Source organism: Anaerophaga thermohalophila DSM 12881 (genome assembly GCF_000191885.1).
In the GTDB taxonomy this organism is placed as follows: Bacteria; Bacteroidota; Bacteroidia; order Bacteroidales; family Marinilabiliaceae; genus Anaerophaga; species Anaerophaga thermohalophila.
The window spans coordinates 57,672-115,342 of sequence record NZ_AEWI01000023.1; the positions used below are offsets into that span (position 1 = coordinate 57,672).

Sequence of the window (57,671 nt, forward strand, 5' to 3'; positions counted from 1 at the left end):
CATCATATCGGGCTGAAAAGCATCAAAGATTCTGTTTACCATCGTTCCCGCTCTTTGCAAATCGGGAGCTCTGAATAATATCCAGCCGGCTACAACAAAATGGAAAGTAATAAAAAAGCCTGTCCATGATGCAATCCATCGTGGGAAACGTGAACTTACCGGTTTCAATAATTTGTCTGTTACCAGTCCCAGTCCGTGCCAGATACCCCAGAGGACAAAACGCCATGATGCTCCGTGCCAGAGGCCGCCGAGTGTCATTGTAATCATCAGATTAAAATACATGCGAAGCTTTCCTTTCCGGTTTCCGCCCAAAGGAATATACAGGTAGTCGCGAAGCCAGGTTGAAAGCGAGATGTGCCATCTCCTCCAAAACCCGCTGACGGACAAAGCCTTGTATGGGCTGTTGAAGTTCAGGGGCAATCGAAAGCCGAGCAATAAAGCAAGACCTATGGCCACATCGGTATATCCGCTGAAGTCGCAGTATATTTGTAGTGTGTAGCCGTAAATGGCCGACAATATCTCAAATCCCGAGTAGAGGTAAGGATTTTCAAACACCCTGTCCACCAAATTCAGGGCGATATAATCTGCAAATATCAGTTTTTTCGACAGGCCGGATATTATGAGGAAGGCCGCGTGCCAGACTTGCTTTTCGGTGAGGTTGAAAGGTCTGTAAAGCTGTGGTACAAATTCACGTGCTCTGACAATGGGGCCTGCAACAAGCTGAGGGAAAAAGGAAACATAGAAACCAAAATCGATGATGTTGTGGACAGGTGCCAGCTGACGTCTGTATACATCCATAGAGTAGCTGATGGTCTGGAAGGTAAAGAACGAAATGCCGATTGGTAAAACAATATCATTCACATTGAAATTGGTGCCAAAAGCGGCATTGGAAACGACTGCCAGCCAATCTTTCATTTCTATACTTTGTTGAGTGATTTGGGCCCATGCATCGGCTATAAACCAGGCATATTTAAAATAGCCCAGCATCCCCAGATTCACCAGCAAACTGACAATTAGTAACAGTTTTCTTTTCCAGTGTTTTGTGAAATGTTCGAGTCCCAGACCGATGAAAAAATCGACCAGTGTTGAGACCACCAGCAGAAAGAAAAAATATCCGCCCGCTTTGTAATAAAAAAAGAGACTTGCCAGAAACAGAAACCCGGTTCGAAGCACACGTTGGCGATACACTAAAGCATGGACGAGCAGCACTATGCCATAAAACACCCAAAACAGGGCCGAGGTGAACATAAACGGTTCTCCCGGATCATAGGCTGCTATTTCGAGTATTTCGTCCATTTGTTATTATTTGCCGGTTTCAGCCAGTGTTTTCACCGATAGCGAGTCCATCAGGCTCCATATCAGGATGCCTGTTTTTCGGGCTCCACGTCGGGTAAAGTGCATATAATCGGAAGAAATGAGCGGGGGTTCCTGTCTTGCCCATTCAACAGCAGCATTGGTTCCTCCCATGGCTTTTTGAAGATCGATAAACCCCATATTACATTCGAGGGCGGCTGCACGTTGGGCATCGGCAATAAGCCGTGCATGTTTCAGCGGTTTTACTTTATTGTCGATCAGGGCTGCAGCCGACTGGACGCCAATAACCAGCACGGGAATATCGGGAAAAAGATTTTGAAGGATGCGCAATTCTCTTACAAAATGAATATAGTAGAAGTGGTAATTATCTGTTTGTGTAGGTAACACATTGGTGCCAAACTGCAATAAGAAAAGTCCTATGTTCATTTCTTCGGCCATCGATTTCAGGAGTTTATTTTCTGCCAGCCTTACTCCCGGCCAGGGCCGCCCCCTCATGGCAATGTTGTCGACAGCAATGCCATATTCGCCGTCAAGGGTGAGTCCGTGAAAAACAGGGGCATCATCTGAGGCAAAATGGAAATTTATTTTTTCTCCTGAAGGCAGATTAGACAAAATAAAGGTTTGGATTCCCGTTGAAGGTGGCAGTATTACAGATGCCAATAATGTTGTATCGGCGGTTACTTTAATTTTCAGGCTGTCCGTTCCCGGGGTTGTGAATAGTTTTGAGACAGAGAAGTTCCCCGTGGGGTCGGATTTCCATGGAATTGGTGAAACGGTAAAGCCTGCTTTCCCGGCTTGAAACCATGCTGCTCTGGCAGCAAAGCCGAAATCCAGCTTACCGGGATATTCATTGTCGCGATAGCTGTATGACAGAAACCAGTTTCCTTCGTTTTCGAGATGTACGTTGGCATTAATATGCAGGGGATCGTAAGGCATGATAAAACCGGGGCCGCTTCCTCCGTATTTCTCCTGAAATTTTTGCCGCAATGTACCGGTGATTCTGTCGGCTTCTATTTGGGAGTCTCCCATGTGAAGAATCCGGATGATGCTTCTTTTTTCTTTAGCGCGGGCGGCTTCTTTACAAAAAGCGGCAAACAGCTTCCGGAACCTGTAAGGAGCCATCAAAACCGAATCGTTGGAAATGAATGTTCCGGTATCGGTACTGTCGGGTGGCATTATCAGTACTGAATCGATGGTTGGGTGAAGAGCGGTGTCATTTTTATCAATAACTTCATCCCGGGCGATAGTAAAAGGCAATGATGAATCACGGACAGTCGTTTCCTGTGTTCCGAATTTTGGGGTCAACGTGAAACCGACGTCATTTATGAGCTGATCGAGAGTGATGATCAGCAATATAATAAGGACGAAATAAAGAAATATTTTAATCGGACGTACCATCCGTGAATTCTTAGAACGCCTTTATCATCAAGATTTTGGCTTTATTTTTAATTTTTGTCCGGGCTTGATGTGCCGGGCGTTGCTGATGTTGTTCAATCGCAGGATGTCGGAATCGGTTACATCGGGGTATTGGCGGGCAATGGACCATACGCTGTCTCCCTGGCCTACTGTGTGATAGATGTAATCGTCGTCATTGACCGATTCGGCAAGCCGGGCGGTTCCGGAGGAGGCGTATCCGCTTTTCTGCCTGGCAATTTCTTTGTAATAATCCACTTTATCTTCATCCACATAGATAACCAGTTTTTGTCCTACCCGGATAATGTTACGATGAATATTATTCCAATAACGCAGACTTGAGGTGTAAACATCGAACCAGTCGGCAATCAGCCCTACAACATCGCCTGATTTTACCGTATAATAAATTTTGGCTTTCCCGGGAGGGGGAGCAGAGGAACCGGCTGAAGCGTTTCCGGGCTTGACAACCAGCTGATTGTCCGGGAAATATTTCTGACGATTAAATTCGTATATCGACTCTTCATTGGAAGCAAAAGATGTAGACTGATGAAATGCCAGTCGTAAAGGAAATGCCTGGTTTTGCGCGGGAACAATATCCTTTCGGTATTGGGGGTTCAGATACCGGATGATGTCTATCGGAATGTCCAGCATCTGTGATACCTGGTCAAAGTGAAGCGGCTTTGATATCATTACCGTATCGGTTGCCAGGGGTAGCCCGACAGGTCGAGGTTTCAGATCATGCTCTTTGTAGTAATGAAATGTATAGGTTGCTGCAATAAAAGCCGGGACATATCCTCTGGTTTCGCGTGGAAGCAGGTAGAATAATTCCCAGAAGTTCTTTTTCCCACCGCTTCTCCGGATGGCACGGTTAACGTTGCCCGGGCCGCAATTATATGCTGCAATAACCAATTGCCAGTCGCCATATATATTATAAAGATCACCAAGAAATTTAACCGCTGCCTGTGTCGATTTATAGGGGTCTCTTCGCTCGTCAACGTAAGAATTTATTTCAAGGCCGTATTGTTTACCCGTGTAATACATGAACTGCCACAATCCGGATGCGCCGGCTCTTGAAAAAGCTCGGGGGTTGAGAGCCGATTCAATAACCGGAAGATATTTCAGCTCGAGGGGAAGTCCTTCCGCATCCAGGGCTGCTTCGAAAATCGGGAAATAATATTCCGACAGTCCGAGCATGGTTTCAACCTGCTCACGGCGTTCCTGGGTGTAAAGTTTTATGAAGGCATTAACATGGTCGTTATAAGTCAGCTTAAACGGTGATACAATTTTACTGAGGCGGTTGATAAGAACAGAGTCGCTAAAATTTGTGCCCGAAGCCAGGGTGTGTTCATAAATTGTATCCACAACGAGTCCCGGATTGGTATTCATGTACCAGATATTGACCAGACTATCCAGAGTAGTTGAAAAATCATCAATATCGATGGTATCTTGTTGTACTAAAATCAGACTGTCATTCTTTACCGCTGTTTGGGCTGTAATTTTTGAAGCAGATGCTGCCGCCAAACAGAATAATAGAACAATGCTATAGTGAAAAATATTCTTCATCTTCATTTTCTTTCCTTTTTGATATGGACAAAGGGTACAAGTGATGGCGATTCCGAATGGCCCCGCCGGTTCGCCAGATACAGGGATTACGGAGAATTGCCGGAAATGTTTCAAATCATCTGATCATCAGAAATTAAATGAAAGTTGGATTCCCAGGTTGTTTTGTGAATAAGGAGTGGGCTCCATAAAAACAGGACGAACCTTCATAGAAATATCATCACTGACGTCAAAATCATAGAAATGGGCATCAACGGTTGCATCGATCATATTAAGAACGTAGATGGCGGCCATTCCGATATAACTCAAATCCCTGTATCTCCGGTAATATTCTTTTTTGTTTTCAAGTGCCCGCTGAAACCAGTCTGCATATTGTCCCTCCACCTGTTCTACCGTTAATGTGGGAGGCATAACATCCACATACGATTTATTGCCCGGGTCGCGAATTAAAAAATCGCGATAAGCATTTTTATATTTGGTATAATTGGTGGAGTTAAAATGGATGGTATAAACCATTGAACCAATTACACCATAGATGATAGGAATCTTCCAGTATTTTTCATTATAGGCCTGTCCCAGTCCGGGGAGGATAGCAGAATAAAATGTGGCTTTATGGGGGGAATGCAATTTTTCTTCCTTGTCTCTGAAGACATCCTGCATAGTTCTTCCGTTAGCGAGAGAAACGGTATCCGTTTTTTCTGTCTCCTGGGCCCGGATGTTTTGTGTTTCAACTCCGACCATGAGAAGGACTGCTGTCATGGTTGTTCTGACAATCGTCCGCCACAGTGTAAAATCCATCCTAACCCGTTTAATCATTATTTGGTCTTGGCCTTATCCAGGACATTGACAATTTTCTCCAACTCATCATCACTTCGGAAAGGGATAACAATTTTTCCTTTTCCATCGTTTCCACGGGAAAACTGTATGTTGGTTTTAAAGAAGTTGGATAATTGTTGTTTCAATTGTTCATATTCTTCGGGCAGTTCGTCTTTTTTTGTTTCTTTTTTCTTTGTTTCTTCAGTTTGGTTGGCTTTCCTTACAAGCTCCTCTACTTTCCGTACACTAAGATCGTTTTTGACGATCTGATTGAATATTTTCAATCTTGCTTTTTGATCTTCCAGATTGATCAGTGCGCGGGCGTGTCCCATGGATATCTGCTTTTCGCGCAGGCCTAACTGAATTTCGGCAGGTAATTTAAGCAAACGCAGGTAGTTGGCTATGGTAGATCGTTTTTTACCAACTCTTTCCGACATGCTTTCCTGGGTCAGATTGCATTCGTCGATAAGTCGCTGATAACTGATGGCCACTTCAATAGGGTCGAGGTCTTCGCGTTGAATGTTTTCCACGAGGGCCATCTCCAGCATGGTTTCGTCTTCAGCCATGCGAACATAAGCCGGTACGGTTTCCAGTCCGGCTATTTTGGCAGCTCTGAAGCGACGTTCTCCTGCGATCAGTTGAAATTTATTACCTGCCTTGCGGAGTGTAAGGGGCTGAATAATGCCGATTTCCCGGATAGAGGCAGCCAGTTCATTAAGGCTTTCCTCATCGAAACGGGAACGCGGTTGCCAGGGGTTTCCTTCAATTTTATCAATGGGGATTTCGTTAATTGAAGCTTCTGCTTTTGGTGCACCCTGCGAATATTCTTCCGCGTTGTCGATCAAAGCTCCAAGGCCTCTTCCCAATGCGTTTTTTCTTGCCATTTTTGTCTCCTGTATAGTCTGTGTTAATTGGCTACTTTGTTTTTGTTGTCAATTTTGGTCATGTTGTTTTTCTGCAACAATTCCCGGGCCAGATTCAGGTAATTCATAGCACCTTTCGATGCGGCGTCGTACATTACAACCGCTTTCCCGTAGCTGGGAGCCTCACTTAGCTTAATGTTTCGCGTAATAAGGGTTTCGAATACCATGTCCTGAAAATGCTTTTGTACTTCTTCGACAACCTGGTTGGAAAGGCGAAGCCGCGAATCATACATTGTCAGCAGAAACCCTTCAATTTCGAGGTCGGGGTTGAGCCGGGTTTGTATGATTTTAATGGTGTTAAGCAGCTTACCCAAACCTTCGAGAGCGAAATACTCGCACTGAACGGGAATCATCACCGAGTCGGCTGCCGTAAGTGCATTCACGGTAATCAGTCCTAACGAAGGAGAACAATCGATGAGAATAAAATCGTAGTCATCTTTTATCTTGTTGATTACACCTTTGAGTACTTTTTCCCTCTCGGGCATATTGAGCATCTCAATTTCAGCGCCAACAAGATCAATGTGGGAGGGGAGTACATACAAATGGTCAATCTCGCCTTTCAGAATAGCTTTTTTAGGGTCTTCTCCATCAACAATGCACTCATAGATGCTTGTTTCCACATCACGTATTTCAAAACCAAGTCCGGATGTTGCATTGGCCTGCGGGTCTGCATCAATTACAAGAACATCGTATTCGAGCACAGCCAGGCTGGCTGCCAGGTTAATGGCTGTTGTCGTTTTCCCGACACCACCTTTTTGGTTTGCTAAAGCAATTATTTTAGCCATAAATTCAAATTTTTATAATTTCCTTTTTAAGTCCGGATGCCTGTCTGTCGTCAGATAGATAGTTCGCAAGTGCCTTTTAATCAGATTTTTAAGTTGATAAAACAGCAAAAATAATCGCGATTTGCATTTTTCCGGAAAGTGGAAATATACCCATTTTTTGGCAACTGCCAAAGTTATACTTTTATTAAAAAAAATCCTTCAAATCGGACATATATTTAGTCTCTTTCTGTAAGGAACCATTTGCTGAGTTACGCTTGCCGCCAAAATGCTCATTTACGAAACGAGCATGGCAAAGATATCCGCACCAGCGAGGGAACCTTGCAACCGGCTTTTTCTGAACAGACACAAAATATTGTAAAAACTTTTTCGGCTATACAGACGGGCACTGTTTAGTTGTTTAGTTATTACGAGGTATAAAATTGATTGAAAGTAAGTTGCGTTTGTGAGCGGAGTTGTAAAAAACAGGTATTTTTGTGAGCTAAAGCGGATCCACATCTGCATAAATGGAAACGGACTTCCACTGATGATTGCTCAAAATGGCATCAATGGCGTCATTAACAATTTTTTTAATGTACGAAGGAGATTGTCCTTTTTCATATTTAAGCATAATACGTGTCAGATATTTATTTTGAATTCTGGCTACGGGTGGTTCCTGCGGGCCCAGTACTCTGTCTCCCAGTGTGGTACGTAATCTTGCTGCCAGTGCTGTTGCTGCATTATCCACCTTATTTTTTTGTTTATGCTTTAAAACCAGGTAGATGAGCCGAAAATAGGGAGGATATTTGTATGTTTTGCGTTCAGCCAGCTGGGACCGATACATCGCATCATAGTCGTTATCCACAACATATTTAATAATCGGATGCTCTGGCGATGAGGTTTGCAAAACGACGGTTCCTCTTTTGTTTTTTCTGCCGGCACGACCGCTAACCTGTGCCATCATTTGAAAGCCTCTTTCAAAAGCTCTGAAATCCGGCATATTCAACATGTTATCGGCATTGAGTATGCCTACCACGCTTACATTGTCAAAGTCGAGCCCTTTGGTAACCATCTGGGTTCCAATAAGGATATCTACCGAGCCGGTTTCAAAGTCGGATATGATTGTCTGGTATGATTTTTTTGACCGGGTGGTATCGAGGTCCATTCGTGATACGCTTGCTTCGGGGAATAGTATTTTGACTTCTTCTTCAATTTTTTCGGTGCCAAATCCCTGAGTGGAAAGTGCCGGGCTACCACAAGCCTGGCAGGTTTGTGGCGTTGTAACAGTATGACCACAGTAATGACAGACCAGCTGGTTCATTTTTTTGTGATAGGTCATACTGACATCACAAAACTTGCAGCGCGGAACCCATGAGCACACGGTGCACTCCAAAAAGGGAGAAAAACCACGACGGTTTTGGAAAAGTATTACCTGCTTTTTGTCGGCGAGTGCTTTCTCAATATGTTCGAATAAGACGGGTGTAAAATGCGATTTCATTTGTTTTTTGCGGCGAGCCTCTTTCAAATCGGCTACGAGGATGCGTGGCAACTGAATGTCTTCGTACCGGGTGTGAAGTTCTACCAGTCCGTATTTCCCTCTTTGTGCATTGTAATAACTTTCGATTGACGGGGTGGCAGTGCCAAGCAATACTTTTGCTCCGTGCTTGTGTGCCAGCATTATTCCTGCGTCGCGGGCATGATAGCGCGGAGCAGGATCGAATTGTTTGAACGAGTGTTCATGTTCCTCATCCACGATGATCAGTCCAAGATTTTTGAAGGGCAGAAATATAGAAGAACGTACGCCCAGGATAATCTGGTAGTTTTTGTCTTCCAATAAATCGCGGTAAACTTCAACGCGTTCTTCACTACTGAACTTTGAGTGGTAGATACCCAGCCGGTTGCCGAAATGACGCTTCAATCGTGTTGTTATTTGAGTGGTGAGTGCTATTTCGGGAAGCAGATAAAGGACTTGTTCGCCTTTTTCCAGATGTTTTTCGATAAGATGAATGTACAGTTCTGTTTTTCCGCTCGATGTAACACCATGGAAAAGTACAACGGTATGATCATCGAATGCTTTTTCAATTTCTTCAAATGCTTTGGCCTGTGCCAGCGAAAATGTTTTTTTCTGTTGCAGTTGTTCCTGCGATCGGTCGAGGCGCTCAGTTTCCACGGAGAACTGTTCCAGAATGTTTTTCTTTATGAGCTCATTCAGGGCCGAAGCTGCACCGGGATTTTCTTTCAGCAATGCTTTACGACTTACACTTTTGCCTTTCATTGCATTTCCGGCACCTCCGGTTAGATGGATAAGTTTCATCAACAAATCTGTCTGGCGCGGCGCCTTTTCTACACTGTTGAAAGCTTCGTGCAGAGACTCTTCATTTCTGCAGTTTTCGTTTAATCTCAGATAATTTTCAGTTTTCGGACGATATCTGTCTTTCAGCCGTTCGGTTACAAAAACAGCACTTTCATCGATCAGGGTCTGTAATAGGTTAAGGCTGTTCTTTTGGTTGAGGAAGTCGTTGATTTCGGCAACAGAGCATACTTTTTTATCTGCTAAGAAGGAAAGCAGTTTTATGGCTTTTCCCGGCAATTCCCCGGTCTGTTCATAATCGGGGTTGTAATATACACGTGTTTCGCTTTCCAACTTTAATCCCGAAGGCAGTGCGGCTTTGTAAACTTCGCCCAGTGTGCACTGATAATACTCAGCTATCCATTCCCAAAAATCAATTTGTTTGGGCGTTACAGCAGGGGAGTTGTCGAGTACTGATAAAAGAGGTTTCGTTTCGTATTCTTTTGGTTTTTTGTTGTGTATTGAAAAAACGATCCCCGAATACTGCTTTTTCTTACCAAAAGGAACTACAACCCGCATTCCCCGTTCCGGATAAGGATTCATATCCGGAGGAATGTGATAGGTGAAAAGCTTTGGAAGCGGCAATGGAAGTATTATGTCTGCATATATGTCCGGTGTCATTGATTGTGTTTTTAGAGATCGTAAAGTTAGAAAAAGAGCTGTCTCTTCAATAGAGATTGTTAGACTTTTAGATATCAGATATAAGATGATTATATAACATTGATATACTGTGTTTACGACGAAAAATCCATAAGCACAAGCGCTCTGCCAGGCTCTCTTTGCAATGCAAGACGGCATAGCCGTGCGGCCACTTGCTTGCAAGAATTCGGGCCCTGTTGTAAAAGTTTAATAAGATGGTGGTCAGGAATATATAATATTTTTGTTTTATTGAGTACGTGTCGATGTCAGGTTGATTGTCAGAGTATTAAATAGTTTAAGGGTTTGGTAATACTTTATTAATGTTTGATTTAAATTGAAATCGTTGTTTAGTGCATTCAAAAGGTCCCAAAAGATATTTGAGTCCGGTCTAAAAAGCATCTTTGTTGCCAGACTCGTTGTTGTTTTAAATTTTTGCATCCTCATTAACAACGAGTTAATTCCGGTACAAAAATTTAAAACGGCTTGATTTTGATAAAAATATGCTTTTTATACCGCACTCATATTTCAAACTGACTGAAATTTTGTGGATGGCATTTTATTCCAAAATATCAAAACATCTAATAATCTCTTTATGAGTATAATTCATTTATTGAGCGTTGGGATTGCACCGGATGAACTCAACAATAGTATTGTATCTATGTGGACCCGTGAAAGTATCAGGCCTGTTGATTTTTACCGTACCGGTTTTGAAGTGATATTTTACAATCATGATCGTCAGCATGCGCTTAACTGTGTTCTTTCATCGGTTATACCCGAGGGCAAAGAGATTTTGATTACAGGGGAGGATGAGCTGAAAAGTGTTGCGAAAAAAGCGGATCAATTCGGAATCCAAAGCATAGTTTTTCGGGCTGCGGTAGATGAAATTCACCTGATTGAAACACTTCTGCATTCGCATAAAGGCATTTCACATCTTATACTGGTTGTTGGGCAAGATGATGGTAAGATTGAAAATTATGTCACGAATATTTCGCCTCTTCTTAAACACAGGGGGATAGGACTTGTCTTGTATTGTCTGGTTCCGGTACAGAGAATAAACGATCGCACCAACGGGATGGTTGATTTTATGATCGGCGGCTGGGAGAATATTCCGGACAAATCGTTTATAGTGGCCAGAAGAAGCAAATTGGTGCAAACCGAAGGCAATGCACGTGTGATGACATGCGATTTATATGCCTCATGGGAATGGTCACTCAGAAGCCGGGGCACACATATTGAGCCTGTAGAGATGTAAATTCCATTAAGATTTGCTTTCTTTGTTGATTCGTTATGATTGAGCTCATGATTATTAAGTCAGCAAATGAAGAGAGTACATTTTATTGCCATTGGTGGGAGTGCCATGCACAATCTGGCCATTGCTCTGCATAAAAAGGGATTTCATGTGACGGGCTCGGATGATGAAGTGTTTGAGCCCAGCTACAGTCGCCTCCAAAAACATCGATTATTGCCCGAAGCCAACGGATGGCATCCCGAAAAAATAACCGGAGACATTGATGCTGTAATTCTGGGAATGCATGCCCGTCCTGATAATCCTGAATTACAAAAGGCGCGGGAACTCGGTCTGAAGATTTATTCCTATCCTGAATATCTTTACGAACAAACAAAGAATAAGACAAGAGTTGTCATTGCCGGTAGTCATGGCAAAACAACCATCACCTCGATGTTACTGCATGTCTATAAAACACTCGGACGGCAGTTCGATTTTATGGTGGGTGCCCAGGTTAAGGGATTTGATACCATGGTGCGCTTGTCCGACGATGCCGGTATCGCAGTTTTTGAAGGTGATGAGTATCTTTCGTCCCCCATCGACCGCCGGCCTAAGTTTTTATGGTACCATCCGCACATTGCATTAATTACCGGGATTGCCTGGGATCACATCAACGTTTTTCCTACTATTGAAGCGTACAATCATCAGTTCGAACTATTTGCACAAACCATACAACCCGGAGGAACGCTTTTCTATTATTCAGGTGACCCTGTTCTATCGGGCATTGCCGACAGGGGTGTGTCGGTCAGAGCAGTCCCTTATACTGAAATAAGAGCTGCGACAAAAGACGGACAGACTGTGGTTAATGTAAACGGCAGGAAATTTTTTCTGAAAATATTCGGGAAACATAATCTTCAGAATCTGTCGGGAGCTTTGCATGTGGCGAAAGAAACGGGTATTGATGAAAAAGATTTCTGGGAGGCTATGCAGTCGTTCGAAGGAGCGTCGCGCCGTTTGCAGCTGTTGGCCGGGAATGAAGATTCGAGGGTTTTTTACGATTTTGCACATGCGCCATCGAAAGTACGTGCTACTGTGTCTGCCGTAAAGGAACAATTTCCGGGGAAAAGACTGATTGCACTTTTGGAATTACACACCTTTAGCAGTCTGAACCGGGAATTCTTACCACAGTACAAAAACTCACTCCATTCTGCCGATGAGGCGATTGTGTTCTTTAATCCACGGGTAGTAGCCCATAAAAAACTGCCGGAGATAACTCCGTGTGATGTACGAAAAGCTTTTGGGAACAGTTCTTTAAGGGTGATTAATGACCCCGCGGAATTGAAGGATTTTCTTTCACGCCTGAAACTAAGCGGTAGTAACTTGCTGATAATGACTTCGGGCAATTTGGGTGGTCTGGATATCTCCTCTTATGCCAACAGTTTGATTATCTGAATTTGGGATTAATGAGTCGGGTATTAAAAAGAAGGGCTGTCCAACCGGTTTTGGACAGCCCTTCTTTAGTATTATTGAAGCATTTTACTTCTTTGAGATAAAATGGAAATGTGGTCCAAAGCGCTCAAATGCTGCTTTTTCAAGCATTTCGCGATGGTCGGGATGTGCTACGGAAATGATAAGCCTGGCACGTTCCTGAAGTGTTTTACCATAAAGGTTTACAGCTCCGTATTCAGTGACCAGCCAGTGCATATTTGCGCGGGTAGTGACTACTCCGGAACCTTCCATCAGCGTCGGAGTAATTTTTGAAATGCCTTTCCCTGTAACCGATGGCATGGCAATGATGGGTTTTCCGCCTTCGGAATAGCCGGCACCACGGATGAAGTCAATCTGTCCCCCCACCCCTGAATAGTGGGTTGTCCCAATTGAATCGGCACACACCTGGCCGGTAATATCTACTGCCAGGGCAGAGTTGATGGCAGTAACTTTTTTGTTTTTTCTGATGATATCTACACTGTTGGTATGTTTGACATCCTTCATGGCCACTTGTGGGTTGTCGTCCACAAAATCGTAAAGGTCCTGAGAACCCATCAGAAAGGTAGCGACCATCAGGCCTTTGTCAATCTGCTTTCGTTTGCCGTTGACAACCCCTTTTTCTACCAGGGGAAGGATTCCGTCGGAAAACATCTCGGTATGTACTCCCAGGTCTTTATGGTTACCCAACTCGGCCAGAACCGCATTTGGGATTCCACCGATGCCCATTTGCAGACAGGCACCGTCTTCTACCAATTCCGCTATATTGTGACCAATAGCCCGTTCTATATCAGACAACGGAGCGTTGTTGTGAACGAAAAGCGGTTCATCATGTTCAACAAAGTAGTCAATATCGCGCATGTTAATTTGGGCGTCGCCCCAGGTGCGTGGTACATATTTGTTAACCTGGGCAATAACCACATCGGCAGTTTCAATGGCTGCCAGAGTAGCATCTACCGAAGTTCCGAGTGACACATAACCGTGACGGTCGGGCGGTGATACCTGCATCATGGCCACGTTCACTTTTAAATAGCCTTCACGAATGAGTTTCTGGGTCTCGCTTAAAAAGACCGGAATATAATCTGCGTATCCGGCTTGTGTTACTTTGCGGACGTTCGCGCCAACAAAGAAAGATTCCAGTTGAAAGATGCCTTCCAGCTCAGGATCGGCATAGGGGGCCGGACCTTCAGTGTGAATGTGTTGGATTTTTACGTCGTTGAATTCGCCTTTGCGGCCTCGTTCAACCATGGCATTGATGAGGGCATGAGGTGTTGCGGCCACGCTGCTTAAATGAATGCGGTCTCCTGATTTAATTACTTTAACAGCCTCCTCGGCAGTTATTGTTTTGTAATGCATGTCGAAACAATTTTATAAATGGTGTATGTTTTTCTTTTAAAAAACCGGTGCAAAAGTAGTTTTTTTCGTTTAATTTTTTCTTATTAATCTCAGTTTGTCAGAGTGTTTAAGAATATTTAAAATCATTCTTAAGAAATAGAGATTTATTTCTTTATTGGTTTCAGCGAGTTGGAGATTTTTAATGATGCGGTGTTTTTTTGCTTAAACGAAATGAAAGTATCTGAGGGCTTAAAAGAAACAGTCCCGTTGTCCACAAAAATCAACCCAATTTTGAAGAAGAGATAAGTGGAGAGAACTCGCGTAAGATTCATTATGTTAGCGCCGGAGATGGCCTTTCAACTATTTATGTGCAAAGCGGGAATAAGGATGATCTGTATTATGCCTATACCGATCATTTGGGGTCGCTGGTAGCCATAGCTGATGGAAACGGCAATGTTGTTGAGCGTTTTGCTTACATCGGCAGAAATATTTATGCTTGTATCACCCGCTATAACGGTTGTCCAATTTTTACGGATACCCCGACGCTATTGTGAAATGATTTGAATTTGAACCTGAATTTTGTCAGGAATGAGTGTAATGCCAAAGCGCTGTTCTGAGCATGCCGAAGGGCACTTGAATATTGGTGAATAGCAATACAAAAGTCACTGTAAGTAAAAATTTTATAGATAATCCATTGCAATTTAAAAATAAAGTTTTATCTTCATTAACACGGATTATCATTTATTAACAACACAATAAGCCTCAACATATTAACTCTAAAAATTTATTGTTTAATAAATAAATTGCACAGAGCTTAGTGCATTTATCAAAATCATTTACGAACATGAAAAAAATATGGATTATTCTTTCAATCTTGTGTGCTTACACCATGGTAAATGCACAATCTGTTATTGTGCTACACAGCACTGACGCTACCACTGTATTTACCGGCAATACAGCCCTGGCTGATGCTTATGCTTTAGCAGTAAACGGCGATACCCTTTATTTATCAGGTGGCGGATTTACGGCCCCGTCCGGTTTTGAAAAAGGAGTGAAAATTTTAGGGGCAGGCATTCATCCCGACTCAACCGCTGCAACCTACATCACTCAAATCAGTGGACCAGTTAATATTAATAATGGTGCTGACGGCCTGTATTTTGAAGGCATGCAGTTTTCTGACTATATTCATGTAAATTATAGTCATGTTGTGGATGATGTATCGTTTGTTCGGTGTAAGTTTAATTCAAACATTGACTTTGGCTATAATGGAACACCCAACACAAACCGGGAAAATTATGCGTTTATTCAGTGTGTGTTTATAAATTCTGTTGATTTACAGGGTGTAACAAACAGCCTTATAACCAATTCCATTTTTAACAATAGGGTGTTTAACTCAATGTCTAATACAATAAAAAATTGTAGTTTTCTGTACAATCCCTCTTCTACTTCTTATGATGTTATTTCAGCATCGAATACAAACACAATTACCAACAATATTTTTCACACCACATCAAGCGCTATCATTGAAGGCGCTTCAAACACAGTTAAAAATTGCGTGTTTATTGATGATGCTCCGGGGTTGGGGGTAAGTCCTATTGATGTTAATAATTATAAAAACGTGGACCTTTCATCCGTTTTTGTAGCCCCACCGGCTCTTAGTTTCAGTTTCGATGACAATTACCATTTAGACTCGGGGGCTGAAACCACATACCCTGGTGATGATGGCACACAGGTTGGTGTTTATGGCGGACTTTTCCCTTTGAAAGAAGGATTTGTGCCCCAAAACCCGCATATAAGCTTTAAAAACATCTCATCAGGTACTGACGAAAACGGTTTATTAAATATTCATATCAATGTAAATGCCCAAGATAATTAGTTATGGATAGACTTATATTTCTGATATTCTTTACTGTACTATCTGTTTTGGGTATTTCGCAGAATAATATCAGCACGTATCAATATTGGTTCGATGATAACTTTAGTGGTGCAATTAGTAATACTGTTGTACCAGAGCAAAATTTCAACCTGAACAGCGATATTGATGCATCCGGGTTGAATACGGGTGTTCATTTGTTTTATATCCGGTTTAAGGACGAAAATGCCTTATGGAGTTGCCCCCTTGCGCAGTTTATTTATAAAATTCCGGAGCAAAACACGGGCATATCAACCAATGAAATTGCCGCATATCAATATTGGTTTGATGATGATTACAACAACGCAGTCAATCAACCTGTCACGCCTGCACAGGATTTTGTGTTGCTCGGCGATATTGATGCCGGTTCATTGAGTACGGGTGTTCATGTTTTTTATATCCGTTATAAAGATTCACGCGGCCAGTGGAGCAGCCCCCTTGCGCAGTTTATTTATAAAATTCCGGAGCAAAACACAGGCATATCAGCCAATGAAATTACCGCTTATCAGTACTGGTTCGATGATGATTACAACAACGCAGTCAATCAACCTGTCACGCCTGTACAGGATTTTGAGTTGCTCCGCGATATTGATGCTGGCGCATTGAGTTCCGGTATTCATGCTTTTTATATCCGTTATAAAGATTCACGCGGCCAGTGGAGCAGTCCCATTGCGCAGTTTATTTATAAAATTTCGGTTTCTCTATCTGCAGACAATAACATTGTGGCTTATCGCTACTGGTTTGATGATGATTTTGAAAACGCTGTTAACCTGCCTGTGGTTCCGGCTCAAAGTATTCTTTCATTGACAGAGCAAATTGACATGACACAAATGATGGAAGGAGAATACACTTTGCATTGCCAATTTCAGGATACAATGGGAATGTGGAGTTCCCCGACCATTGATACCATCGTGAAAAACGCCTTGCCTATTGCTAAGTTTACCTACAACCGCAATGAAAACTGTGATTCCACAATCATTGATTTCCACAATCTTAGTATTGATGGGGATATTTACTTATGGGATTTTGGAGATGGCAGTTTTAGTGAAGGTTTTGATGTTAGTCATATCTACCACGTTGCAGGCAATTATAATGTGAGTTTAGCAGTAAGTGATACCGTAACAGGACTTGATAGCACTTATTACGAGACAATCAATATAATTGGACATACTGCAAGCACAATTTCTGTTACGGCTTGCGGGGATTATTTAACCCCGTCGGGAGATGTATTATATGAATCGGGAATATATTATGACACGATTCCTAACTCAATGTCTTGCGATTCAATAATTGAAATTAATTTAGAAATAATCAATATTGATAATTCTGTTGAAATGGTTGATAATAATACGCTTGTGGCAACACAAGACGGAGCAGATTATCAATGGTTAAATTGCGATGATAATATGGCTGTTATTAGCGGGGAAAATAGTCAGTCATTTATTCCTGCAGGGAATGGAAATTACGCAGTAGAAATTACTCTGGATGATTGCGTGGAGATATCGGCATGTTACGAAATTTTAAGTGTCGGGATTATTGATAATGTTAATAATTACGATATTAATATTTTTCCTAATCCTGCAAAAGAAAAACTTTATATTCGGTTCCCTCAGACAGTAAATCGGGCAGATATTGAAATTACTGATTTATCGGGAAACATTGTAGATCAAATAATTGAGTTTAACACCGATTTAGTTAGCATTAACTTAACCCAAAAATCAGGTATTTATTTCTTAAAAATAACAGCTGATAATCATACAGTTGTTGCTAAAGCTATTATATACAACTGATAAAAGTTTACCTGGTTCACAAGTATTTGCCTGGGCAGATGTTGACAGCCGGTATCGATAGTTCAGGGGAAACCCGGTCTTGGTCTGGAAGCAATGGGCTCATCATTCCTGAGTCTGGCCACAAAAGATGCTTTTTAGAACGGGCTCATTCATAAAATAAAAAAGCCACCCCCGAGGGGCGGCTTTTTTATTTTCTTTCAAAAAGAAGCAAGAAAAACTATTCTTCCTTTTTGGTTTCTTCGTCGGAAGCAGCTGTTTTTTCTTCAGTTTTAGATTCCTCAGAAGTCTCAGTTTTAGATTCCTCAGAAGTCTCAGGCTTAGATTCCTCAGAAGTCTCAGGCTTAGGTTCTTCAGCAACTTCAGCTTTGGTTTCTTCAGCAGCCGTTTTTTCTTCAGCCTTTGGTTCTTCAGAAGTTTCAGCTTTAGGCTCTTCAGCAGCCGTTTCTTCGGCGCCGGATTGAGCATTTTTTGCTTTCTGTTCTGCTTCTGCTTTGGCAGCCATTTCTGCATTACGCTTGGCCAGTTTTTCGGCTCTTTCAGCATTAATTTTGGCTTCACGTTCGAGACGTGCTTTGCGTTCTTTTTCACTTTCAGCCGAAACCTGGTCTTTTTTGGCCTGTATCCTGGCTTCTTTCTCTTCCATCCATTTTTGGAATCGGCGTTCAGCCTCGGCTTCGTCAAAAGCACCTTTTTTAACGCCTTCGAGCAGGTGTTTTTTCATGAGTACACCTTTGTAACTCAAAATTGCACGGGCAGTGTCAGTAGGTTGGGCGCCTTTGCCAAGCCAGTCTAAGGCTTTGTCGAAATTAAGTTCAATCGTAGCAGGATTTGTGTTGGGATTGTACGAACCAATCCGCTCGATGTATTTACCATCTCGTGGCGCCCTGCTATCTGCTACCACAATGTGGTAGTAAGCATACCTTTTGCGTCCGTGTCTCGCTAATCTGATTTTTACGGGCATGTTTTCAATAAATTACAAATTAAACAACCTACATTTTTGCGAGTGCAAATATAAAGCGATTTATTGGTTTACGAAACATCTTTGGGTCTTTTCCTTATACTTTTTGTCATTTTACTGCTCAGGATAATGGCTGTGATGTTGATCACTGGTATTATGACACTGGCAGGGGAGGTTTTTTCGCCAAAGGGAAGTTTTATCCGGGAATTTTCCAATCAAAAAATTTAGATATTTTTGTATCATGAATTCTTAGCTTGTTGCCGTTTATTCTTCGAACAGGCAGCCATGTGCCTGATAATCTGTTAAATATATTAAAGATAATATGAAGCGCATACCTTTTACACATCTTCACGTTCACTCTCAGTATTCTATACTCGATGGTGCTGCCAGTGTGGGTGACCTCGTAACCAAGGCTGGAAATGATGGCATGAGGGCTCTTGCTCTCACCGATCATGGTACTATGTTCGGGATTAAAGAGTTTTTTGACACATGTCGGAAAAACGCCATCAAACCCATTCTCGGCTGTGAAACCTATGTTGCTGCGCGTACGATTTATGATAAAACCGACAGCAAGCTTGACGGACGGGGCGATCATCTTATTTTGCTGGCTAAAAACCGGACCGGCTACAAAAACCTGCTTAAGCTGATATCGATTGCCAACATTGAGGGGTTTTATTACAAACCCCGGATTGACAAAAATCTGCTTGAACAGTATCACGATGGACTTATTGTTACGACGGCATGTCTTGGAGGAGAAATTCCGCAGAAGATTATTGCCGGCGATATTGATGGTGCCCGAGAGGCCATTCTTTGGTTTAAAAGGGTTTTTGGAAACGATTTTTATCTTGAATTACAGCGTCATCCTGCCGAAGATCCCGGGTTAAGAAAAGAAGTTTACGAGAACCAGATTCTGGTTAATAAGACCTTGCTTGCCTTTTCAAAAGAGTTGGATGTTAAAGTCATCGCGGCCAATGATGTACATTTTACCGATGCCGAAGATGCCGAGGCGCACGATTTGCTTATTTGCCTGAATACCGGTAAAGATTTCGATGACGAAAACCGTATGCGTTATACCAAGCAGGAATGGTTTAAAACCACTGCTGAAATGAACGAGCTTTTCAGCGATGTTCCGGAGGCTTTGCTGAATACAATGGAAATTGCCGATAAAGTAGAGGAATACGACCTGAACTCGGCACCCATCATGCCCTTTTTCCCTATTCCATCCGACTTCGGAACGTTTGAAGGGTATAAAGAAAAATATCCGGAAGAAGCTCTTCGCGAAGAGTTTGGAGACAGATACGATACATTGGGAGGAGATTACGAACACCTGATACGTGTTAAACTTGAGTCGGACTATCTGTCTCATCTTGCTTACGAGGGAGCTAAAGACCCGTCGCGATATGGTGATCCTGTTCCTGACGACGTAAAGGAACGACTCGATTTTGAGCTGAATACCATTAAAACCATGGGTTTCCCAGGTTATTTCCTTATTATTCAGGACTTTATTAATGCAGCCCGCAACATGGGTGTTTTGGTCGGCCCGGGTCGTGGCTCTGCCGCCGGTGCTGCAGTATCCTATTGCGTGGGGATTACCAATATTGATCCCATTAAGCACGATCTGCTTTTTGAGCGTTTTCTGAATCCCGATCGTATCTCTATGCCCGATGTGGACATCGACTTTGACGATGACGGTCGGCAGCTTGTACTTGACTGGGTAGCCAAAAAATATGGTCAGGATAAAGTGGCTCATATCTGCACATTTGGAACCATGGCAGCCAGGCTGGCTATCCGTGATGTGGGACGGGTACTGAAATTACCGCTTCCCGATACCGATAAACTTGCCAGGCTTATACCCGAACGTCCCGGTACCAAACTCGCCAACGCCTATGATGAAGTGCTGAAAAGAGAACGTGAAGCCGGCAGCCTCGAAGATGCCATCAAAAGAATTGACAATGAACTCAGGGCTGCCCGTAATGCAGGAAAAGGCAAGGATGAAAGCAAACTGGAAATTTACAAAATATTTGCCGAAAGGATGTTGGAGGCAAGAACCAACGGTGAAGATAAGGTGCTGAAGACCATGAATTTTGCCTGTACCCTCGAAGGTTCGGTACGTCAAACCGGTGTGCATGCCTGTGGTGTACTTATCGGAAGGGATCCTCTGGAACAGCATATCCCGTTGATTGCTACCAAAGATGAGGAATTGATGACGACGCAATACGACGGGCGTTTTGTTGAAGCCATTGGCCTCCTGAAAATGGATTTTCTGGGTCTTAAGACGTTGTCTATCATTAAAGAAACCCTCGAAAATATTAAGCTGTCCAAAAACATCGATATAGATATAGAGAAGCTTCCGCCCGATGATCCGGCAACTTTTGAATTATTTAGCCGGGGCGATACAACCGCCATCTTTCAGTTCGAGTCCCCCGGGATGAAGAAACACCTGAGAGCGCTTCAGCCCAACCGGTTTGAAGACCTGGTTGCCATGAACGCACTTTACCGGCCGGGACCAATTGAATATATCCCCGATTACATTGCGCGCAAACACGGCAAACAGGAAATCAACTATGATCATCCGATGATGGAGCCTTTCCTGAAAGATACTTATGGTATTACGGTATTTCAGGAGCAGGTGATGCTCCTTTCCCGTGCGCTGGCAGGCTTTACAAGGGGTGAGTCGGACTCGTTGCGGAAAGCGATGGGGAAAAAGCTGGCCGACCTGATGGCTAAGCTGAAAGTGAAGTTTTATGAGGGGTGTAAAAAGAACGAAGCCTTTCTTAAAGGTTGTAAGGAAGTCAATAAAGAGCCTGATCAGCTAATTGAAAAGATATGGAAAGACTGGGAAGCATTTGCCAGTTATGCGTTCAACAAATCGCACTCGGTTTGCTATGCTTATGTGGCTTATCAGACCGGCTACCTGAAGGCCCACTATCCGGCCGAGTTTATGTCGGGTGTGTTAAGCCGAAACCTGAACGACATTACGAAGATAACCACTTTTATGGACGAGTGCCGCCGGATGGGACTCGAAGTTCTTGGCCCTGACGTGAATGAAAGTTTCAGGAAGTTTACCGTAAATGCCGAAGGTGCCATCCGTTTTGGGATGGCAGGTATTAAAGGTGTTGGCGCCGGTGCCGTGGAGGAAATTATCCGAAAACGTGAAGAAGGAGGACCTTTTAAGGATATTTTTGATTTTGTGGAACGTGTGAACCTGCAAACGGTAAACAAAAAAAATATTGAGGCATTGGCAGCTGCAGGCGCATTCGATAATCTGGGAGAAATTAACAGAGCCCAGTTTTTTGCCGTCAGCGATGGTGAAGAAGGGACCTTTATTGAAAGGTTGTTGCGGTATGGCAACCTCTTTCAGGCCGATAAAGCAAGTAATCAGGTGTCACTCTTTGGTGCCGTCGACATGACGGTTGCCGTAAAACGACCTTCAATTCCAAAGGTGCCTGAATTTACCAATATCGAAAAGCTGAAGCGGGAAAAAGAGTTGATAGGTATTTATCTTTCGGCACATCCGCTTGATCGGTTCAGGTTTGAACTCAGGCATTACTGTAATACCGAGCTAAGCGAACTGAGCGATCTTTCGGCCCTTAACGGAAGAAGTTTTATTGTCGGAGGTATGGTTACCGGAATCCGGCGCGGCGTTACCAGGGTCAAGGAAAACCCGTTCGCCATTATCACCATTGAGGATTATTCAGGGTCTTATGATTTCGCCCTTTTTGGACGCGATTACAACGATTATAGTAAATACCATACTATCCCTGATGATGGCAGCATTTTCCTGTTGATAAAAGGAAAGGTACAGCCTAAAAAATACCGACCCGATGAGTTGGAGACGAAGATAAATTCCATCTCTTTTCTGGATGATGTTCTGGAGAACCACGTGCGAAGCCTTACTCTGAATGTTCCTGTCGATAAAATTACTGAAGAGCTTGTGAATGAACTGGCCAGCGTGATGCTCGATAATCGAGGAAATGTGTCGTTAAGAGTTCATGTCTTCGATCCCGCCAATGAACATAACCGTGTGCAACTATTGTCGCGTTCGGCTCGTATTGACCTTTCTCAAAAAGATGTTCTTCAGTTTTTTGATGAACATCCTGAGTTGCAGATAAATTTGTCCTGAATGGGTTCTGAAAAAATATTTATATTTGAACAAGCGCACGAGAAAGGTGTTGTTAATAGCAATAGCCAGCAATCAATTTGCATGGAGTAAAGGTAGAAAGGTTAGACCCGCTTCATGTATAATTGCCTGTTGTTGTATACAATATAGAAAAGGCCAATGGCCTCCCGGATTATTGAAATTAAATAATTGATATTTTTAAACTATTGAAATTATGACAGTTGAAGTAACCGATTCTAATTTTGAAGACGTAGTCTTGAAGTCAGACAAACCTGTTTTGGTTGATTTTTGGGCCGAATGGTGTGGTCCCTGCAGGCTGGTGTCCCCTATTGTGGCAGAGCTTGCCGGGGAATACAAGGACAAAGCGGTAATAGCCAAGATGGATGTGGATGGTAACCCCGAAACATCTGTAAAGTTCGGTATCCGTAATATTCCGACCATCCTGTTTTTCAAGGATGGTGAAGTTGTTGATAAACAGGTTGGAGCTGTTCCGAAGGCCGCTCTGGCTTCCAAACTGGATGCGATTCTTTAGAAATCAAAAATTTTGAAAATAAGAAAAGGCCGGAACACCCGATGTTCCGGCTTTTTTTTTGAAGCAAGGCGGCATAGCAGGAAAGCCTCATGTCTGCGCTTTAAATAGAGGCTGCTGAAAAAGTCAGCAGCCTGTTTCAAATTTATTTTTATACGGATGAAAATTTCCTGTCACCCCAGTATCATTCCGATAATTGTAGCCGAAAGCAAAGAAGCAAGTGTGCCTGCAAGCAAAGCCCTCATGCCCAGTTGAGAGAGCAGGACTCTTTTCCCGGGAGCCAGGGCACCGATCCCTCCAATCTGGATACCGATGGAAGCAAAATTGGCAAAACCTGCCAGTACATAAGTGGCCATAATTATCGATTTTTCATGAACAAAGGCACCGGCCTCTTTCAGTTCACCCAGGCTTACATAGCCTATAAATTCGGTCATGATTATTTTTTCCCGAGTACACGTCCTACCAGATCCATGTCTTCTGCAGCAACCCCCAGCAACCACATAAACGGAGCGAATATATATCCCAGTATGAACTCCAGCGACAATTGAGTATATTCTCCGTTGGTTGCAGATGCAATAAGAGAATTCAATGTTGTCCAGTCGCCAATTTTCACAAAAATGAAATTGAGCATGGCAATGAGGGCGATAAAAACCAAAAGCATTCCTGCTACATTAACAGCCAGCCGGATGCCTTCGGTGGTACCGTTTGATATAGCATCCAGTACATTTTTTCCGATTTTCTCTTTCGGCACATCGACTTCCTTATCGATTTTTTCCGTTTGCGGCACCAGCATCTTGGCAATAATAATGATACCCGGTGCAGCCATGATTGAAGCAGCCAGCAGGTGTTTGGCATAGATAAGCTCCTGAACCGGATCGCCTCCGCCAAGTACCTTAATGTAAACGGCCAAAACACCCCCTGCCAGTGTGGCCATACCTCCCGACATGACCAACATCATCTCCGACCGGTTCATCTTTTCCAGATATGCCTTGATCATCAATGGAGATTCGGTTTGTCCGAGAAAAATGTTTCCTGCTACCGAAAGACTTTCGGCTCCGGATATTTTCAATAGTTTCGTCATTCCCAGAGCCAGCCAGTATACAACCTTCTGGATAATGCCAAAATAGAAAAGGATGCTGGTGAGTCCCGAAAAGAAAATGATCGTGGGCAGAATGGTAATGGCAAAGTTGAGAAGCGGTTCCTCTATTTCTCCGGTCGAAAAACTTTTAAAAAGAAATTTGGCACCTTCGTCTGAAAAACTCAGAATTTTTACAAATATTTTTCCCAGGACATCAAATACCGACTGAACAAACGGCACGTAAAGAATGGCCAGTGCAAGGGAAATCTGAATAGCCAGTCCCGTGAGTACGACTCTCCATGATATGGCTTTCCGGTTGGTGCTGAACACCCATGCAATAAACATGATGATAGCCATTCCCAAAAGACCGCGGAAAAGACTTTGTATGGTGAACCCCCCGCCTGAAGATATTACAGGATTATTATTGGCAAAAAGCGTAGCAGGAATAAAAAAAAGCGCTAACAACACCATTAAAGTTCGGAGTTTTGAAGGCTTCATAGATGAGGAGTTATTATTTTTTACGTCGTTTTATTTCATCTCTTATTTCGGAAGCTTTTTCATAGTTTTCCTTTTCTACAGCATCATTCAGCATGTCCTTAAGCTCCTGCATTGTCTTGTCTGCCAGAGGACTACGGGGGCCGGCACTTGTTTTCCCCGAAGATTTTTTTGATGCTTCTGGTGTTGGTTCGTCCTGGTCGCCGAAATCTAAAACGATACCTGCTTTTTGCAATATCTCTTCATAAGTATAAATGGGACAGTTGAAGCGGAGTGCCAGTGATACTGCGTCCGATGTTCGCGAATCTATCCTGACGATTTCATCATTATATAAACAAACCAGCTCGGAATAAAAGATGCCTTCCTCGAGTTTGTAGATAACCACTTCGATGATGTCTATTTTAAAGGCACGGGCAAAATTCAGAAATAAATCGTGTGTCAGCGGTCTTGGAGGCTCAAGTCCCTCCAGTTTGATGGCTATCGACTGGGCTTCAACAGCTCCGATGATAATGGGGATTCGTCTTTCGCCTTCCTCTTCGGCAAGTACCAGGGCATAAGCTCCTGATTGTGTTTGGGAATAGGATAAGCCTAATATGTTGAGTTTTATTTTTGGTTTGTCCATAAATAAAGGATTTCTACATTCACAAATCTCTTCGTAATCAGATTAAACAGGGCCTGCCGGTAATTTCGCCAAAATTTTTCAAGATGTGTTTCTGTTCAGAGACTACCAGCTGCAAGCATAGTGCAGCAAGTGGCATTTTAAGGACAGACACTAAATAACAAATATAGAAAATTGTTTTGACAAATTGGATATATACTGTTTTGTCCTTTCCGGATAAGTTAATCACAACTTTCGATTAGGTTAATCAGAATGTCTGATTAACTAATCGCTTTAAAAGCTGCAATTGGCAGGTGATTTTTGGGCTAAAGCCCTATGTCGGCGTCCTGTAATAACGGCTTTTTAAATGTGTCAAAGAGTAACGGACAGGTTGAATCAAAGCTGGTGTAACAGCAGGCAGGGCTATGTTGAAAAACCAGATAAACATGGTGGCTAATACTATTCCGGGCCCGGAAACAGCCGTTTCGCCAAAAATGAACAGTGCAATGGCAGAACGTATTCCCACGTCTCCCGCTCCGAGTGATGGCAGGAAGGTAATGGCTCCGTAAAAAAGGAAAACCGGGATAAAGCCTAATGCTGTCGAAGGTAATCCGAAAAAACGAAGCAAAATTATGAACTGTAGAGAAAAAACCAGATACCGGATTAGTGTTAGCGTTCCGACATATAAAATATCTGCAACTGTAAAATATCTGAACACTTTAAATGCCTTCGTGATTTTTGCGTATACCCTGTTCCCGGCAATAATTTTCCATAGCAACACGATCATCAAAATCAGAATTATGATGGAAAAGATAACAATGGAACTATCGATGGATGAATAATAGCCCGAAATGGTATCAAGGTATTTATCTCCGGTTTGACCGGCCAGTGCTATTGCATAAAGTGTGAATGCGAAAATAACCACATTCTGAAGAATACTTCCGGCAAAGGAAAGCAAAATAACCCGGGGACGCTCTTTTGACGCGAAACAAGCGGCTTTCCCTAAAGGGTCACCAGTGCGGGCGGGAGTAATAAGTCCCAACTGGATACCTTTAATGACCTGTTTCAGTGCCTGCGAAAACGGAACGGAAGCAACCTGGCGGACCAGTAACTGCCATCTTCTGGTTTCCAGCCCGAGATTGATAAACATTAAAAAAAATACCAGCACCAAAACTTCCGTCAGACCGGAAAAGTTTTGCCGGAGGAAGGCTGAAAACGCAGGCCATTCTCTGAATGTCCACATTCTGTAAGTCACCCAGACCATAGTGATTATGGAAATACAGGTGGTCAGTATTTTCTTTCCCCGAATATGTTTATTCATTTCACGGTTTTACTTTTATTTACGAGAGGTATGGCAATAAGGGAAAGCAATCCCGTTACTACAATCATTCCGTTGAGCGAACCATGTACCAGAAGAGCAAAAGCTGCAGCTTGTGTGCCTTCGACACCGAAAAACAGCAGCGTGGAAATAACCAGAAAATGCCACGGCCCAATTCCTCCCTGAACAGGCGCTACCATCCCGAAGCTCCCCAGCACAAAAACGGCTAGTCCTGCCCCCGGGCCTAAGTGGCGGGTGAAGGGAAAACCAAAGAAACAGACATAGATCATCAGAAAATAGAGCACAAAAATCAAAATCGTATGAATGAAAAACATCGGCTTGTTTTTTACATTCCTGTATGAGAAAAGACCTTCCTTGAATTTTGCCCACAGCTCTTTGAGTTTTAAAAATATTTTTCCGCCAACGATTTTTTTCCTGAAAAGCACGATCAAAGCTGCCAATAACACAACAGAGATATAAAATTCCCATGAAGAGAGAAAATCCGAGATGCGTGTCAGTTTTATTTTGTTTTTTACGACGTCTACAAATACTCCGTATTGTAATATTACCACAAGGACCAGCGATAAAAGCAGCATAATCATGTCGAGTACACGTTCAGTAACTACTGTCCCGACGAGTCTGGAAAATGAGCTTTTCTCGTAGCGACTCAGGACAGCGCATCTGGAAATTTCTCCCATCCTTGGAATGGCCAGGTTTGCGAGGTACCCTATCATAACAGCCAGGAAAGTATTGAGAAGACCCGGCCGTTTTTCGACCGGCTCAATAAGCATTTGCCAGCGGATGGTACGGCTGATGTGGCTTAAGAGGCCCATTACCAGCGAAAGGAATATCCATCCGTAACCAACATCCTTTTTAAGTATATCGGTCAGCTTTTGAGGATCCTGATCCTTATAAAGCCACCAAAGAATGATTAATCCTATTGAAAGAAACAGGAAAAACCGGAGCCCTTTACTTATTATTTTAGTCATCTTGTATTGGTGTTTTCCCATCTTTTATTGACGAGAAGGACATTTCATATTACGTTTTATTATCAATGAAATGAGCATGACAAAGTTTGCCGCAAACGGACATGTATAAAATTCAATCATGCTCGTTTCATCCGACCTTAATAATTAAATTTTATACGGATGAAAATGGTATAAGAAGCATTTTTTGTCAAAATCAAGGTGTTTTTAATTTTTACAGCATAGCAAAGCGGTTGTTAATGAGGATTTATCAGTACAAAATTTGTCTAAATTATTGGTCTGATGGGACTCACGATGAATTGTAAGATCGGCGTCAGCCAATTTTGTTCATGCCTTTTTGAAAATTTGGCCCTCCAAAATTCATGTTTGTTTCAAAAATTTTAAACAAAGAGTTTGTCAACAAAGATGCTTTTTAGATCGGACTAATCAATAGACCGTTAGATTTCTATATGTTAGATACAAGGTGATTCATCAACAGTGATTGATAGTATCTATCGTTTTGACCGGGAAAGACAAAATGTCGGGGAGTGAAAGCTTTTTCCCACATAAAAAGTCTTACCTTTGTGTCACAAACAAAATGCAATTTTACAAAATACGGTTCTTTTGACCAAAAGTTTTGTTGTCCACCAATAAGTGGGTCCTCATGGAAAATGGTCAAAATCACCTTTTAGCAGTGTAATCATCAATTTGTTTGCGATCATGGAAGATGAAGAGAGTCAAACCCAAGAAATACCTCGGACAGCATTTTCTCAACGATCAGCATGTGGCCATGCGCATCGTGGAGAGTTTGCCCCTTCCGCCTTATCAGGTGCTTGAAGTAGGGCCCGGCATGGGTGTGCTCACTCAATATCTTTCCAAAATACCAGACATCGAACTTTCCCTTGTTGAGCTGGATGACGAATCCGTTAACTATCTTCATCAAAATTTTCCGGGGCTTGCCGGAAGAATAATTTCTGCCGATTTTTTAAAACTTAATTTATCCGATCTTTTTACCGGCAATATCTCAATTATCGGCAATTTTCCCTACAATATTTCAAGCCAGATATTCTTTAAGGTTCTTGAATACCGCGACCAGGTAAAATATGTTACCGGAATGGTACAGCGCGAAGTGGGGCGACGAATAACTTCCGCACCCGGTGGAAGAGAGTACGGGATTTTGAGTGTTTTGATGCAGGCATGGTACGATGCCGAATATCTTTTCACGGTAGATGAGCATGTGTTCAGACCTCCTCCCAAGGTGAAATCGGCAGTTGTTCGGTTTACCAGAAACGGGGTGACGGATATCGGGTGTGATGAAAAAATGTTTTTAAGAGTGGTTAAGACAGCTTTCAACCAACGAAGAAAGACTTTACGCAACAGCTTGAAAAGTTTTGGTCTGAATGAACAGATAGCTGCCAACAGTGACTTGTTTCAAAAACGACCGGAACAACTTGGTGTGGAAGAGTTTGTCAGACTTACAAAGATGATTGAGTCCTCTGTGTGAACGTTTTGTTGTTATTTGTAGGATGCTAAAACCAGAGGTTATGGCCAATTTTGAACTTACCAGAGAATTTGTAGATGAGCTGAAGAGCCTGATTGAGAATCAGGATAACGAAGCAGTTTCAGAAATTCTTGACGAGCTCCACCCGGCAGATATTGCCGAATTGTTCGAAGAGTTGAACATCGAAGAAGCGAAGTATATCTATTTCTTACTCGACGATGACAAAGCGGCAGATGTCATAATCGAACTGGATGAGAACGATCGTTTAAGATTTCTTGAAGCGCTCCCGAGTGAGGTCATTGCCCGCAGGTTTATCGATAAAATGGACTCCGACGATGCCGCTGATGTCATATCGGAGCTTGATCTGGACCGCCAGCAGGAAGTTCTCTCATATATCGAAGATGTTAATGTTGCCAGCGATATTGTTGATCTTCTTAATTATGAGGAGAATTCAGCAGGTGGATTGATGGCTAAAGAGCTTATCAAAGTCAAAGAAAGCTGGAGCATTCCTACCTGCCTGAGGAGTATGCGTCGTCAGGCCGAAAATATCGATGAGGTTTACTACGTGTATGTTGTCGACAATAACGGGGTGTTAAAGGGAACTCTTTCGCTGAAAAAGGTTCTTTTGAGTGCGAGCAATAAGCTGGTAAGCGATATTTATAACCCCGATGTTATTTCTGTAGGCGTAGATGCCACGGCCGAGGAGGTAAGTAATATAATGGACAAGTACGGGTTGGTTGCCCTTCCTGTTGTTGATCCGATAGGCCGGCTCGTGGGCCGTATCACCATCGACGATGTGGTGGATTTTATGCGCGAAGAGGCCGGGAAAGACTATGCACTGGCTTCAGGTATCACGGGCGACGTGGAGTCCTCAGACAGTGTCTGGTTGTTGACACGGGCCAGAGTGCCATGGCTTTTTATCGGGCTGGTTGGTGGATTGTTTGGTTCACGCGTTGTAGGAAGTTTTGAGGGAGTGTTGGACGTTTATCCCCAATTGGCGTTTTTTATGCCGCTTATTGCTGCCATGGGCGGTAATGTGGGGATACAATCATCGGCTATTGTTGTTCAGTCGATTGCAGCGGGCACCATGGGGTTGGATTCTCCTGTTAAAAGAATTTTGAAAGAATTCAGCGTTGCGTTCCTGAATGCAACACTTTTATCCACACTGGCCTTTGCATACAACTCTATCTTAGGTTCACCCGAGGCTTTGACATTAACTGTTTCGGGCGCCATGTTCTCGGTGGTTATTTTTGCATCTGTATTTGGTGCTGTGGTGCCGCTCTTCCTCAATAAAATAAAAATAGACCCGGCTGGTGCAACCGGGCCTTTTGTAACAACACTGAACGATATTATCGGAATGGGAATTTATTTAACGATTGGAACATACTTTTATCAGTGGTTGACGTAAGAATAATTGAGTGCAGTATAAAAAGCATATTTTTGTCAAAATTAAAACAACAACGAGTTTGGCAACAAAGATGCTTTTTAGGCCGGGCTCATAATTTCAGCAGTTGACGGTCTATTGTCAATAACTATTTCTTTTTACCCCAATAGGTCGCATTTAGATTTTTTTCAGTTCCGGCATATACTAAAGTTACGCGGCGTGGGGATGCTTCCCAATCGACTTCGCGTTCAACGCAAACGATTACGTCACCCAATGTTAGTTGCTTTTTTGTTGAATCGTAACTCCAGTTGCCTGTCAGTGCACCCGACATAGTACCGTCGGCATTAAGGGTCAGAGAGGAAGCTGTATTTTGTTGGCCATATTTGTATTCAAGATTAATGTGCTCCCATGTGCCTACAAGGGAGTCTTTGGTTATAGTGCCGTAATCGGGTACGGCTGCGTAACGTTCGGGCAATGCTATAGGCCACAGGTTATCTGGCTCGCTTTTAGAGGCCGGACACCATACAATGCGACGTACATGTCCCATCATAATGGCATTGGAAACGGCGATGCCAGGTATGTCTTTAGGCAATCGTCCCTGCGACATGTAAAACCATTCGTCGGTATCTTCCTTTTTGAAAATAGCACAGTGTGATATGCCTACCCATCCATGGCTTAGATTGAATTTGTATGGATGGGTTACAATCGGGTAGCAGTCCCCCTCTCCGTTGGTAAAGTTGCGACCGGTGATGTCGTAGTATGGCCCGTCGATGTTCTCGCTTCTGACTACTCGCGTGTTGTATGGAACGTCAAGTGCATCGTAGGCCATGAACAGATAGTAGTAACCATCTTTGTAAATTATTTCGGGAGCTTCGCTGGCCTGCCAGCGCGAGGAGGCTGAGCGGGTGCCGATTCTTTTACCATACCGGGCCGTGAGCTCACTTACACTGTCGGCATAAGGTTCGCCGAGGGTATTGACAGGTTTACCTGTAGTTGCATCCAGTTCCAATAGCGCGAAGCCGCTATGCCATGAACCATGTATCAGGTAATGTTTTCCTTCCGGAGTTACGATATAGGTGGGGTCGATGGCGTTGTAGTAAAAATAGGCGTTCCAATCCCATAAACCGTCGCGACTGTAGTCAAGACCACGGTCTGATGACGAAGTGGTAACAAACCCCTTATCTTCCCATACTGCCCCGGCCGGATCGGTCGATTCACACATGCCGATAAAAGCGCGTTCCGTCCAGCTTCCGTCAAAATTGGCTTCAGTATTGGCTTTGCCCGATTTAATATAGTTATCGATAATGATACTGTAGTACATTCGCAGGATATCTTGTCCCCCAACGTTAACCCGGCGTACTACCGGTGCCCAGTAACCGTAGTTAATGTCTTCTTCGGGAATGGCTTCGAGCCCCATGCGCGAACGGATGGCGTTGAGTGAGTCGGCTACCCAGGATGGCGGATCGTAAAAGGGCCCGCCTACCCATTCCCAATTAACGAGGTCGGTGGAGCGTTTGCCCTGAAAGTGACCGTGTCCTTCGTGTACGTTTCCATACGAGGCATCGGTGCCGTACATGTAGTAATATCCATCATAGTAGGCAACCGACGGGTCGTGAACGTTTGCGAGGTTCCATTTGTTGCGGTCTGACCACGAGGCAATATCTGAATAGTCGTCGTCGTAGGTCGGAATGGTGAACTTCGTTTCGGTCTCCGTCTCTGTCTCAGTATCGGTCGCCTTAGGTTCAACCTCATCGTCTTCACAACCTGAAATCGACAGAGCGATCAGGCTGATTATAAAAAGCAGAAAATATTTCAGTCGCATTAGTGTTTTATTTATTAAAGTTAGTGATGTTGTTAGTGTGGATTTTTGATCCTCATTTTGATTAACAGGAAAAGTTGTTCATATTAATAATTCAGGATTACCACCCGGCTATTGCCGTTTTGCCCTGCAAAGAGAGTCGCGTTAGTGGGTTTAAAAGACTTCCTTATCGACTATTGAGTGCAGTCTAAAAAGCTTTTTGACCCCTAAATCCCCTAAAGGGGACTTTTTCAAACTGCTGATTTTTAGCAGTTCCCCTTTAGGGGTCAGGGGTAAAAATGTTAAAAATCAGCAGTTTGAAGGCTTTTTATACTGCACTCACTATTATTTTCTAAAGTCGATAAGGAATCTCTAATATAAACGAATAATGGTTATTCCAACTCTACAACAGGATGAATATTCCATTCTTCTCTGAAAGCTGGTCCGTTATCTTCATTCTTGTTGGCCGAATTACCCTCAAGATTTGGATTGGCATTAAGAGTAGACTGATATATTGGGAGATATTCATGTCCCTTATAATAGTATTGAAACGATGAAGCGCTGGCGGTTTCGGCGGTAAGCTCCTCAGTGTTAACGATAATTTCGTCCTCTTCGTTTTTTGGAGCTAACTTATAATAACCATGTTTAATCAACTGGTTCATACGACCTTCATCGTAGAAGAAACCCCAGCGGATTAAGTCGATACCACGTCCGTTTTCGCAACCGAATTCTTTCGGACGTTCAACGTTTGCTATTTGCTCAAAAAGATGATCAGCAGTAGGGAAGTCCTCAAGCTCAAGGTCCGGTAAAGCAACACGACGACGTACCTGATTAATGTAATCAATTGCCGTTTGGTTGGGGCCATTGATTTCATTTTCGCATTCTGCTGCACGCAGTAAAACGTCGCTATAACGCATGAGGCGCAGGTTAATTCCACAATGCAATCCGTTCGTTATTGACTTGTAAAGGTTGGTTCTTGCGTTGGTCCATTTAGCTATTGAGATGCCTCCCTGTGAACTGTTTGACAGGGGTGTTTCAGTTATCTCTTGTTGATAAACAATGTTGTTACGCGGATCCCCGTTGGGATATGCTGCAGTATTTTGGTCGGTATAAGTGTTATACTCCTCCTCGTAGGTTACAAGGGTCCAGTATAAACGAGGATCCAGACGGCCATCTGTGGAGGTCTCTTTTTTAAACAGGTTATACAACCAAACTGATCCGGCCAGGTCACCCCAGCTACCCAATTGCTGAGATGCGTAATTGCTTTCTATAGCATGTCCCTGAGTTGCTTCCGGGCTTATGTTTACCGGAGTCCACTCTTCGTCGGTGCCACCGGTACCATAGTCCATAAACTGGACTTCGAAGAGGCTTTCAGCGTTGTTTTCCGTATCTTCTCTGAAGTTGTCACCATAGTCGTCCATCAATTCATAATGTCCGTACTTACCGGCGATGATGTCTTTCAGTATGGTGTACGCTTCTTCATATTTATGACGGAACATAAGCGCACGGGCCATATATCCGGCAGCAGCACCGCATGTAGCACGCCCCTGAGCCCATTCGCCGCCTTCATCACGTGAAGGAAGCATTTGCATAGCTTTCGAGAGGTCAGTTTCTATTTGGTCGAACACCTCGTCCTGAGTATTGTTGGAGGCATACATTGTGTTGATGTCAGAGTAAGCTGCATAGTCTGTAATCAATGGCACAGTCTGGTAATATGTAGCCAGATGATAATATGCCAGAGCCCTGAGAAAGAGGGCCTGTCCTGCTATCTGGTTATAAGATTCTTCCGACATATTAACACCGTCCACTTTTGACAATACAAAATTTGTTCGGTTTACTACATGATACAGGTCGCGCCATGGCCACAAGTCACCTATTTCGATGGTACCCGGAGAATTGAGGTTATCGTATTCCAAATACCATTGTTGGGAAGAGTTCCATACTTCGTCAGCACGGACAGCATCTAAAGTGTAGCCAACACGGGCAAATGTACCTTCAAGGCGTATTCGGTTGTAGCACGCGATGATGGCTTCCTCAAGTTCTGATTCCGAATCGCCAAAATCGTATGTGGTCTGATTGTTCGGGTTTACAACATCGAGCTCGTCCTCGCATGCTGTCAGGCTTCCAATAAGCGCCAATATTATAAGGAATATATTTAAATTTTTCATGTTAATCTTATTTTTGATTGTTTTAGAATGACATGTTTACTCCAAACATTACAGTTCGTGGTGTTGGATACGATGCATAGTTATAACCGGGAGTGAATGTGCCTCCGGCGAAGTCTACATTGTAACCCCTGTAATCGGACAATGTAGCCAGATTTTGACCTGAAGCGTATACGCGTACTCCGTGAACATAGCCACCAAACCACCTGTCAGGGAGGTTATAGCCCAACTCAATGTTGGCAATTTTCAGATATGATGCATCCTGAATGAAACGTTCGCTGAACATATCGTTGGTGATTGAACCTGTCGATTTGTATGCAACGCGGGGCACATTTGTGTTTGTGTTTTCCGGTGTCCAGGCATTCAACATATCAACGCTCTTATTAAGTGAACCATAAGAGTTGTGCAGTGTTACGTCAACAAAATCGACAGCTTTGAAACCTGCTGCGCCAAATGTGGATATGCTTAAGTCAAAACCATTCCATTCTACACGCGCATTCAGTCCGAAATTAACGTTTGGTATGCCGCTCCCCAGGAATGTTCGGTCTGCGTCGGTAATTTCACCATCGTTGTTGAGGTCGGCATAGGCAACATCACCCGGTTGAGCGCCTGGTTGATTAATATATTCACCTTCGACATTGACGCGGGTGTCGATTTCTTCCTGCGACTGGAATATGCCATCGTAAACGTAGCCATAGAATTCTCCAACTTCACGACCTACCTCTGTGCGAGAGTAGCCATCGGTCCGGGGTTCGCCCGAAACACCTAACTTTGTTACCTCATTGTTGAGGGTAGAAAAGTTTGCAGAAATGTCATATTTAACAGCGTGTTGACGGTTCCGATATGAAAGCAGGAATTCGAGACCTGAGTTTTCCATTGTTGCTGCGTTCATTGTTACCGTTGTGTTGGTAGAACCTGCACTGGCCGGAACTGCTACGCTGTATAGAAGGTCTTCTGATGTTGACTTATACCAGTCGAAAGTAAATTCCAACCGATTGTTGAACATGGCGAGGTCAAGGCCAACGTCAGTCGTCTTTTTCTTTTCCCACCTGATGGCTGTATTTACATAGTTTGATATCGCGGAACCTGTAACCTTGTTATTTCCAAAACTATATGTGTAATTCCCTCTCGCCATAACATCCATGTATTGGTATTCGCCTATGTTTTCATTACCAAGTTCTCCATAACTACCACGAATCTTTAACAGACTGATCGTTGAATTGGGTACCGGGAAGAAGTTTTCACGATCTATACGCCAACCTGCCGATACAGATGGGAAGAAATCCCATCGGTCGTCTGAAGAAAGACGGCTTGAACCGTCACGACGTACTGTTGCCGAAAGAAGGTATTTCTCGTCGAAGTTATAGTTGATACGACCGATATACGATGCCAATACGTGCTCGCTTTCATACGTTGATGATGAAGTCTCCTCTGCATTGTTTACTTGCAGAAAGTATGGCTCCGGCAGAGTTATACCTGTGCCGGTGAGCGTGTGATAGGTTTCGCGCTGAAATGTTTGACCAACAAGCGTATTAATGTGATGGCGTCCCAGTTTACCGTCGTATGTCAGAGTGTTTTCTATAAGTCCATCGGTATAGTTACGATAGCCCTGGGTCAGGTTTTCATTGCTCTTTGCTAAATAGTTTGTGGTACTCTGTATAAATGCGGGAACGAATGTAAAATCCTTCGCCGTGGTTTTACTGTACGACAAGTTAAGATTATAATTCAGTTTGTGATTGTTACTCTCTTGCCCAACCATCTTTATGAGATCGATGTTTGCAGACCCTGAGCCAACAAAGCGGTTGACCTTTGTGTTTCTTTCTAATAAATTATTAGTGAGCAGAACGTTTGTCACACGCAAGTCGCCATGAACATCATCATAATAGGTGCCATAACCATAAGAATCATAGTGGTATTCAGATGCAGCTGGAATTTTATCATCGAGCACCCATGTCGACTCATCATAAGCCTTTATGGTCGGAGGTGTAATGAGAGCCGAAGCCATAACAGGATATTGTGCACCATATAGCCCCTGTACGTACTCGTTGGCGTTGCTGAGCGCCATATTGTCCTGATCGCTGTGGCTATACACTAAGTTTGTCTTTATTTCGATAAATTGAACGCTCATGGTATTGTTGGCACGGGCAGTGTAACGTTTGAAGTTAGGGCCTGCACCTTCGATTGTCCCTTCCTGGCTATAGTAATCAAGTGCAAAGTTATATGTATTGTTGGCGCCGCCTCCCGAGAAGTTGATATTGTGATTCTGACGAATTCCGGTTTTGAAGGCTTCGTCCTGCCAATCTGTGTTAACTACATTGGGATCAATATATTTTTCGTTATTGGGATCGTATCCGGCAGGAACATCCATGCCACTGTTATTGTATGCCATAGTTATGTATTCACCATATTGTTCAGAATTCATAACATCGTAAACACCTTCCTGCACCTGGTCTATTCCGACATAGCCTTTATAGTCTATTTTTAGAGGTTGATCTTTTTTACCTTGCTTCGTTGTGATGATCACCACACCGTTGGCAGCACGTGATCCGTAGATTGCGGCCGCAGAAGCATCCTTTAGTATCTGAAGGGTTTCGATATCGTTTGGCGAGAAGTCGCGAATGGATGTACCCATTGGTACACCATCAACAACGTAGAGAGGGTCTGTACTACCAAACGAACCTATACCACGAATGCGTACAATAGGGTCGGCTCCCGGTTGCCCGTCGGTTGTAATCCGGACACCGGCTGCTTTTCCCTGTAGCATTGTTGAGATGTTTGAGTGTGATACTTTTTTCATCTCTTCAGTATCGACGACGGTAACTGAACCTGTAAGGTCAACTTTGCGTTGTGTACCGTAGCCGACTACCACTACCTGGTCGAGTTCTCTTATATCCGAAACCAGTGTGATGGTGCCGAGATCGGTTTTACCTTCAACACTTACTTCAGTACTTTTATATCCCACAAAGGATATTACAAGCGTGGCATCCGAAGGAACAGACAAAGAGAAGTTACCATCAATGTCGGTAATGGTACCATTGGTTGTGCCACTTTGTTGTACGGTTGCGCCCGGTAGCGTTTCCCCGTTTTCGTCAATGACTTTCCCTTGTACTGTTATGTTGTCTGTCTGAGTCATTGGTATCTGGCTGCTATTACCGGTGCTTTCTGCATAAGATGCAGGCTCGAGGGCCAGTAGTACCAACAGGATTAAATATAGATATTTCATTGGTATAAATTTAATTAAGTTATTGTTCTGATGGAACTCGTCCCGTGTAATCGCGACGAGTTCGATGGATTAAATATTTTTTATCCTGATAATTATTCAACAAATACTATATAAGCTCCCTCTATTACGAGCGCAAAATTCAAATCAGAACTGTCAACTGTTATCCCTTCATAACTTTGGAAATGGGTTTCACCGGTGGCGTAAGTAACGTCGTAATATACATCCGCAGTATCGTCACCATTGTTGGTCACTGTGATGATTATCTTAGAGCCACTTATGTTTGATGCGAATGTATCCCAATTCCAGTCACTTGTGGCAGTGGCTGTACCATAGCCGTCACCCCATCCGAAGTTGTCCATGCGAACTACAGCATATTCAGTCATATCAGCCCTGCGAAGGATTGTACTGGGGCTTTGGTAATTTTCAACATTCTTGGAGTAGCAGTACATTGTGAGTATTTTACTTTCACCAGATGGAACAGCATAGTCCTCCGAGAATTCCGTCCACCATGCGGTCGAAAAGTCAGTAGCACCTACCTGGCCTGTACCTTGAACAAGAGTTAGTGGGACAGTCGTTGTTACTGTGCTCGTTGTGCCAACATAAGAAATGACAACATTCTGAGTACCTTCGGCAGCCGGAATCTTGCTGAATTGAAGAGATTGGTTTGCTAAGATACCGGTTGTTTCGTCGGCATACGTAGCTGTTACAACCATGCCTTTTGGGTTGAATATGATTGAGTCGCTGCTGTAATAATAGTAGGTGGTTATGTCGGGCAAGGTAGTCACTTCTATGCTTGAAACAGAGTTCGTTACTTCCAGCGTGTAATAAGTTGATACAGCATCCGTGTATTCACCCTGTTTGGTTTTATTATAAGATACAATAACTGTCTTTTCTCCGAGTGTTGTCATATCAGGAATAACTGAGAATGATAAGTCTGCAGTGTCGACCTGCTCCGACGATCCGTCAGCAAATGTAACGGTTGCTGTTGCATCACCCCAGAAATCTTCGTTGCCTAATTCAACAAAGTCAGGCGTTCCTTCGACAGTGATTGATGTTGGTTCAACATCTTCTACTTTAGTGACTTTAGACGGTATAAGGTACGCCTTTTGCATTTCGAAATGGCTGGCGTCGCAAATCAGAAAAGCCACTATATCTTCTGTTGCAGAGACCGGTTGCTGATATGTCATAACCAATTCTACATCGTTTGTTCCAACAGCAGTGGCAGTTACGAATACATTTCCGGTAGGAGAGTGGTCGATTTCCAAAGTAACATGTGCACCCTGCATCGTGGTGCGGAAGTCGTTCCAGATATCGCCATCCTCGTCGAGGTCGGGATAGTTATGGGAGACCATGCTCAGGTCGAAATCTTCGTTCCCCCAGCCGTAAGCGTCAGAGCGCAGGACAAAATATTCTGCATAGTTGTCGGCATCCCGATCTGCTACGTTGGCGACGGCAAGATTCCAGTTATTCCAGTTGTTTTCGCCGGAACCGTAGTTTATAAATTCTAAATGTAACAGCTTGTTTGAAGGAATGGTGAAGTAATCAGAGAATTCAGTCCACCATGCGGCACTGTTATCTTCAGGCCCGACAATCCTTGTAGCGATGTCGATGTAAGTTGTGTCACCTGTATCCATAGCTGCTTTCGCTGCTGCAATGGAGTCGATCCTGTTTTGAAGGTCAGGAGGCGCATCAATTGAATAAGTATCCAACTCCTCGCACCCAACCAAGGCAAATACTGCCAAAATTGCTGCGCACAAAGCGCTCTTCATTATTTTACTTGTTTCCATAATTTTAATTTAATTTTAATTGAATGCATTCTTTTTAGCGTTTTAGTCGTTAGTCTTGTAGATTTGGGCTTACTCTATTCATAAAAACATAAATAGCTCCCTTAACTCCATGCGAGAATTTATACATATTCTCGTCTCCAAATAATCCCCGAATTATCGGGACAGGCAGTGTGCGAAAAACGCACAATCCGGGTCAAAATTTCTAATGCTAAATTACACCAGCGAGGTCTTGCCGGGGTGGATTAATGATTTTAAGAGGTGGATGGAGGTGTAAAATGTAAAAGATATTTAAAATCTGAACAAAAATCAGAATTATTGAAGAATGTGGGGATAGATGATATTTGAGTCGATGTGTGATTATTTGTCCACTTCTGTGTAAACATATTTCACCCTAAAATGTATACAATTTTTTACAAAAGAAGGGTGACGAATACTTTTATAAAACAGGATGGGGCGGGGTTGGTTTTCGTTAGTTTTGAAAACCAACCCCGCCCCATTTTATCCGTGTTTAAACGCCCCGGGTTCCCCAAAGGGTCGTGCCCTGGCAAAATTTTTATGTATGTTCCTGAGTCTTCACGCGGTTGTCGGAGCTAAAACGCTTATATCTTCAGCAACACGAAGATTGTTACGCATAAACAAACCCATTTCCGAAAGCGTTTTACTTCAGGAATGATTCCTCGTCATCGAATGGGTAACGAACGAAGGCTTCGATGGCCTCGTATTCGGTCAGCCCCAGCTTATCGTAAAGTTTTGCAGTTGTTCTGTTTCGGTCTTCAGCTCTTTGCCAGAATTCTCGGCTGTCTTTTCCCGGGAAAACCGGAGAATCTTTTTGCGACTGATGTTTGAATATGGCTTTACGTTTTCTCATCAACTCGTCAGGACTGATGGGCACTGCCATTTCAATATCTTCCACATCCCATTCCTGCCAGGCACCCCGGTAGAGCCATAGATAGCAGTCTCTTAGCCACTCGTCACTCTCGGCTTTAATTTTCCTGATGGCTGCAAGGATGATCTGAAGACATATCTCGTGTGTTCCATGGGGGTCCTGAAGGTCGCCGGCAGCGAAAATCTGGTGCGGTTTTACTTTTCGCAACAGTTCAACAACAATGTTGATGTCGATGTCCGACATGGGTTTTTTTTCAGCAAGCCCTGTTTCGTAGAAGGGCAGATAGAGAAAATGCACGTTTTCATCTTTCACCCTGCAATAGCGGCAGGCTGCCTGGGCCTCTCCCTGCCGGATAAGACGCTTGATGTTTTTGACATAGGGTGTGTCAATGTCACCGGGGTTTTTCTTTTTCAGAAATTCTATAAGGTTTTTGTGTTCTTGTTCTATCGTCTTGTTTTCGGCATTGTTGCTTTTCAGCAGATCGACGGAAAATGTCGAAAAACGCAAGGCGTCATCGTCGGATACGGCAATATTACCCGATGTTTGATAGGCAACATGAACATCGTGTCCCTGGTCTACCAGTCTGAGCAACGTTCCTCCCATGGAAATTACATCATCGTCGGGGTGTGGACTGAAGATGAGTGATCTTTTAACCGGAGGCTCGGGACGTTCGGGTCTTGTTTTTTCGAAGGCTCCGGGTTTTCCGCCCGGCCAGCCGGTGATGGTGTTACGAATTTCACCGAATACCTTGATGTTAAGATCATAAGCCTTTCCGTAAAAAGCCAGAAGGTCGGCAAGTCCTTCAGCTTTATAATCGTCGTCTGTCAGTTTCAATATAGGCTTTTCAACTCTTAAACTGAGCCAGATTACGGCTCTCTTTATCATTTTCGGTGTCCAGTTTACCATCCCGTAAAGCCAGGGGGCCTTCGTTCGTGAGAGTTCCGACGTTGCATCTTTATCGGCATAAATGGTTACGTCGTCATGAAGCTGCAGGTATGAAGCTGGTATTTGCGAGGAGAGGGGCTCTTCAAGCATTTTTTTCAGGACAATGGATTTGTTTTTTCCCCAGGCAACCAGAACAATTCTCTTGGCACTCAGAATGGTGTTAATCCCCATTGTGATAGCTTTAGTGGGGACAGACTCTTCATTTCCAAAATCTTTTGCTGCGTCGGCAATGGTGACCGGGTCGAGTTTGACCAGACGGGTGGTTGAATTGATGGCTGAACCCGGTTCGTTGAACCCTATATGACCCGACCGTCCAATGCCCAATAGTTGAAAGTCGATGCCTCCGGACGATTTGATTTTTTCTTCGTATTCGGCACAATAAGATTCCATTTTTCTTATATCGACTGTTCCGTCAGGAATATGAATATTCTCTTTGGGGATGTCGATGTGATCGAACAATTTTTCGTGCATAAACCTGACGTAGCTCTGTTTGTTTTCGGGATTCATCGGATAATACTCATCCAAATTGAAGGTTATCACATTTTTAAAACTCAGCCCTTCCTCTTTATGCATCCGGATTAATTCGTTATAGACGGAGACGGGAGAGGAACCTGTTGCCAGCCCGAGAACTGCCTTTTTACCTTGTGCCTCTTTGTTTTTAATGACATCGGCTATAATAGAGGCAATTTGTCGGGCGCCTTCTTCCTTGTTATCCACCAGGTGAAGTGGAAGTTTTTCTATTGATTGTTCCGGGAAATTAACTGATCTTGTCATAATCACTTATTTTTTATTTGTAATTGTTTAATAATGCGTTGTTTAAATTTCCTGTGAAACATTGGCATTAAATCTTTTTGTTGTATTATTTTAAGATGTATGATATGTTTCAAAATTAAAAGTTTTTACTGAAATCTTCCAAAAAGGAAGAAAAAGTCTATCTTTGTATTGTATTGTTTAGATATTTAAAACGGGTAAATGGACGAAATATTTACTAAAATAGGGACGACTCAGACGTTGAGTCAGAAAATCGAAAGAAAGATAGAGGAGGCTATCCGGCAGAAAAAATTGTTGCAGGGGACCAAACTTCCTTCCGAAAAAGAGCTTTGTGAACTTTTTGGCGTAAGTCGTACAGCACTCAGGGAAGCACTTCGACGCCTCAGTGCCCGGGGTCTTATTGAAATCAAGAAAGGCAGTGGTATGTATGTTTCTGAGATAAAGATAGAGGATGCTATTAAGTCTTTGAATCTTTATTATGATTTGAGTTTTGATTCCAATCTTATCTCTCAGATCATTGAATTTCGCCGCATTTTTGAACCCGAAATATCCCGTCTGGCTGCGCGTAACCGCACTGACGAAGATTTGAAAATTTTGTTTGAAAACATCTCCGACCTCGAACGTTGTGATCCTGATAATACACAGCAGGAAGTGGATACCATCAACCGTTTTCACATGAATCTGGCCAAGGCCACCGGCAATCCCATCGTTATCATCAGTATGGAACCTATTTATTCGCTTTTGCCCAGGATGAGAAATTTTATTTATGCCAACGTTGAAGGGGAAAAAGAATATACGATGGACGCCCAGAAGAAAATTCTTGCAGCGGTGGAGGTCAATGATGAGGAAACGGCCTATCTTGAAACTGAGAAGCTGGTGATCCGGAATCATGAGGTGTATGAAAGGTACCTTAAGAAGGTTCTTAAATAAATGAGTTCGGTATAAAAACATCCTTAATTTAAAGTTTGTATTCCTGGGAGCTTTTGCCAAAACCACTTTTTTTATTTGACTGGCAGATAGTTTGTTAAAAACCTGCTTCTATTAGATTGATACCTGTTTGCAGCTGATAATCCAGTACCCTGTTTTGAAAATTGAAACGTGTGGCTCTTGAGAAAGTGACTTCACCAATGGTTGTAATAAGACCCATGGGTTTTATATCGCAAATCAAACATTACACTTTCCATCAGATCGTCATAACTAATCCCCCTTGAGTTCTTTTAAAATAAACACAGGAACCAAGATGTTAACCGGAGAGTTCGGCCAACTGGACTTGCCTGAATAGAGCTCCCTGAAATCCATCTCGTTTATATTGCGAAGTATCAAATTATAGAACCACTCCTCTTTAGAGCATACCTGTGTTTTGCCAATCTTTGAGCTAATCTCGTTTTCAAAACTAAATAATTTTGGTTGATTACTTGCTTTAAACATGTCGTATTTTACTTTTTCGAAACAAATATACAGTTTATTATCTTAATTATTAAATATTTATGTCTAACGTAAAATGTTTAAATCATTGATTTGAAATAACTTAATAAGCCAATAAAAAATTTTACAATCAACTGAATTATAGAACATTAATCATTTGGTCTTTAAAGTGGTTAATGTTAGCCTGAAAATTCTATTTTTTGTCTCTGACCTTTTTAGACTGGGCTCATCTTTACATCAGTTTATGTTGCTTAATTGCCAGGCAAGTTATAAAAAACCGGCAGGACACAATCACTATTTTGCCGAGAATCTTAAAAATTAGACATTTTTTCAGTTGATCTACCAGATGGATTCAAGTTGGGTGATTTTTGCTTCCACTACATCGATCAATCCATCTTCAGTAAACAATTCCAGCGTGTCGAAATGTTCTGTAGGATACACAAGGTTGGTGATCACCACGTCACCGTCGGAAGCAAACCATTCTACCGATGACCAGTCGAGGATGATCCTCCAGGTCACTCTCTCTGATTCGATCAGATAGGGTGCATACTGCATTGATGAGAAGAGAGGCGAGAAATCTTCAGATGTTGCATGCGTCCTGTCTGCATAGTAATATTTTACAATATTGTCATATCCTATCGTGTAATATTCCCCCAGTTGGTTGCTTAACCTGAGACCAAACTTCCCGGGAAAATCCATCCGGGTCATCTCTGAGACATCAAAAGTGAGCTCAATCTCAACAGGAGAGCCTACAAACATCTTCCCCTCGAAAATACGACTTGATCCGTTGACCTTTAATTTTCTAATCTTATTTGATTTGCCGTATAATTTGCGAAGTTCAGCGACCGGTCTGGAAGTAAGCAGGTAGTTGTCTCTTACCTTTCTGAGACCCAACTCGCGGGGTAGAGTAGCCGACCCGCTCCAGTGCAGAGTGGGTTGTTCACCGGCATACTCCCAGTTGTTCATCCAGCCAATCAGGACGCGTCTCCCGTCTGGCATGTTATTCCAGGTAACACCTGCATAATTGTCTTTACCGTAATCCAGCCAGAGGGGTTCTCTCTGGATTATGGTAAAATGAGTACCGTCAAAATCGCCTACGAAGTACTGAGTACCTGTACCACCGGCTGGATTGCCGGGATTGATACTGACAATCAATACCTATTTCGTTTCGCCGCGATCGTTTATCTTCAGGGGGAAAAGATCCGGACATTCCCATACACCCTTCTTACTTTCACCCCCTTCCCCGAACTCACTTTCAAAGGTCCAGTCCAGGAGATTGGCAGAACTGTAAAAACGGATGGTCTGCCAGGCAGCCACACACATGATCCACCTTTCCGAACCGGGGTGCCACACTACTTTCGGATCACGGAAATCGCGAATACCGGGATTCTTCACCACCGGGTTATTGTCATATTTGGTCCAGCTTCTCCCATTGTCGGTACTATAGGCGATAGCCTGTTGCTGTACCTTAAACTCACGCCTCTCATCTTGTGCTACAGGATCATGATAGGTAAAAAAGGCAATCAGCGGGGGATTGTCCGCTGTCCCCAGTCCCGAGCGGTTCTTGCTGTCTGAGACGGCACTCCCTGAGAAAATGTAACCCAGACTGTCGGGATAGAGAGCAATGGGGAGATGTTTCCAGTGGATCAGGTCGCTGCTGACGGCATGCCCCCAGTGCATCGGTCCCCATACGGAGGAGTAAGGATGATGCTGATAAAAGAGGTGATACTCTCCATCGTGGTATACCAATCCGTTCGGATCATTCATCCATCCTTTCTCAGGTGAAAAATGAATCTGGGGGCGGTATTTCTCACTGTATTTACTTACCGAATCATGCTCCGCCAGCTTCTGATGACAGGAAAACATCAGAAAGACAAGCGCGATTAAAGAAAGTTGAATTGTCTTCTTCATTGCTGGTTTTGTAAAAATGATTGCTTTGTGCTCAAAAAATGAGCCAGCGACTGGTAACGTTCGTAACGAGCCTTGTAGAGCAGACTAACCTCCTGTCGCGGAGTATACGTCGTCAGGTTGCCCTGTTCCATCCGGTCGGTAGCCGACTGCAGCGAGTCAAACAGACCCGTGGCGACCGCGGCGAGCATGGCCGCACCCAATGCGCCGGCCTGTTGTGTAGCAGCCACTTTGATGGGCACTCCCATCACATCGGACAGGGTCTGCATCACGTAGGGCGACTTCAGAGAAATGCCCCCCACACCGATCACCTCTTCCACCCGTACGCCCTCCTTTGCGAGATGCTCCAGGATGGCCCGCGATCCGAAGGCAGTAGCCTCCACCAGGCTCTTGAAGAGTTGCGCCGGCGTGGTTTCCAGGGTGATCCCCATGATGCCCCCTTTCAGTGTCTGATCGGCAAAAGGAGAGTGACGGCCATTCAGCCAGTCATTGGCAATCGGGTCTGTTTCCGTGAACGGTAAATTTTCTGCTTCTACAGTAAGCCGCTGCAGAAGGTTACTGGTCAATGCGACCCTCTCTTTCTTCGGAATGGTATTTGCAGTCCAGGAAAGTATATCCCTGAACCAGGCATAAATGTCGCCGAAAGCCGATTGTCCCGCTTCCAGTCCGATCAGCCCGGGAATCACGGAGCCATCCACTTGACCGCTGATGCCCGGGATCAGCTTGTCACCGATATCCTGTTTCGGGGTGACCACGATGTCACAGGTGGAGGTCCCGATGATCTTTATCATGCAGTTTGCACGGATGCCGGCACCCATGGCCCCGACATGTGCATCGAGGATGCCGGCGGAGACCACCACGCTGCGGGGGAATCCAAACCGCTCTGACCACTCTTCGGTAAGGGTCCCGACCGGAGTGCCGCCGGTATGGGTTTCGTCGCTTAAATGCGCCCTGAATTCGCCCAGCAGGGGGTCGAGCCTGGAAAGGAATACCGAGGAGGGGTAACCGCCCCATTCCTCCGCCCACATCCCTTTGTGCCCGGCGGCACAGCGGCTTCTCTTCACCTTCTCAGGCAAGAGGTTGCCGGTCAGCAATGCCGGCATCCAGTCGCAATGTTCGATCAGTCCCCGGGCATCGCGCCGGATGCGTTCGTTCTGCTGCAGGATATGGAGTGCCTTTGACCAGAACCATTCGGAGGAGTAGATTCCTCCGGAGCGTGCGGTATAGTCGGTTTCCCACTCATGGGCCAGTCTGTTGATCTCATCCGCCTCGTTGACTGCGGTAGGGTCTTTCCATAGCACGAACATGGCGTCGGGATCCTCTTCATACCCGGGCAACAGCGCCAGGGGGGTACCGTTCCGATCGGTCAGACAGGGTGTACTCCCGGTGGTATCGATACCCAGTGCGACGATGTTGTTAATCTCTGCGGGCTTCATCTGCCTCAAAACACCATGAACTGCCTCTTCCAGTGAATCGATATAATCCTGTGGATGCTGGCGGTAGCGGTTTTGTGCGGGGGTACAATATAAACCCTCTCTCCAGCGTGGATAAAAAGCAGTATGTGATGTCTCTTCTTTCCCTGTCGTGCTGTTAACGACGAGTGCCCGGCAGGAATCCGTGCCATAGTCTATCCCTACAATATATTGATTCATATTCATTTATTTCCCATTACCCAGCTTCTTACTGCGGGCAACCGTTAAACTGTAAAAAGCAATTATTAAAAACGCGATAGCCGGCACCCAGTAAGCAAAATTAATACTTCCAGCCTGATCGGAGAGGATTCCCTGAATCTGAGTCAGCAGTGCTGCTCCGGCGATCGCCATCACCATGCCTGATCCGGCAATCTTGGTATCTTCACCCAGCCCCCTCATTCCCAATCCGTAGATGGTCGGAAACATCAGCGACATACATCCCGATATTCCCATCAGTGCGTAAACCCCCCAAAAACCCTGTCCGTAAATGGCGATCAGCGACAAAACCACAGACAAAAGAGAGAGTGCAGATAAGAGATTGACCGGACGGATATATTTCATCAGCCAGGTACAAACAAAACGACCGATAACGAACAATAATAACGACATGATGTAATAGGTGGCACCGGCCTGCTCAGCCGTACGTGGCAGCAGAACATCCAGGCCAATGGCTTCGGTGAATGCATAGAATCCCCCCGCAATGGGCTCCACCACGCGCAATGCCCCAATGATGGCATCCTGTGAAGGGTTAGCACCCAGGCCTGCAATCACGCCATCGAAATTGAGCTGTTGCATGGCGTAACGAATGATAAACGACCATACAGCTATCTGGGCACCGACATAAAAAAATTGAGCAATCACTCCCCACACATAGTTTTTGTTCTTTTTTAAACGTGCCCAGGTTGCTTTCAGATCCAGGCTTTTATCTTCGTCCTGTGCTTTGGGCATCGAAGTAAAGTAGATCAACAGAAAAAGCACCAGCATCACTACGCCCAGGATCAAATAAGCCGTAGTCACGGCATTCAGCTCCCCATTCTGTATGGCAACAAGTTCCGGTCCGCTCAGGGCATCTCTTTCGGCTGCAGTCATTGTATTTAACTGCGACAGTACGAAAATCTGGCTTACCAGCACACCGGTGAGTGCACCAAAAGGGTTAAACGACTGAGAGAAATTGAGTCGCCGTGTAGCGGTAACCGGATCACCCAGTGAGTAAACATAGGCATTTGCCGAAGTCTCAAGGACCGAGAGGCCGGCAAACAACACGAAGATCGCGAACAGATAGGTCGCGAAGCTAAGGGGTGAACTGATTCCGTTGGCCAGCAACGCCGGATAAAACAGGAAGGTACCCGTAATGCATAACCCTAACCCGAGGAGGACACCCGATTTATAGGTATGCTTTTTGATGAAGATGGCGCCGGGCAGTGCAAAACAGCCGTAACCCAATAAGTAGCAGACAACCTGTATCCAGGCAGTGCGTGTATCTGAGAGGCTCATGATGCGCTTGAATGCCGCCAGCATGGTATCGGTCATGTTGTTGGGTACCGCCCAGATAAAAAAGAGAGAAGTGAGAAGGATAAAGGGGAAAATGATCCCTGCCGGCACCAGCCGGTGTTTTTCTGAATTTGTATTCATTTTTTTAAGTTGTCGATGTTCTGTATTCAGTTGTCAGCGCTCAGTACTCAGCTTTCAGTCGTCAGTGCTTAGTCAGGTTATTCTGATTACCGATTGCTATTAAAAATATTCTTTACTTTCTCCAGGCTCACACCCAGTAATTTTTCTGAGATAGGGGAGAGGGAGGCCTCATCACCCACGAAATGGTACACATTGTGCTGGTGAGAGAGTGATTCGCCCGGTTTTAAAAAAGCGGCCGGTGAGCAGCTCTCCAGCTCCAGGAAGGGGCCCATGATGCTACCATCTTCCAGCGGGCCGTCGTTGTAGGCGTTGAGCGCGTCACCTTTCAGGGGATCTTTCTCCGGGTTCCACTCCTGGTTGAGGTAGGTGGCTTCAGGTTGTGTGGTGAAGGTCATCACGGTAAGCCGCCCCCCGATCGGGTCGTAATTGGCCGCGATCCCTTTGGTCTTGCGCGCGTTCATCCCTAGCTTTCCCCTCGATTTTCCATCCGTTTTAAAAAAAAGAACTCCATTTTCGTCGATCAGTCGGTCAGCAGGTATTTCGCCGAAATAATCGGATGTAACAACCCGGCCCAAATCTTTTTCACTCCCTGTTTGATAGGGGATTATCGTCACTGCCGAGTCGGACGGGATAAACATATCGAGCATCCAAAGACAAACTGTGCCTGTCTCCGGAGTCCATTCAAAATCATTTTGGTTTGTAATCCTGTTTTCGGTACTGTAGGCCACCATCTTCATCTCCCCGGGGAGAGTTAAGTTCAGCTCCCTGCTACTTTCTTCCCTGGAGAGTAGTTTGATTTGTCGTTCGGCTTTAATTTTCAGTTCTGTACCCCGGTAGTTTTTCACCTCTATTTCCTTGGTGAACGCAGCCTGTGTGGAAGTTGCATCTGTCAGCTCCCATGCTTCGATATCGATCGCCCTGGGAGTGTGCCAGTTGTCATACACCTGCTCTGTTCCCGGTGCAAAGAAAACCGAGTATTGTCCTCCCTCAGGGCCGAGCCAGAACCGGTTTTCACCACCGAAGCCGTTCATATGTTCATCCACGATGCCGGCATCGAAGAATTTGTAGTTGACAAAACCGTGGCTGGTTCCATCCAGACCGTTAGCCGTAGAAGTGAAAACCTTTGCCTGGTATTTTGCCGAAAGAATCACCTGTGCTTTTTCATCTTCCGATTTCAGGAGGATCAGGCTGTCTTTTTCCGATAAGTAGTTCAGGTCGTACCCAAACGTTCCTTTTTCATAGTTCATTTCCATAGATTCCGTTTTTTTCCTGTTATCTGTGCAGGAGAGGGTAAACACTCCCCCGATCAGCACTGCGACGGCGATTCCTTTGAATTGATTTCGTTTCTTCATGTTGTTGAATATTGTTGAGTCCGGTCTAAAAAGTATCCAAACAGGCAAGCTTTTCCGTAGTCTCTCAAATGAGTGTTGACGAAATTGGTCTGCAAGCATTAATTCACTTCAAGTTCTTTCCAGGAAGGCAGTGCAGGAAACGAAGCATGTGGTTCAGCCTGATACCAGAAAACAGCGGAAGAGATGTCCGACTGTTGGGGAAGGTAACGGCCGCCATGTCTCCAGCCCAAATCCTGAATGGTTATGCGTAAATCTTTTTTGAAACGGATGGGGTCCATTATGTGCCACCTGTACAGTCCGAAACGTTGCCCTGCCTTGTAGGCCAGTTCGGGAGGCAGCACTTGTACCAGCCCTGCGTAAGGTGTGGTAAACGTTACATACTTACCATTCCGGTCGAAACCGTATGAACCACAGAAATAGTCTTCCGTGCCGGTGCCGATAATGGTGGGAAACTGCTGATCACCATCAATGAAGAACTTGATTTCACCTTCACCCCACCAGCCGTTATTGTTCACCTGCCAGGCCATGTAGACGCCCACGTAATGTCCTTCACCCTTAATACCATCCACTATGGTGTAAACTGATGTGGTATTCACCTTTGTCCTGCGAAACTGTGCATGGAAGTAAGCGGCGTCATCCGGTACATCGGTCAGCGTATAGTCGATCTGATAATAGAGGCTCATCGGCTGTTCGTCGTTGATGTTGGTCATTGTGATGCGTGCTTTCTTGTGAAACGGCATGTTCCAGTAGCAGTTAAAGGCGCTGCCGGGATTAACCGTTACCGGCAGTGAGTTGAGATGGGCATATTCGTTCCATCCCATCCCGAAAAAGTGTCCTACCGGAACCTCTACAGAGGGTTCTGTCTCATCGTCCCAGTAGATGCGGATGATGGAGAAGCGCCAGTTGCCAGTGGGGGTCATCCAGATATGTTGGATGGCACCTGGACCCTCTATTTCGGCCATAGTAAATGTTTCTCCCGGCTGTATGATAACATAAGGATTTACCTTCCACCCCTGTCCCAGGTCACGGGCAGCATGGCTTGCATTAGCGGTATTTCGGGGAGCATTGGGATCGGGTGTAGCCATACCACCTTTCCCTTTTTCGCCGGTGAAATTTTCAGGGCTGATCGACCTTGACTCCGCATTGGAAAGGCGATACAAATTGCTCATATTCATCCCGAGTCCATTGAAATTTCGGTTCTGTGCAAATGAAGTCACAGTAAAAACAGAAATAAGTACCGTAAAGATCATTGATTTTAAATGCATCATCATTGTTGTTTATTTAAGTTTGACATTCTTTTTTTGTCCATTAAGGCAAACATTAACTGAACTTCCGCATGTGCTTATTGAAAATGTATTCAACTTAATGGCGAGACATAGAATAGATATGTTTTGTGGGGTATCCATTGACCACGGGGAATGTGAAAAGAGTAGCTGTTTGAGCAAAGCGAGTTTCTTCTCTTTTCGTAATCGAGGGCAAGCGTCGGTCACAAAACATTGTTAGTTAATGATTTATATGTAACTGTAACACATGTAATTTAAATAGGAAGTCAACAAAATTGGCATTACCTGTAAAAGGCGCAACTGTGTTGAGTGGTTTAATTACATGTGTCTATCGGCAATTATTGCACAAATACTTTTTTATTATCCGAGACATACGTCCGCGTACTGACCGTATATTCATCGCCATGGATATCCTTATAGACCAGATCCACATAAAAAGCCTGGAATCCTTTCTTCGGATAATTAATGCTTACATTGACTGCAGATCTGTCCCTGGCATTGAGCTGTATATCACTTTTAGTCCATATAGCCTTACGAAAGTCCCGACTATCAGAAACAGATTTCCATAATCTGGCACCTATCAGTTTATCGGGGGAGGCTTTTACATTGAGCTCAATATTTCTACGTTTTTCCACCAGGTTCCATTCGCAGACAGGATTATCCGTCCTGTACAACATATGGGTAAAAAATGCACTTAACGCTCCGAAAGCCTGTTCTTTATTCCCCAAACCATGACCAGCATTGGGAACATAATGCAACAGGTTATGCCCGGGAATCTCATTGATATAATGTTTCACCGCATCCACGGTCCAGTAGGGATCGTTTGTTGCCATAATGATCATTTTAGGCATCGTCAGCTTGTTCCGGTAAGAGTAAGGATCTATCATCTGTACGACAGCTCTTCCAAATTCGCTATGGATTGCCTGTGGGATTTCCAGATTCACATAATCCTGGATATTCTCGCTGTATTCTCCGTAGAGTTGTTTCTGATAATCAAAGGTGACGGGCATATTCAGCATATCGATCACCATGGGAGCGATTGCTTCCACACGCGGATCCTGAAGTGCTCCGGTAAGCCAGGTCGTCCATCCGCGTTTTGAAGCTCCGGATACGAGAAAACGATTTATCTGCCGGTCCAATTGTTGCGTAGCAAATTCCTGCACCACATCCATGGCTCTGTAGGCCGATTTTGTCATGGGAAAGAGCAGTGGCCAGGAGTAATCTTTGTCTTTTTTGAACTCATTGAGCGTATAGGAGATCAAAGCATCTTCTTTCAAACCACCATACAGAGGCTGATTGGGCACTTGTTTCAAGATACAGACCAAGGCATTATTTCGGTTGGCCAGGGCAGACAGGGACAAAAACAAATCATCCGCTTCTTTTGCAAATTTCGGAATGCCATCGTTTAGTGAGCCGCCGTCTACAAATAAGAGAGCCCCATCCTGTTTTAAGGTCTGCGGGACAAAGATAATAAGTTCATGTTTCCACAGGATTTCATGCCATTTCTGAGAAATAAACAGTAAGGAATAAACCCTTGTCTCATCCATGTCATATGTCTTTCGGACTTCCCATCCCCAGGTAGGGTCGTCATTGTGGACATAAGCATTCAGCGCCGTTTCGGGTGTAACAGCTTGTTGTGCATAAACTGCAATAGAGCAAAAATAAGCGATTAAAATTACAATTAAGTTTTGTTTCATCCGTATAAAATTAGTCTAAGTTATTGGTCGAATGTAACTCGCATGATTGATTTTATACATGTTCTTTTGTGACAAACCTTGTCATGCTCGTTTCATTCGTATATAATTTACTTAAGTTATTGGCCTAATGGAACTCGCATGATTGATTTTATACATGTCCTTTTGTGGCAATCTTTGTCATGCTCGTTTCATCTGGTTATATTTATTTTTCAAACAGAATTATTCTTGTAATATATTGATGTCGTGATAATTAATTGTTTACTGGCAGACATTAAGTATACTTTTTGAGATCCGAGACTGTTCCCAAAAGTGTGTCTGAGTAGCTAAAAATGAACATCGTCTAATTCTACTTTACGCCTTTAGTTTTTCTTTTTGCTTATGATGAGCTGTATCAATATCTGCCTGTCTTTTCTTGTGCCGTTTAAGCATTTATTTCTCTCTATGGTTAAGTAGCTGATTCTCATCGATGATGAAATGTAATGTCATTCATTTCCCCATAATTGAGGATCATTTCCCTTGGCTTTGCGCCAGGCATCTCTCCAGCGGTGTATATCACCGGGGTTGATAAAAGGCTTCGGCTGACGCAGCTCTTTGGTGGGTGCCGGTGGCAGCATCACTGCTCTGTCCTGGTACCAATAGGCCACGGTAGCCAGATCGAGGGTCAGGTTGTTATTGTGACCGGTCTCTATAGTGCCCTTTACGCCTGTTTCAAAGAAAATAGGATCATTGATAAAAAAACGGTAGATATGTGTTCGGCCCAACCAGCCTATATCGTTGTTTACTCGCGGATATCCAAAATGAGGATGGGAGAACGGTTCTTTGGGACACCAGGAAGTATTAAAAAAATCTTCTGTTCCGGTACCTATTAAACGCGGTTTTTTTTCTCCGTCAATGTACCACATATCATCGCCTTCACCATACCACATGGGGCTGGGAGAGTGTACGTAATAATTGATCCCCACGAAGTGTCCCTTGCCTTTTGTATCGATAAACCGGTAGTTCCTTTCTCCTTTCTGATTGGGTTTTTGTGGGCCAGTCAGAGCCCACTCTGTTTCACCTTCCGGCAAAGCTTCAGAGAGAGTATGATTGTACCAGGCATGAAAACGACCCATATCTTCCGGTATTTGTTCCATTTCAAGATAGTCCACATAAAAATATAAAGCAGTGATGGGTTTGTCGTTCTGGTTTTCGATTTCGATGCGAGCACCTTTCTCAAAAGGCATTGCGAAGTAACTGCTCAATCCTGTTCCGTTCGCAGGTCCTGCCGACAAGGGAAGCGAAGCGTAGTTATACTGTTCGTTCCACCCCTGACCGAAAAAAGGGCCAATGGGAGATTCCACGGAGGGATAGTCATTCCCGTCCCAGTACATCCGGATAATGATATCGTTCCTGCTCAGTACATCCGGCGGAGGGGCAATGGTAATCCATATATGATTGATTACTCCCGCTCCCTTTATCTCTGCAATGGTCCTTTTCTCTCCTGGGGCAAAAGGTTCCAGATGATCACTGTTGCCTCCCGTTGGGTCAGAACTGGAGACCCTCTTGTTCTTTACACCCGATTTCATTTTTGCCAGCTCAAACATATCCCCCATCGTATTCGTCTGGGAAAAGAGAGGAAACGAAAGCATAATCCACAGGAAAAAGGTGCTTAGATTCAGTACTTTAAAATCAATTTTCATCATTCTATCAATTTATTTGGTTAATTAGATTCAGATTATTTCTCGCAATCTCCACGCTACCTGTATAGTGGTCCATAAGCAGCGCATGCTCGGTAGTCCGCTCCCTCGTTATCCGATCCGAAAGCCGACCATGCTGACGGTCGGAAGATCTTTTCATCATCCACATTGTGCATATTCACTGGAATAGACAGCGCCGAAGCCAGTGTAATCAGATCTGCACCGATATGTCCGTAGCTGATGGCTCCGTGATTGGCTCCCCAGTAGTTCATTATCGAATAAACATCAGTGAATCGCCCCTTTCCGGTAATTCTTGGAACAAAGAAAGTGGAGGGCCAGGTTTTATCCGTTCTTTTGTTGATGATGTCGAAGACGTGAGTGGGAAAGGTTGCTGTCCAACCTTCGGCAATCTGCAATACCGGACCCAATCCTTTTATCAAATTCAGCCGGCACATGGTAACCGGCATCCCCGCTTTGGTCAGAAATTTAGAAGAAAATCCGCCTCCACGCATATATTCCAACGATGCGGGATGCCAGGTGGTGGCTTCAAGCATTTTTGAAACTTCCTCATCGGTAATTTCCCAGAATGGCTTCATTACGGGATTTCCATCCTTATCCGATTGCTGCCCCGTTCCGTCCAATGTGCAAGAACCCGAGTTGATCAGGTGAATGGCCCCATCCTTCAACAACCCATCAGGTTTCCACCCGCTGACCCGCTCAATGGCTTCGGGACTCCAATAGGTGCGGACATCGGCAAAGATCTGCGCGGTATTGGTCAACAGATGATTGAACAGCATACTGATACCGTTCAGGTGATCGTCCTCGGTGGCAAAGGTGAAAGATTCACGGATCCCGTTCCAGTCGAAGGATGAATTGAGGATCGCCTCGGAAAAATCACCGTCGGGCAGAAAATCAGTCCACTGGCGTTGTCCCTGAAATCCGCCTGCAATGGCATTGTGCCCTAATGCTTCTTCGCCAAACCCCATTTCAGACAATTTTGGGTTGCCTGTCATCAGGTCGCGCATGATGAGTGTCATTTTGACCACAAATTCCCAATCTTTGTCTTTTTGCACCCTGCTGTGTTTTAGGTGTTCCGGATTGAAATCTTCGCCTTCATACGACATACAGTTTTCTTTTGTCCAGACCATCGCTTTTTCAAATTCCTCTTTATCGTAAATACCAAGCTGAATTCGACGAAGGACTTCGATGGCATCTACTTGTTCGGTGCGCATACCCAAATACTCCTGTAAAAAATCGGGATTGACCATCGATCCGCCGATTCCCATCGATACCGTTCCGATGGCCAGGTATGATTTTCCACGCATAAGGGCAACCGCCAGGCCTGCACGGGCGAATCGGAGCAGTTTTTCCTTTACATCTGCCGGGATATCCGTGTCGTTCATGTCCTGCACATCGTGACCGTAGATGCCAAAGGCGGGCAGTCCTTTCTGGTTGGGGGCAGCCAGCACCGCTGCCAGGTAAACTGCTCCCGGTCGTTCCGTACCGTTGAAACCCCATACCGCCTTGGGTATAAGGGGATTCATGTCCATGGTTTCCGAACCGTAACACCAGCAGGGGGTTACGGAAAGCGACAATCCCACGTTCTCCTTCTCAAACTTCTCGGCACACATGGCCGCCTCTTTCACACCGCCGATACAGGTGTCGGCAATCACACACTCTACCGGCCGGCTGTCAGGATATCGCAGATTCTCTCTGTACAACGACGCCACACGCTTTGCAAGGTTCATCGTGGTCTCTTCCAGGGATTCCCTGATGCCGCCGCGCCGGCCATCAATGATGGGGCGAATACCAATTTTAGGATAAACTTTTTTCATACTTTCTGTTTAATCGTTTAACTAAAATGAATAAATTAATCATTTAATTCTACTTTACGATTTTAGTTTTTCTTTTTGCTTATGAAGGGTTGTATCATATCTGCATGTTTTTTCTTGTGCCGTTTAAGCATTTGTCTGGCTTTGTTTTCCATTTCAATTTGAGTGGCACAGATATTTGTTACTATCATAATCCTGACATCTCTAAAACTTAGTAATAGAACTTCCTGTTGATGTTCAATCAATTGAGTTACAATGTAAAGCGAGGTCATCATGATTATCGCATAATGTGTGTGCCACGACTGCCATTTTCTTATTTGATAATCAGACATCCCCAATTCATTTTTTGCATTGTCGAAAGACCTTTCCACCCAATATCGCTGACTTACAAAATATCCGTATTCTTTTTATAATTGTAAGTAACCAGATCACCATTACTTATGCTGTATTTTATCTTTCGCTTCCTCGCATCTGTACGGTGCTTCGGCCCATGTTTTGGGAAGAAAAATCCGTTCGTTTATTATAGTAGAGGAGGTATGATTGACAAATGATGCTTAAACTCCAACCTGGCAATTATCTACTTTGACGATAACACCTGCATACTGCCGACTGACGGCAACTGATTTTTTACCCCTTTTGCGATGGGCCGATTCCATCAATAATATATCCGTTGTGTAGTTTATTCTTCGCTTTTGTTTTTTTTAAAAGCAGCGATGCTTCCAAGGCAACCTGTTCCTGTAGCCCTTCCCAGAGTTCCACGAGGAGTTGCTTATGAAGTGCTGATATGCCCTGTACTCGTTATTTGAAACTTCTTCTTCCATTCGTTCCATATTTGCCTGCCTTTTCTCACAGAAAAATAGCCCTTACACCTAATTAATTGCTGTGTGAGAGTTGTCCCGCCTGTATACTTTAAAGTTGATTCTGAATCTCTTCGCAAAAGACTTAAGGCTACGCATTGATTTACAGGTTTTTAAAATTTTGCGTAATTTTTTTGTCCGATTGAGATTTAGACATTGTCTTAATTCATTCGGGGATGATTAAATACTTTTATTTTGACCTAAATATATAAGCATGTTTTTTATAGTGGTAGAGTAGAACTATAAAAAAAAATAAAAAAAATAAAAAAGCCTCAAAAATATTTTTGTTATTCAATTTATATTTAGCATGTTTGAATGTTTTTTTAACAAAAAATCCATCAGAATAGGTGGTAAAACCGGTGGCTTTTTAAAAAATAAAAACATATGAATAAACCACAACTAATAGGTCAAAAGGCGGCCAAGGCCGCTTTGTGCTATAAAATATTCATATTCAACAACCTAATCGTATGTTGTTTGTGATTCCTCGTAGATA

At 43.9% G+C, this 57,671-nt stretch carries 41 protein-coding genes and 2 pseudogenes (1 of these 43 only partly in view); 11 read left to right on the forward strand and 32 right to left on the reverse strand.

Features of this window, described 5'->3' with window-relative positions; genetic code table 11:
* From ATH1_RS0108660 to priA, 7 genes are all read right to left on the reverse strand, one after another.
* On the reverse strand, positions 1 to 1,296 hold the 5' portion of the coding sequence (locus ATH1_RS0108660; protein ID WP_010420279.1) for an MBOAT family O-acyltransferase. Its footprint begins 213 nt before the window's first position; the window shows 1,296 of its 1,509 coding nt (coding positions 1–1,296); its start codon is at positions 1,294 to 1,296; the stop codon falls past the left edge of the window.
* Positions 1,297 to 1,302: 6 nt separating this feature from the next.
* Positions 1,303 to 2,712 (reverse strand): SGNH/GDSL hydrolase family protein, encoded by a 1,410-nt coding sequence (locus ATH1_RS0108665; protein ID WP_010420283.1) that lies wholly within the window; start codon positions 2,710 to 2,712, stop codon positions 1,303 to 1,305.
* 27 nt (positions 2,713 to 2,739) lie between these two features.
* Positions 2,740 to 4,296 (reverse strand): lytic transglycosylase domain-containing protein, encoded by a 1,557-nt coding sequence (locus tag ATH1_RS0108670; RefSeq protein ID WP_010420286.1) that lies wholly within the window; start codon positions 4,294 to 4,296, stop codon positions 2,740 to 2,742.
* A 120-nt stretch (positions 4,297 to 4,416) separates the two neighbouring features.
* Entirely contained in the window at positions 4,417 to 5,085 is a 669-nt protein-coding gene (locus ATH1_RS0108675; protein WP_245531751.1) for a DUF5683 domain-containing protein, read from the reverse strand.
* 17 nt (positions 5,086 to 5,102) lie between these two features.
* The gene (locus ATH1_RS0108680) at positions 5,103 to 5,987 is read right to left on the reverse strand and encodes a ParB/RepB/Spo0J family partition protein (protein ID WP_010420291.1); all 885 of its coding nucleotides are present in this window, start codon (positions 5,985 to 5,987) and stop codon (positions 5,103 to 5,105) included.
* Between the two features lie 23 nt (positions 5,988 to 6,010).
* Complete coding sequence (locus ATH1_RS0108685) at positions 6,011 to 6,811, reverse strand: ParA family protein (RefSeq protein ID WP_010420293.1); 801 nt, start codon at positions 6,809 to 6,811, stop codon at positions 6,011 to 6,013.
* A 478-nt stretch (positions 6,812 to 7,289) separates the two neighbouring features.
* Positions 7,290 to 9,758, reverse strand: coding sequence for a replication restart helicase PriA (gene priA, locus ATH1_RS0108690; RefSeq protein ID WP_010420296.1), 2,469 nt, complete (start codon positions 9,756 to 9,758; stop codon positions 7,290 to 7,292).
* Between the two features lie 610 nt (positions 9,759 to 10,368).
* On the opposite strand from priA, the gene ATH1_RS0108695 reads away from it, so the two are divergent.
* Together ATH1_RS0108695 and ATH1_RS0108700 are read left to right on the forward strand one after the other, a co-directional pair.
* On the forward strand, positions 10,369 to 11,028 hold the full coding sequence (locus ATH1_RS0108695; RefSeq protein ID WP_010420298.1) for a hypothetical protein: 660 nt from the start codon (positions 10,369 to 10,371) through the stop codon (positions 11,026 to 11,028).
* Between the two features lie 66 nt (positions 11,029 to 11,094).
* Positions 11,095 to 12,453, forward strand: coding sequence for a UDP-N-acetylmuramate--L-alanine ligase (locus ATH1_RS0108700; protein WP_010420301.1), 1,359 nt, complete (start codon positions 11,095 to 11,097; stop codon positions 12,451 to 12,453).
* Positions 12,454 to 12,537: 84 nt separating this feature from the next.
* Here the strand turns inward: ATH1_RS0108700 and ATH1_RS0108705 are convergent, their stop codons facing one another.
* A complete protein-coding gene (locus tag ATH1_RS0108705) occupies positions 12,538 to 13,842 on the reverse strand; it encodes an acetyl-CoA hydrolase/transferase family protein (RefSeq protein WP_010420305.1) in 1,305 nt (434 codons plus the stop codon).
* Positions 13,843 to 14,189: 347 nt separating this feature from the next.
* Here ATH1_RS0108705 and ATH1_RS0108710 point away from each other — a divergent pair, with 347 nt between their 5' ends.
* On the forward strand, positions 14,190 to 14,375 hold the full coding sequence (locus ATH1_RS0108710; protein ID WP_010420307.1) for a hypothetical protein: 186 nt from the start codon (positions 14,190 to 14,192) through the stop codon (positions 14,373 to 14,375).
* Between the two features lie 290 nt (positions 14,376 to 14,665).
* Positions 14,666 to 15,697: a hypothetical protein gene (locus ATH1_RS0108715; protein WP_010420310.1), complete on the forward strand. Its 1,032-nt coding sequence runs from the start codon at positions 14,666 to 14,668 to the stop codon at positions 15,695 to 15,697.
* Between the two features lie 38 nt (positions 15,698 to 15,735).
* Here the strand turns inward: ATH1_RS0108715 and ATH1_RS21615 are convergent, their stop codons facing one another.
* Positions 15,736 to 15,891 (reverse strand): hypothetical protein, encoded by a 156-nt coding sequence (locus ATH1_RS21615; RefSeq protein ID WP_162096781.1) that lies wholly within the window; start codon positions 15,889 to 15,891, stop codon positions 15,736 to 15,738.
* Here ATH1_RS21615 and ATH1_RS0108720 point away from each other — a divergent pair, their 5' ends adjacent.
* Positions 15,892 to 17,523: a T9SS type A sorting domain-containing protein gene (locus tag ATH1_RS0108720; protein WP_162096782.1), complete on the forward strand. Its 1,632-nt coding sequence runs from the start codon at positions 15,892 to 15,894 to the stop codon at positions 17,521 to 17,523.
* 217 nt (positions 17,524 to 17,740) lie between these two features.
* Here the strand turns inward: ATH1_RS0108720 and ATH1_RS0108725 are convergent, their stop codons facing one another.
* Positions 17,741 to 18,484, reverse strand: coding sequence for a 30S ribosomal protein S16 (locus ATH1_RS0108725; RefSeq protein ID WP_029164043.1), 744 nt, complete (start codon positions 18,482 to 18,484; stop codon positions 17,741 to 17,743).
* Positions 18,485 to 18,803: 319 nt separating this feature from the next.
* Between ATH1_RS0108725 and dnaE the strand changes: the two genes are divergently transcribed.
* Both dnaE and trxA read left to right on the forward strand, forming a co-directional pair.
* Positions 18,804 to 22,604, forward strand: a complete 3,801-nt coding sequence (gene dnaE / locus ATH1_RS0108735) for a DNA polymerase III subunit alpha (protein WP_010420318.1) — start codon at positions 18,804 to 18,806, stop codon at positions 22,602 to 22,604.
* Positions 22,605 to 22,815: 211 nt separating this feature from the next.
* Positions 22,816 to 23,133 (forward strand): thioredoxin, encoded by a 318-nt coding sequence (gene trxA / locus ATH1_RS0108740; protein ID WP_010420319.1) that lies wholly within the window; start codon positions 22,816 to 22,818, stop codon positions 23,131 to 23,133.
* A 170-nt stretch (positions 23,134 to 23,303) separates the two neighbouring features.
* On the opposite strand, the pseudogene ATH1_RS19255 reads toward trxA, so the two are convergent.
* The 4 genes and pseudogenes from ATH1_RS19255 to ATH1_RS0108765 form a co-directional block, all read right to left on the reverse strand.
* Positions 23,304 to 24,706, reverse strand: a pseudogene (locus tag ATH1_RS19255) (NupC/NupG family nucleoside CNT transporter).
* A gap of 13 nt (positions 24,707 to 24,719) precedes the next feature.
* A complete protein-coding gene (locus ATH1_RS0108755) occupies positions 24,720 to 25,325 on the reverse strand; it encodes a bifunctional nuclease family protein (RefSeq protein WP_010420323.1) in 606 nt (201 codons plus the stop codon).
* Positions 25,326 to 25,635: 310 nt separating this feature from the next.
* Positions 25,636 to 26,622: a hypothetical protein gene (locus ATH1_RS0108760; RefSeq protein ID WP_010420324.1), complete on the reverse strand. Its 987-nt coding sequence runs from the start codon at positions 26,620 to 26,622 to the stop codon at positions 25,636 to 25,638.
* On the reverse strand, positions 26,619 to 27,608 hold the full coding sequence (locus ATH1_RS0108765; protein ID WP_029164044.1) for a lysylphosphatidylglycerol synthase transmembrane domain-containing protein: 990 nt from the start codon (positions 27,606 to 27,608) through the stop codon (positions 26,619 to 26,621). Before ATH1_RS0108765 ends, ATH1_RS0108760 begins: the two co-directional genes overlap by 4 nt.
* 703 nt (positions 27,609 to 28,311) lie before the next feature.
* On the opposite strand from ATH1_RS0108765, the gene rsmA reads away from it, so the two are divergent.
* Complete coding sequence (rsmA, locus tag ATH1_RS0108770; protein WP_010420326.1) at positions 28,312 to 29,088, forward strand: 16S rRNA (adenine(1518)-N(6)/adenine(1519)-N(6))-dimethyltransferase RsmA; 777 nt, start codon at positions 28,312 to 28,314, stop codon at positions 29,086 to 29,088.
* A 40-nt stretch (positions 29,089 to 29,128) separates the two neighbouring features.
* Positions 29,129 to 30,493, forward strand: a complete 1,365-nt coding sequence (gene mgtE / locus ATH1_RS0108775) for a magnesium transporter (RefSeq protein WP_010420327.1) — start codon at positions 29,129 to 29,131, stop codon at positions 30,491 to 30,493.
* Between the two features lie 124 nt (positions 30,494 to 30,617).
* Here the strand turns inward: mgtE and ATH1_RS0108780 are convergent, their stop codons facing one another.
* Positions 30,618 to 32,291 carry an arabinan endo-1,5-alpha-L-arabinosidase gene (locus ATH1_RS0108780; protein ID WP_010420328.1) on the reverse strand — a complete coding sequence of 558 codons (1,674 nt, stop codon included), beginning with the start codon at positions 32,289 to 32,291 and terminating at the stop codon, positions 30,618 to 30,620.
* Positions 32,292 to 32,463: 172 nt separating this feature from the next.
* Between ATH1_RS0108780 and ATH1_RS22595 the strand changes: the two genes are divergently transcribed.
* Complete coding sequence (locus ATH1_RS22595) at positions 32,464 to 32,643, forward strand: hypothetical protein (RefSeq protein ID WP_081467435.1); 180 nt, start codon at positions 32,464 to 32,466, stop codon at positions 32,641 to 32,643.
* Between the two features lie 16 nt (positions 32,644 to 32,659).
* Here the strand turns inward: ATH1_RS22595 and ATH1_RS0108785 are convergent, their stop codons facing one another.
* The 4 genes from ATH1_RS0108785 to nagB all read right to left on the reverse strand — a co-directional run bounded on the left by ATH1_RS0108785 (position 32,660) and on the right by nagB (position 42,047).
* Complete coding sequence (locus tag ATH1_RS0108785) at positions 32,660 to 34,435, reverse strand: RagB/SusD family nutrient uptake outer membrane protein (protein WP_010420330.1); 1,776 nt, start codon at positions 34,433 to 34,435, stop codon at positions 32,660 to 32,662.
* Between the two features lie 22 nt (positions 34,436 to 34,457).
* The gene (locus tag ATH1_RS0108790; protein WP_010420332.1) at positions 34,458 to 37,655 is read right to left on the reverse strand and encodes a SusC/RagA family TonB-linked outer membrane protein; all 3,198 of its coding nucleotides are present in this window, start codon (positions 37,653 to 37,655) and stop codon (positions 34,458 to 34,460) included.
* A 92-nt stretch (positions 37,656 to 37,747) separates the two neighbouring features.
* Positions 37,748 to 39,442, reverse strand: coding sequence for a hypothetical protein (locus tag ATH1_RS0108795; protein ID WP_010420333.1), 1,695 nt, complete (start codon positions 39,440 to 39,442; stop codon positions 37,748 to 37,750).
* A 658-nt stretch (positions 39,443 to 40,100) separates the two neighbouring features.
* Positions 40,101 to 42,047: a glucosamine-6-phosphate deaminase gene (gene nagB / locus ATH1_RS0108805; RefSeq protein WP_010420334.1), complete on the reverse strand. Its 1,947-nt coding sequence runs from the start codon at positions 42,045 to 42,047 to the stop codon at positions 40,101 to 40,103.
* Between the two features lie 198 nt (positions 42,048 to 42,245).
* Between nagB and ATH1_RS0108810 the strand changes: the two genes are divergently transcribed.
* Positions 42,246 to 42,974 carry a FadR/GntR family transcriptional regulator gene (locus ATH1_RS0108810; RefSeq protein WP_010420335.1) on the forward strand — a complete coding sequence of 243 codons (729 nt, stop codon included), beginning with the start codon at positions 42,246 to 42,248 and terminating at the stop codon, positions 42,972 to 42,974.
* A gap of 94 nt (positions 42,975 to 43,068) precedes the next feature.
* On the opposite strand, the gene ATH1_RS22455 is transcribed toward ATH1_RS0108810, so the two are convergent.
* From ATH1_RS22455 to ATH1_RS22460, 13 genes and pseudogenes are all read right to left on the reverse strand, one after another.
* Positions 43,069 to 43,191, reverse strand: a complete 123-nt coding sequence (locus ATH1_RS22455; protein WP_010420340.1) for a hypothetical protein — start codon at positions 43,189 to 43,191, stop codon at positions 43,069 to 43,071.
* A gap of 617 nt (positions 43,192 to 43,808) precedes the next feature.
* Positions 43,809 to 44,363 carry a GH32 C-terminal domain-containing protein gene (locus ATH1_RS22210; protein WP_245531756.1) on the reverse strand — a complete coding sequence of 185 codons (555 nt, stop codon included), beginning with the start codon at positions 44,361 to 44,363 and terminating at the stop codon, positions 43,809 to 43,811.
* Positions 44,343 to 45,380 (reverse strand): annotated as a pseudogene (locus tag ATH1_RS22215) (glycoside hydrolase family 32 protein); the annotation flags it as partial. The gene ATH1_RS22210 and the pseudogene ATH1_RS22215, both read right to left, overlap by 21 nt.
* Positions 45,377 to 47,029, reverse strand: a complete 1,653-nt coding sequence (locus ATH1_RS0108830) for a ribulokinase (protein ID WP_245531754.1) — start codon at positions 47,027 to 47,029, stop codon at positions 45,377 to 45,379. The gene ATH1_RS0108830 and the pseudogene ATH1_RS22215, both read right to left, overlap by 4 nt.
* Before the next feature lie 6 nt (positions 47,030 to 47,035).
* Positions 47,036 to 48,481: an L-fucose:H+ symporter permease gene (fucP, locus tag ATH1_RS0108835; RefSeq protein ID WP_010420350.1), complete on the reverse strand. Its 1,446-nt coding sequence runs from the start codon at positions 48,479 to 48,481 to the stop codon at positions 47,036 to 47,038.
* A gap of 86 nt (positions 48,482 to 48,567) precedes the next feature.
* A complete protein-coding gene (locus tag ATH1_RS0108840; protein WP_010420352.1) occupies positions 48,568 to 49,833 on the reverse strand; it encodes a DUF6786 family protein in 1,266 nt (421 codons plus the stop codon).
* A 98-nt stretch (positions 49,834 to 49,931) separates the two neighbouring features.
* Positions 49,932 to 51,098: a glycoside hydrolase family 172 protein gene (locus tag ATH1_RS0108845; RefSeq protein WP_010420354.1), complete on the reverse strand. Its 1,167-nt coding sequence runs from the start codon at positions 51,096 to 51,098 to the stop codon at positions 49,932 to 49,934.
* Between the two features lie 356 nt (positions 51,099 to 51,454).
* Complete coding sequence (locus ATH1_RS0108850; protein WP_010420357.1) at positions 51,455 to 52,813, reverse strand: PhoPQ-activated pathogenicity-related family protein; 1,359 nt, start codon at positions 52,811 to 52,813, stop codon at positions 51,455 to 51,457.
* A gap of 482 nt (positions 52,814 to 53,295) precedes the next feature.
* Positions 53,296 to 54,495 carry a glycoside hydrolase family 172 protein gene (locus ATH1_RS0108855; RefSeq protein WP_029164047.1) on the reverse strand — a complete coding sequence of 400 codons (1,200 nt, stop codon included), beginning with the start codon at positions 54,493 to 54,495 and terminating at the stop codon, positions 53,296 to 53,298.
* 53 nt (positions 54,496 to 54,548) lie between these two features.
* The gene (locus tag ATH1_RS0108860; protein ID WP_010420360.1) at positions 54,549 to 56,324 is read right to left on the reverse strand and encodes an L-fucose isomerase; all 1,776 of its coding nucleotides are present in this window, start codon (positions 56,322 to 56,324) and stop codon (positions 54,549 to 54,551) included.
* Positions 56,325 to 56,386: 62 nt separating this feature from the next.
* The gene (locus ATH1_RS0108865) at positions 56,387 to 56,653 is read right to left on the reverse strand and encodes a hypothetical protein (RefSeq protein WP_010420361.1); all 267 of its coding nucleotides are present in this window, start codon (positions 56,651 to 56,653) and stop codon (positions 56,387 to 56,389) included.
* A 222-nt stretch (positions 56,654 to 56,875) separates the two neighbouring features.
* Positions 56,876 to 56,977 carry a transposase gene (locus ATH1_RS22780; protein WP_139035317.1) on the reverse strand — a complete coding sequence of 34 codons (102 nt, stop codon included), beginning with the start codon at positions 56,975 to 56,977 and terminating at the stop codon, positions 56,876 to 56,878.
* Positions 56,949 to 57,080 (reverse strand): hypothetical protein, encoded by a 132-nt coding sequence (locus tag ATH1_RS22460; RefSeq protein ID WP_010420363.1) that lies wholly within the window; start codon positions 57,078 to 57,080, stop codon positions 56,949 to 56,951. Before ATH1_RS22460 ends, ATH1_RS22780 begins: the two co-directional genes overlap by 29 nt.
* Between the last annotated feature and the right edge of the window lie 591 nt (positions 57,081 to 57,671).

Bases quoted from the DNA above. Each gene is read 5' to 3' on its own strand.
- ATH1_RS0108665 (WP_010420283.1), bottom strand. From the start codon at position 2,712: ATGGTACGTCCGATTAAAATATTTCTTTATTTCGTCCTTATTATATTG.
- ATH1_RS0108670 (WP_010420286.1), bottom strand. From the start codon at position 4,296: ATGAAGATGAAGAATATTTTTCACTATAGCATTGTTCTATTATTCTGT.
- ATH1_RS0108675 (WP_245531751.1), bottom strand. From the start codon at position 5,085: ATGGATTTTACACTGTGGCGGACGATTGTCAGAACAACCATGACAGCA.
- ATH1_RS0108680 (WP_010420291.1), bottom strand. From the start codon at position 5,987: ATGGCAAGAAAAAACGCATTGGGAAGAGGCCTTGGAGCTTTGATCGAC.
- ATH1_RS0108685 (WP_010420293.1), bottom strand. From the start codon at position 6,811: ATGGCTAAAATAATTGCTTTAGCAAACCAAAAAGGTGGTGTCGGGAAA.
- priA (WP_010420296.1), bottom strand. From the start codon at position 9,758: ATGACACCGGACATATATGCAGACATAATACTTCCATTGCCGCTTCCA.
- ATH1_RS0108695 (WP_010420298.1), top strand. From the start codon at position 10,369: ATGAGTATAATTCATTTATTGAGCGTTGGGATTGCACCGGATGAACTC.
- ATH1_RS0108700 (WP_010420301.1), top strand. From the start codon at position 11,095: ATGAAGAGAGTACATTTTATTGCCATTGGTGGGAGTGCCATGCACAAT.
- ATH1_RS0108705 (WP_010420305.1), bottom strand. From the start codon at position 13,842: ATGCATTACAAAACAATAACTGCCGAGGAGGCTGTTAAAGTAATTAAA.
- ATH1_RS0108715 (WP_010420310.1), top strand. From the start codon at position 14,666: ATGAAAAAAATATGGATTATTCTTTCAATCTTGTGTGCTTACACCATG.
- ATH1_RS21615 (WP_162096781.1), bottom strand. From the start codon at position 15,891: ATGAACACCCGTATTCAACCCGGATGCATCAATATCGCTGTTCAGGTT.
- ATH1_RS0108725 (WP_029164043.1), bottom strand. From the start codon at position 18,484: ATGCCCGTAAAAATCAGATTAGCGAGACACGGACGCAAAAGGTATGCT.
- dnaE (WP_010420318.1), top strand. From the start codon at position 18,804: ATGAAGCGCATACCTTTTACACATCTTCACGTTCACTCTCAGTATTCT.
- trxA (WP_010420319.1), top strand. From the start codon at position 22,816: ATGACAGTTGAAGTAACCGATTCTAATTTTGAAGACGTAGTCTTGAAG.
- ATH1_RS0108755 (WP_010420323.1), bottom strand. From the start codon at position 25,325: ATGGACAAACCAAAAATAAAACTCAACATATTAGGCTTATCCTATTCC.
- ATH1_RS0108760 (WP_010420324.1), bottom strand. From the start codon at position 26,622: ATGAATAAACATATTCGGGGAAAGAAAATACTGACCACCTGTATTTCC.
- ATH1_RS0108765 (WP_029164044.1), bottom strand. From the start codon at position 27,608: ATGACTAAAATAATAAGTAAAGGGCTCCGGTTTTTCCTGTTTCTTTCA.
- rsmA (WP_010420326.1), top strand. From the start codon at position 28,312: ATGAAGAGAGTCAAACCCAAGAAATACCTCGGACAGCATTTTCTCAAC.
- mgtE (WP_010420327.1), top strand. From the start codon at position 29,129: ATGGCCAATTTTGAACTTACCAGAGAATTTGTAGATGAGCTGAAGAGC.
- ATH1_RS0108780 (WP_010420328.1), bottom strand. From the start codon at position 32,291: ATGCGACTGAAATATTTTCTGCTTTTTATAATCAGCCTGATCGCTCTG.
- ATH1_RS0108785 (WP_010420330.1), bottom strand. From the start codon at position 34,435: ATGAAAAATTTAAATATATTCCTTATAATATTGGCGCTTATTGGAAGC.
- ATH1_RS0108790 (WP_010420332.1), bottom strand. From the start codon at position 37,655: ATGAAATATCTATATTTAATCCTGTTGGTACTACTGGCCCTCGAGCCT.
- ATH1_RS0108795 (WP_010420333.1), bottom strand. From the start codon at position 39,442: ATGGAAACAAGTAAAATAATGAAGAGCGCTTTGTGCGCAGCAATTTTG.
- nagB (WP_010420334.1), bottom strand. From the start codon at position 42,047: ATGACAAGATCAGTTAATTTCCCGGAACAATCAATAGAAAAACTTCCA.
- ATH1_RS0108810 (WP_010420335.1), top strand. From the start codon at position 42,246: ATGGACGAAATATTTACTAAAATAGGGACGACTCAGACGTTGAGTCAG.
- ATH1_RS22455 (WP_010420340.1), bottom strand. From the start codon at position 43,191: ATGGGTCTTATTACAACCATTGGTGAAGTCACTTTCTCAAGAGCCACA.
- ATH1_RS0108830 (WP_245531754.1), bottom strand. From the start codon at position 47,029: ATGAATCAATATATTGTAGGGATAGACTATGGCACGGATTCCTGCCGG.
- fucP (WP_010420350.1), bottom strand. From the start codon at position 48,481: ATGAATACAAATTCAGAAAAACACCGGCTGGTGCCGGCAGGGATCATT.
- ATH1_RS0108840 (WP_010420352.1), bottom strand. From the start codon at position 49,833: ATGAAGAAACGAAATCAATTCAAAGGAATCGCCGTCGCAGTGCTGATC.
- ATH1_RS0108845 (WP_010420354.1), bottom strand. From the start codon at position 51,098: ATGCATTTAAAATCAATGATCTTTACGGTACTTATTTCTGTTTTTACT.
- ATH1_RS0108850 (WP_010420357.1), bottom strand. From the start codon at position 52,813: ATGAAACAAAACTTAATTGTAATTTTAATCGCTTATTTTTGCTCTATT.
- ATH1_RS0108855 (WP_029164047.1), bottom strand. From the start codon at position 54,495: ATGATGAAAATTGATTTTAAAGTACTGAATCTAAGCACCTTTTTCCTG.
- ATH1_RS0108860 (WP_010420360.1), bottom strand. From the start codon at position 56,324: ATGAAAAAAGTTTATCCTAAAATTGGTATTCGCCCCATCATTGATGGC.
- ATH1_RS0108865 (WP_010420361.1), bottom strand. From the start codon at position 56,653: ATGTCTGATTATCAAATAAGAAAATGGCAGTCGTGGCACACACATTAT.
- ATH1_RS22780 (WP_139035317.1), bottom strand. From the start codon at position 56,977: ATGGAATCGGCCCATCGCAAAAGGGGTAAAAAATCAGTTGCCGTCAGT.